This is a genomic window from Caulobacter sp. GW821-FHT11E11 (genome assembly GCF_058808315.1).
Genome location: NZ_JBXARO010000008.1, coordinates 222,827 through 278,851, shown reverse-complemented (window position 1 = coordinate 278,851; position 56,025 = coordinate 222,827). Strand labels below are relative to the sequence as shown.

Below are 56,025 nucleotides of genomic sequence, written 5' to 3'. Positions count from 1 at the left end.
AGGCGACACCGAACTGCTGACCCAGATGTTGGTCAATCTGATCGAGAACGCGCTGCGCCATACGGGGGAGGGGGCGTGGGTCCGGGTCGGGGTCGGTCTGACCGACCGCGCGCCCGTGCTGTGGGTCGTCGACAATGGTCCCGGTGTCCCGGCCGGTGAGCACGCGCGGCTGTTCGACCGCTTCTACCGCCTCGAGCGCAGCCGCTCTGACCCGGGCAACGGTCTGGGCTTGGCCCTGGTCGCCGCCGTCGCCAAGCTGCACGAGGCCGCGGTGAAGCTCAGCGACGCCGAACCTGGTCTGCGGGCCCAGGTGGTTTTCCCGCGCTGAAGCGTCGCGGCCAGATTGGGAATTCGCAATCTTGCAGCCATGCGACCGTCAAGCGGCGCAGTCTAAGTCGAAAGGATCGAGGAGATCCGGATGAGCACCTCTCTGAAGCCGCTCGCCACGGTCATGGTCGGTCTGAGCCTGTCGGCCTGCGTGGCCTACGCGCCGGCGCCCGTGCGGCTGGAGGCCTATCCGGATCATCGCGCGGCGGCGCGCCTGTCTGCGCCGGCCGATGGCCATGCCTGGACCGGGGCCGAGCTGCTGGCCGAGGCGCTGCGCAATAATCCGTCCGTCGCCGAGGCGGCGGCCAAGTATCGGACCGCCCGCGCGGCAGCCAAGGTCTCGCACGTGCCGCCGCCGGCCAGCCTGACCCTGACGGCCGAGTTCGCCAAATCCGAGCCCCACCAGTGGCTGTATGGCGCCGTCTCCGACATCCCGCTGGACATCGGCGGCCGTCGCAAGGCGCGGATCAGCGCCGCCGACCTCGCGGCTGTCCAACTGCTCTACGACTACGGCGAGGCGGTCTGGACCGTCCGCACGGCGCTGGCCAAGGCGCGGACCGAACGGGCCTTCGCCGATGAGGAGATCGCCCAGGCTCGCGAGGTTGAAGTCGTCCGCCAAGCCCGCGCCGATCGCCTGGACCAGCGTGTCGCCGCCGGTGAGGACGACCGTAGCCTGGCGCTGACCGCACGGGGCGAACTGGAGACGGCCCGCCGCCGGGTGACCGACGCCCAGGGCCGTCGCGCCGCCGCCGACGCAGCTTTGGCTGGCGCCTTGGGCCTGCCGGTCTCGGCCGTGCTTGACCTGCGCTTGGCTCCGTTGGCGACGCCGGCCAGCCTGGATGTCCCGGCCGCTACACGGACCGCCGCCCTGACCCGGCGCGACGTCCTGCGGGCGGTGGTCGACTACGATCTGGCCGAAAGCGCCCTGCGGCTGGAGACCGCCAAGCAGTATCCGGAAGTCCGCATCGGGCCCGGCTACACCTACGATCACGGCGTCGCCAAGCTACCGTTCAACCTGGCCCTGACCTTGCCGCCGCAGGACCTGAACCGCGCCGCCATCGCCCAGGCCGAGGCCAAGCGCGCCGAGGCCGGACGCTCGCTGGAAGCCGTTCAGGCCGCCACGCTATCGGCCATCGACACCGCCGACGCGGCCTTGGCGACGGCTCGAAGCGCTGCGACCCAGGTTCAGACGCGCGACATCCCCAACGCCGACGCCTTGGCGGCGGCGATCGCCCGCAGCCTGAAGGCCGGCGCCGCCGATCGCGTCGACGACCTGGGCGCGCGGGCCTTTGCCCTGGAGGCGCGGCTCACCTTGCTCGACGCCCGCAAGGGCCAGGCCCTGGCTGGGGTCGATCTGGAGGACGCCCTGCGCACGCCCTTCGATCCGGCCGAACTCACCCTGCTCGAAACCACGTCCCGCACTCTAGGAGACGGACAATGAAGTCTGGCGCGAAAACCGGCGCCCTGGCGGCCCTGATGGCGGTCGCCTTCGCCGGCCACGCTTTCGCAGGCGTCGAACTGGATGCGGCGACCCAGAAGCGCCTGGGCGTCACCGTCGCTCCGCTGGCGGCGGCGCGCTACGCCGGTACGACCAACGGCTTCGCCCGCGTGCTGGACCCCGTACCGCTGGCGACGCTGGATAGCGACCTGCTGGCCGCCCAGGCCGCCGCCCGCGCCTCGGCCGCCGAGGCCGCCCGGACCAAGGCCCTGGCCGCCGCCGACGCCACCATCTCTCTCAAGACCGCGCAAGCCGCCCAGGCCGTGGCCAGCGCGGACGCGGCCAAGCTGGTCCTGTTGCGCCGCCGGGTCGGACTGGAGTGGGGCTCCGCTTTCGCGGCTGATGGACCCCGAGCCCGGATACTGGCCGATCTCGCGGCCGGTCGCGCGGCGCTCGTGCGCATCGACGCGCCGGCTGGTGCGGCCACTGTTCGCAGCGTCCAGCTGGAACTCAGCGGCGGCGAGCGTCCCGTCGTGACCTTGCTGGGCTCGGCGCGTACGGCCGACACCCGCCTGCAGTCGGGCGGCCTGATCGGCGTGGTGCGCGGCCCGGCCGCTGGCCGGCTGGCGGCGGGCCTCACGGCGCCGGCCGCGCTCAGCGGATCAGTGAGAACAGCCGGCATACTCGCGCCACGCTCGGCGGTGATGCGCGCCCAGGGCAAGGTCTTCATCTACGTCCGGCAGGACCCGACCCATTTCGAGCGCCGGGTTCTGAGCGGCGTCGCGCCCCAATCTGACGGCCTGTTCGCCGCTGGCGGCGCGAAGCCGGGCGAGCCGGTGGTGATGTCCGGCGCGGCCGCAATCTTCGCGGCTGAGAACGCCCCCAAGGGCGGAGACTGATCCATGCTCAGCGCCATTGTCCGCTGGTGCCTGGAACGGCCTCGCCTCGTCGCACTCGGCGCGATCCTGCTGCTGATCTACGGCGGCGTGGTCCTGTCCCAGGCCAAGTTCGACGTCTTCCCGGAGTTTGTGCCGGCGCAAGCCGAGATTCAGACAGAGGCCCCAGGCCTAACCGCCCAACAGGTCGAGCAACTGGTCACCCGGCCGGTCGAGCAGGCGGTCAACGGAGCCTCGGGCGTGGAGACCGTGCGATCGGAGTCCCAGCAGGGGTTGTCCTCGATCAAAGTGATCTTCAACGAAGGGGCCGATCCGTACCGCGCGCGTCAGGTCGTTGCCGAGGCGCTTGGCGAAGTGACTGGCAACCTCCCCGCCGGCGTCGCCACGCCAAAGGTCACGCCGCTCACCTCCTCGACGATGGATCTCCTGAAGATCGGCTTCACTTCCGATCACCTCAGCCCCATGGCAGTTCGCGACCTCGTCCAGTGGACGGTGCGTCCCCGGCTGCTGGCCGCCGCCGGTGTCGCCCGCGCCACCGTCTATGGCGGTGAGGTCCGCCGGTACGAGGTCCGCGCTCGGCCCGACGATCTGGCGGCCCGCGACTTGTCGCTCTCCGACCTCGTCACCGCCGTCAAGGCGGCGACGGGGGTCAGCGGCGGCGGCTTCATCGACACGCCAGAGCAGCGCATCCTGATCGACGCGCGCGGCCAGGCGCTCACGCCCGCCGATATCGGCACGGCGCCCATTCCGAGCTCCGCCGGAGGGGCTCCCGTCCGCGTCAGCGACGTCGCCGACGTGGTCGACGCCCCCGCGCCCGATGTCGGCGAGGCGGTGATTATGGGCAAGCCCGGCGTGCTGATCAGCCTGTCCAGCCAGTATGGCGCCAATACCCTGGACGCGACCCACGCCGTCGAGGCGGCGATGGAAGAGCTGAAGCCAGCGCTCGACAGCCAGGGCGTCAAGGTGTTCGCCGACCTGCACCGGCCGGCCAACTTCATCTCCGCCGCCCTGGGCGGCATCATCGAGGACCTGGTGATCGGCGCGGTGCTGATCGCGCTGGTCCTGCTGCTGTTCATGCGCAATCTGCGCGCGGTGCTGGTGTCGTTCATCTCGATCCCGCTGTCGCTGCTGACGGCGGTGATCGTGCTGGACGCCCTGGGCTGGACGATCAACACCATGACCTTAGGCGGCCTGGCCGTGGCGCTGGGCGTGGTGGTCGATGACGCGGTCATCGATGTCGAAAATATCGTCCGCCGCCTGCGCGAACGCGGCGATCGGCCAGCAGTAGAGGTGGTGCTCGGCGCCTCGCTTGAGGTGCGCGCGCCGGTGATCTACGCCACGGTCGTGGTGGCGTTGGTCCTGGCTCCGGTCCTGATGCTGGGCGGCTTGCAGGGCGCGTTCTTCTCGCCCCTGGCGGCGGCCTTCATCCTGGCGACGGCCGCGTCGCTGGCCGTGGCCGTGGTGGTGACCCCACCGCTGGCCCTGCTGCTGCTGGGCGCCGCCCATGTTCCCGAAGAGCCCAGGGCGCTGGAACGCGCTAAGGTCTGGCACGAAGGGGTCCTGGTCCGCGCCAGCGGTCGTCCGGGCCTGGCGGTGATCGGGGTGGTGGCCGCAGCGGCGCTCACCGGCGCAGGCTTCCTGCTGTTTAATTCCGAGCTGCTGCCCAACTTCCGCGAAGGCCACTTCGTGCTCGGCGTCGCCGGTCCGCCGGGGACCTCGCTCACCGTCATGCGCAAGTACGGGGAGGGGATCACCCGCGACCTCCTGGCCCTCGACGGCATCCAGAGCGTCGAGCAGCAGATCGGCCGCGCGTCCGGGGGCGAAGACGCTTTCGGGACCGAGCGCAGCGAGTTCCACGTCGAGCTGAAGCCCAAGCTGTCAGGCAAGGACCAGGATCGGGTCCAAAGGGAGATCCACAAGGTCCTCGACAGCTATCCTGGCTTGGAGACCGAGGTGCTGACCTTCTTAGGCGATCGCATCGGCGAGTCGCTCTCAGGCGAGACGGCCTCCCTGGCCGTGGGCATCTATGGCGCCGACCTCGAAACGCTGGACAAGGCCGCCGCCGAAATCGCCGCGGTGATGGAGAAGGTCCCCGGCGCGATCGACGTGAAGATCCAGATCCCCCCCAGCACGCCGGTCGTCCGCGTCGATCTGAATCTACCGGCTCTGGCCCGCTATGGCCTGGCTTCAGCCGAGGTGCTGGACGCGATCCAGACGGCCTATCAGGGCGCGGTGGCGGCCCAGGTCTACCAGGAGAGCCGGGCTCTCGACATCGCCGTCACCACGCCGCCGGAGGTCCGCCAGGATCCCGAAGCCGTCGGCGACCTGCTGATCCGGGCCCAGGGCGGCCAGGTGGTGGCGCTGAAGGACATCGCCAAGGTCTGGCTGACCGAGGGCCGGACCAGCATCGCCCACGAGGGCGGCCGGCCGCGCCAGGTGGTGACGGCCAATCCCGGGCCCAGGGACGCCCAGAAGGTGACCAAGGCCGTGCAGGACGCCATCGCCCGGACGGTCAAGCTGCCGCCGGGCGTCTACCTCGACTACAGCGGTACGGCGCAAGGCGCGGCGAGCGCCGGGCGCCAGTTGCTGTTCAACGTCGCCATCGCCCTGATCGGCGTGATCGCGGTGCTGCTGATCACCTTCCGCAGCGGCCGGTCGGTCGGGCTGATCCTGGCGTCTGCGCCGTTTGCGTTGGTCGGCGGGGTCGTGGCCGTGGCCGTCACCGGCGCCAGCCTGTCACTGGGCTCGCTGGTCGGTTTCGTCACCCTGTTCGGAGTGGCCGCCCGTAACGCGATCCTGCTGGTCTCGCACCTGGACTATCTGGTGCTGGTCGAGGGCGAAGCCTGGTCGCTGGGCGCAATCGCGCGGGCGACGCGCGAGCGGGTGACGCCGATCCTGATGACCGCCCTGGTGACGGCGCTGGGCGTCCTGCCGCTGGCCATCCAGACTGGCCAGGCCGGCCGCGAGATTCAGGGACCGATGGCGATCGTCATCCTCGGCGGCCTGTTCACCTCGACCATCGCCAGCCTGGTCGTGCTGCCCAGCCTGATCTGGCGTTACGGTCGACTCCCGGTGACGGGCGCGCCGGCATCGGCCGGCGGGACGGTCGGCGTCGCCGCCGCGCGCGGCGTCGGTCCATCGCGCAAATAGGGCGAATAGAGCTGCGCGGCCTTCGTCATCGCCTTGGGGCCCAGGATCATGGCGACCAGCAGGATCGCGATGACGAAGGCGGGGCCGTCCAGCTTGGGTCGCATGGGGATCAGCGCACGCGGAGCGCCGGCGGCCACGGCGATCGCTAAGCACGCCAGGGCCGCGCCTAACGCCATGCCGGCGATGACGTCCGAAGGCCAGTGGGCGCCCAGATAGACCCGCGAGACGGCGGTGACGAGGATCGCCATCACAGCGAGCCCCCAGATTGCTGGGCGCCAATGGGCGAGCGGTCCTCGAGACGCCATCCAGGCGAGCATCAGATAGAGCGCCGCTGCGGAGGTTGCGTGGCCGCTCGGGAAACTGTAGGCGTCCACGCCCTCATAGAGGATCGACGGCCGCCGGACGTGAAAGGCGGCTTTGAGAAGCGGCGTGGTTACGGCCGCGCAGATCATCATCAGCGCGAAGGCCAGCGCCCAGCGCCAACGGCGGCGCCACAGCAGATAGGCGGTAATCAGAACGGTGACCGCCGTCCGCGGGCTGCCGTCCCCGAGGGCTGAGGCGGCCATCATCAGTCGGTCCAGCCAGGGCGTACGAAGGTCATAGAGCCGATCGGCGCCGGCGACATCGGCCAGGACGACGGGTCGCTGACTGACGACATCCGCCCCGAGCTTCAGGACGTAGAGGATCAGTAGCACGCTAGTCACGACGGCCGCGGCTCTCCAGCGAGCCTTGGCGTCTTCAGGGAGAAGGGATTTCATGAGTTGGGCTCGATGACGGCCCGAAAGGGGCGTTCGAACGCCTCAACTAGACCTCTTGAGGAGGTTGTCGACGATCCCTTCGCAACGTTGGCAATTTGTATAGAAGCGGAAAACTTCCGGTCTGCTAGCGTCGGGCAAGAGCGCCCGATGGACACTTTCACCTTCATTTGCCGCACGAAAGAAGAGGCCCCCACCCGGGTCGATCTCCAGGTGCTGCCGCAGAACGAATATCGTCCTCATGCCCTCAATCTCCTGCGAGAGCACTCCAGCGCTTCGGCGGTGGAGGTCTGGGTCGGCGACGCCCTCGTCGCCACGGTCGACCGGGACGACGGCTCGTCGGGAGGAGGCTTACGCCTTCACCGTCAGCAGCAGGACGCCAACTCCGACCAGGGTGACGCCGACCCAATTGGCGGCTGAAAGCCGCTCGCCCAGGAAGGCTGCGCTAAACACCGCCACGAGGACCACACTGAGTTTGTCAACGGGCGCGACCCTGGCTGCGTCCCCGACCTTCAACGCCCTGAAATAGCAGAGCCACGAGGCGCCGGTCGCCAAGCCCGAAAGGGTGAGGAACAGCCAAGCCCGATGGCTGATCAGTCCGGGCGGCTGCCACTGATGGGTTAAGGTCAGGAAACCGGCGAGGGTCACCAGGATGACGATCGTGCGGATGAAGGTCGCCAGATCGGAACTGACCTGTGTGACGCCCAGCTTGGCGAAGACGGCGGTGAGGGCCGCAAACGCCGCCGATCCTAGGGCCCAGCCCAGCCAGGTGGTCTTTCCCATGCGCGGCCCTTCAAGCGAGGCGCCAACTTAATCGCCACCCAGCCTAGGTCGCCACGAAGAAACGAACATTGGGAATTGCCAATGTTCATTGGGAATAATCAATGATTGTTGCGAATGCTTCTCATTGATGCGGCCAGGTTGTGAAGTTAAGAGCGCCTCTCAGTATCAAGAAGGGCGCTCGGTCTTCCCAGATCGAGCAAGTCTGGGGATTTGCACATGAACACCTCGTCGTCGCCGGGCATCCGGAGCCGTAGCCGTCGCGCATTGAGCGCCGCCGCCGTCGCGAGCGTCGCTGGCCTGGGCGCTTCGGTCGCGCATGCCGAAGTCATCGTGGCGGAGGGCGTGATCGCCACCGCGCCCGTCGATGAACAATCCACCACGGTCGACGGGGTTCAGATTGACGGCAAAAAGTCCAACCTCTCGCCCAAGCAGACCGCGCCCCTGCGCGATACGCCAAAGTCGATCACCGTCATCTCGCAGGACCTGATCCAGCAGACCGGCTCGGCCAGCCTGGTCGACGCCCTGCGCACGGTGCCTGGCATCACCTTCGGAGCCGGGGAGGGCGGCAATCCGGTCGGCGACCGCCCGTTCCTGCGCGGCTATGACGCCCAGTCGAGCACCTTCGTCGACGGCCTGCGCGACATCGGCGCCCAGTCGCGGGAGGTGTTCAACACCGAGAGCATCGAGGTCGTGAAGGGCGCCAGCGGCAGCTATGCCGGTCGCGGCGGAGCGGGCGGCGGCGTCTACATCAACAACAAGGCTCCTAACCGCACCAATGCGATCGGCGGCCAGGTGGCGGTCGGCACGGCCGACTACAAGCGCGCCACCTTCGACGTGAACCACGTGATCGCCGATGGCGTGGCCGTGCGTCTGAACCTGATGGTCCACGACGCCGGCGTCGCCGGTCGCGACGAGGTCCACCAGAAGCGCTGGGGCGTTGCGCCGTCGATCGCCTTTGGCCTGGGCACGCCTAACCGCGCCACGGTCAGTTTCTACCACCTGCAGAGCGACGACCTGCCAGACGCGGGCATCCCGTATAACAACCCGACCTTTGTCGCCCGCACCGACGGTCGTCCGCGCGTCCTTCAGACGGGCAATGGCGAGCCGATCAAGGTCGACCGCAGCACCTACTATGGCGTCAAGGATCGCGACTTCCGCAAGGAGCGCGTCGACATGGCCACCGTGCGCCTGGATCACGACTTCAGCCACGATGTCCACCTGCGCAACACCACCCGCTACGCCGAGAGCGCCCAGGACTACATCTGGACCCAGCCGGACGACAGCAAGGGCAACCTCTACTACGGTCTGATCTGGCGCCGCCCCAACAGCCGCGTCACCGAGGTCAGCTACCTGACCAACCAGACTGACTTCTACGGCAAGTTCAACACCGGTTCGGTGGTTCACAACTTCGCCACGGGCCTGGAGTTCTCGCGCGAGGAGGGCGAGAACGACGCCTACAACGTCTTCTACAACGGCGCCCTGGCGGCCACCTACAACACTTGCAGCGCCGCGGCGATCGCCGCTTTCGTCTGCACGACCGTCAACAACCCCAACCCAAGCGACGCGTTCAACGGCACGATCTCGCGGGTCAACAATCCGACCAACGCCCGCACGGTCACCAAGTCGCTCTACGCCTTCGACACCGTCGAGCTGAACCCGCACTGGCAGCTGAATCTGGGCGTCCGCTACGACGACTACGACGCGCGCTTCACCAGCGCCCGCGCGGCCGCGACGCCCTTCGCCCGCAGCACGTTCAGCCGCGAGGACAAGCTGTGGAACTACCAGGCCGCGGCCGTCTACAAGCCGACCGAGGCCAGCGCGCTCTACGTGTCTTACGCCACGGCCTCGACGCCGTCGGGCAGCTCGATCGCCCAGGGCAGCGAGAGCACGCCGCTCAGCAGCGACGTCAACGCCGCGCTTAGCCCCGAGAAGAACCACACGCTGGAAGCTGGCGGGAAGTGGGACGTGTTCGGTGGCAAGCTGTCGCTCACCGGCGCGGTGTTCGAGGTCAAAACCAGCAATGCTCGCATCACCCAGACCGACGGCACCGTCGCCATGGCCGGCGAAAAGCGCGTGCGCGGTTTCGAGGTCGGCGCCTCGGGTTCGATCACCGACAAGTGGGACGTCTTCGGCGGCTACACCTATCTGGACGCCATCCTGGTCAAGAACGGCGGCGCGGGCGCGGCGGCGGGCCTGACCGATGGCCAGCCCTTCCCGAACACGCCCAAGAACAGCGCTTCGCTTTGGACGACCTACAAGGTGCTGCCGCGCCTGACGGTCGGCGGCGGCGCCAACTACATGGCCAAGGTCATGGGGAGCACCAATCCGAACCTGCCCAAGTTCGTACCCAGCTACTGGCGCTTCGACGCCAACGCCAGCTACGTGATCAGCGACAATCTGACCGCGCAGCTCAATATCCAGAACCTGACGAACGAGACCTATTTCAGCCAGGCCTATCCGACCCACTACGCCACCATCGCCCCCGGCCGCTCGGCGGTGCTGTCCCTGAACGCCAAGTTCTGATCCTCCCCGAAAGGACCTTGGCTTGGAGCCGCGTCGGCGCGATACGCCGGCGCGGCTTCGTCCGTTCGAGAGAAGTGATGACCGACCCTTCGCCTAACGCCGATCCCATGGTGGCCGAGGTGGCCCGCAGGATGGCAGGGCCGCCCGACCATGCGCGCGCCTGGATGCGTGGCTTGGCCGAGCGCGGCGCCCCGCGCGCCCAGGCGCTCCTGGCCCAGATGTTTCTCGACGGTTTCGGCGGGCCATCCGATGACGGCGAAGCCCTGGCCTGGTTCCTCAAGGCCGCAGCCGGCGGCGACGCCCTGGCCTTTAACATGGTCGGGCGATGTTACGAGAACGGCTGGGGCGCGCCGGCCGATATCGTGGTGGCCGCGCAATGGTATCGGCAGGCCGCCGAGCGCGGCGACGAGTGGGGCATGTACAACCACGCCACACGGCTGATGCTGGGCGACGGGGCGGCCGAGAACCGCCCAGAGGCTCTGGCCTGGTTCCAGCGCGCGGCGGCTCTGGGTCACGCCAAGTCAATGAACATCGTCGGCGGGTTCTACGAGGACGGCTGGGAGGTCGCACAGGACTTCGCGATCGCCGCCGAACACTACGCTCGGTCGGCGGCGGCCGGCGACTTCCGGGGCCAGTTCAACCTGGGCCGCGTGCTGGCCTCACGCGGCGAGGTCGAGGCGGCGCTGGGGCAATTTCGCAAGGCCGCCGAGACGGCGACACCGGCCTTCACGGCCAAGATGATCGCCTTCCTGCGCTCAGCGCCGATCCTGGCCTATCGCGACCTTGCCGACACGCTCGAGGCGGGCGACCCCGCGTCATGATGCTGCAGATCCCGCAGGTGCTGACCAAAGCCGAGGTGGCCGCGTGCCGGGCGATCCTGGACGCCGGCCCCTGGGTCGACGGCAACCTGACCTCGGGCCACCAGGCCGCGCGGGCCAAGGCCAACGAGCAGCTGCCGCAGGACAGCGACGCGGCCCGCGCCGTGGGGGCGACGATCCTGCAGGCGCTGGAGGCCAATCCGCTGTTCGTCTCGGCGGCCCTGCCTCAGGTCATTCTGCCGCCGATGTTCAACCGCTACGGCGAAGGCATGGGCTTCAAGGACCATGTCGACAACGCCATCCGCCGCGATCCGGTGACGAGCCAGCGCCTGCGCACCGACCTGTCGGCGACGCTCTTCCTGGCCGAGCCCGACGACTATGACGGCGGCGAGCTGGTCGTGAACGACCTCTATGGCGACCACGTCGTCAAGCTCGAGGCCGGCGACATGATCCTCTATCCCAGCTCCAGCCTGCACCACGTCACCCCGGTGACCCGAGGCCGGCGCACGGCCAGCTTCTTTTGGATCCAGAGTCTGATCCGCGACGACGCCCGCCGCACGATCCTCTTGGAGATGGACGTCGCCATCCAGCGCCTGGCCCGCCAGGTCGAGGCCGACGACCAGGGGATCCTGTCGCTGACCGGCGTCTACCACAACCTTCTGCGCCAATGGGCCGAGGTCTGATGCGCCGTCGCCAGGCGACGCTGTCAGTCACCAAGGCTGATGACGATGCGACGACCAGCCGCATCCAGGCCATGACGCGCCAGAGCCTCTATCAGATGCTCGATCAGCGTCGGGTCGTGCTCGGCCGCGGCGGGCTTGTCGTCGCCGGCTGCGATCTCCACCGAGACGGTCGGCTGAGTGGCGTAGCGGGTGCGGCGATCGCAGACGCCGATCTCCCGCAGCACGCCGACGGCGACCAGATCGGCGGCCAGGCGGTGCAGCGACGACCTGTTGACCTCCAGTTCCAACGCCACCGCCTTCCACCAGACCGTCTCCAGGTCGATGGGCGCAGGGACCATGTCAAAGACCTCGATGAGGCGACGACGCTTGGTGGTCAGGCGCACCCCGAGCGCTTCGCAGCGCGAAATGACGCTGGCCCGCAGCTCCCCTTGGGGCGGCCCCGCGAGCGATGGGGGCTCGGGCAGCGCGGCCTGGGCAGCGAAGCGTCCGCCCAAGCGCGGACGCAGCCGCCGACCGTTCAGACGAAGCATTGCGCTGGCTTGGGACATCGTGGTTCGGTCGGGGGCTATCATGTTGAGAGCAAGTCGCGTTATCAGCAGATAGCGCCTCGGTAAGCGGTGTCGACGCTGGGCAGGCAACGTTGGGAAAATGTATAGTCAAGCCAATCTGGCGCTAATGTTTGAGGGCCGCTGCATGCGAACGCGGGGCGTCGCGCGTTGAACGTCTTTGTGCTTGAAGATGACGCCGAAACCGCCGACTTCGTCGCTCGGGGACTGAAGGAGCGTGGACATCAGGTCGAACTGTCCACAAACGGCGTTTCGGCGCTGCAGCGCCTGTCGACGGACAGCTTCGACGTCATCGTCCTGGATCGCATGGTGCCCGGCATCGACGGGCTATCTCTGCTCAAGGCGCTGCGGGCGGCCGGCGACAATACCCCGATCTTGATGCTGACGGCGATGTCGCAGATCAACGACCGCGTCACCGGACTGGAGGAGGGGGCTGACGACTACCTGGTCAAGCCGTTCGCCTTTTCGGAGCTGGCCGCCCGGGTCATGGCGCTGGGCCGTCGGCCCGCGTCGGCTGAGCCCGCAGCGGTCCTGCGCATCGCCGATGTCGAGATGAACCTCCTAAGGCGAGAGGTCCGGCGCGGCGGTCGCCTCGTGGAGTTACAGCCGCGTGAGTTCATGCTGCTGGAACAGTTGATGCGTAGCCCCGGACGCATCGTTACCCGCACGATGTTACTCGACCGGGTCTGGAACTTCGGCTTCGACCCCAAGACCAACATCGTCGAGACCCACATGTCACGCCTGCGCTCGAAGCTCAACGAAGGGTTCGAGCGCGGCGCCATCCGGACGGTCCGAGGCGCTGGCTACATGATGGATGACGATGCTTAGGCGGCTTCCGCGATCGATCGGCGGCTTGGCCCTGACGGTGGCGGGCGTGTCCTGCGTCCTGACCCTGGCGGTCGGGGCGATCACCTTCGACAAGGTTCACCACGAAATAGAGCGGCAGCTCGACCGGCGCATCGAACTCGAAACCGCGTCCTTGCTGGCGACTTATGGACGGACGAATTTCGACGTCCTGGTGAGGGCTGTCGAGGATCGCACCGCCCCGACCAAACGACCGATGATCGGCTACCTCAGCGCTGCGAGCGAGGAGGGCAACGGCATGGCCTATCTCGTCCTGGACGCGCAAGGCCAGCGCCGGGCAGGTGACTTCAATGGCGCCGCGCCGCCTTCCGGCTGGAGCGAGTTCGCCCACTTTCAGCGGCCCGACGGGACCCGAGGCGTCGCCCAGGCCTTAAACACCCCTCTGGAACACGGCGGACGCTTGATCGTCGCCGCCGATCGCGGCGGGCTTCATAAAATCGACCGCGCGCTGAAGCGTCTCTTCCAGATCAACTTCGGCATCATGATCGCAGCCAGTCTGCTGGCCATGCTTCTGTTTGGCAGGGTGGTGCAGCGCCGTTTGAGCGCGATCCACACCACCGCGGAAGGGATCATGGGCGGAGATCTCTCGCGTCGCATGCCGATCGATGGGTCCGGCGGCGAGTTCGACCAACTGGCTCAAGTTCTCAACCGGATGCTCGATCGGATCGAGGACCTCCTAGGCAATCTGCGGCAGGTCTCGGGCGATATCGCCCACGACCTACGCACGCCGCTGACCCGTCTGCGGGCGCGTCTGGAGGACACCGAGGCGATCGCCACGACGGAGGCGCAACGCCAGGGCCTGAGCCGCGCCTTGCAGGAGATCGACGGTCTCCAGGACCTGCTTTCGAGCCTGATGGCGCTCTCGGAACTGGAGGGCCGTTCCGTGCGCGACCGGTTCGGGCCGGTGGCGCTCGAAACGGCGATCCGCGAACTCGCGGAAGCCTATGCGCCTGCCTTCGAGACGTCGGGCATGACGCTGGACCTCGACCTGCGACCTGTCGAGGTGCGCGGCGAGGCGCGGCTTTTGCAGCGCGCTCTATCGAACCTGCTGGACAACAGCCTCGTCCATGCCGGGGCCAAGACGCGCGTCGAGATCCGCCTTCGCGAAGCGGCAGGGCGTGCGATCCTGGACGTCGTCGACGATGGTCCTGGCGTACCGCCCGACTTGCGCGACCGGATCTTCAAGCGGTTTGTCCGGCTCGATCAATCGCGCTCCTCGCCAGGTCACGGGCTGGGCCTGTCGATCGTGTCGGCGGTCGTCGCCGCGCACGATGGAAGCATCCGGGTCCGTCCCAGTGATCGCGGCTTGGCTCTGGTCATCGACCTGCCGACTGGACGTTAGCCGCGATCTCGGCATTTCGCGGCGCCATCGCGCAGCAAGGTGACTTTCTCCGAAGCGGCCTCGTTGATCAGGATCTCCAACCGAACGTTGCCGGGTATGCTCACCTCAGCGCCAAGCCCGCGCCGGGCTAGGACGTCCTCAAGCCTCTCCGACCTCAAGGTGAGCTCAGCCAACCTCACGAGCCATGGCGAATGCGCGTTTCTAGCCGTCCGCCTTGAAAGGGCCGCGCGCGGCGCGTTGCAGATCAAGGGTGACCTGGCGTCGTCCGATTGGCGACGGTGACGGGGCGGCGACGTCTGCGCGATCGGGTGCTTGGCCACGATCCAGGTTGCGCTCATCGCCGTTCGTCAGCGCCTGGTCTCCATCGAGGGCGTGACGCGCACGATGTTACGAGTCACGGCCTTAGAGTTTCGTTTGTTTTCCTTTTATGTCGATTTCTTCGGGTTTAGGATCCTGCCTCGCCAGCGGAGCTGTGCCGCGACGCGCCTTGCAATGACACAACGGAAAGCCTGCGATGAGCACACCAGCGTATTTGGCGGATCGTCGGGGGTTCGTTGTGGGTGGCCTGGCGGGCCTTGGCTGGCTCTCGGCTTTATCGGGGCGAGCGCAATCGCGATCACGGGGACCAGCACCGCGCGTACTCGTTTCGTCCGACATCGGCGGCAGCGATCCCGACGACTTCCAGTCGATGGTCCACCTGTTGCTCTACGCCGACCGCCTCGATCTAGAGGGCCTGGTCTCCTCGCCATGGGGGGCAGGGCGGGCCAGCGACATCCGCAAGGTGATCGATCTCTACGATCAGGACTTCGCCAACCTCAGGACATGGTCGTCGCGGTATCCAAGCCCCATGGCGCTGCGCGCGCTGGTCAGGCAGGGCGAGACAGAGACCGCGCCCTATCAGGGCTATCGCCGCCCGACCGAAGGTTCCAACTGGATCATTGCCTGCGCCCGCCGGCCCGATCCGCGTCCGCTTCACGTGCTGGTCTGGGGCGGCATCGAGGACTTGGCCCAGGCGCTGCACGACGCGCCCGACATCGCGCCGAAACTGCGCGTCTTCTTCATCGGCGGCCCCAACAAGAAATGGTCGGTCGACGCCTATCAGTACATAGCCCAACGCCATTCCAAGCTGTGGCTGATCGAGTCCAACGACACCTATCGCGGCTGGTTCACCGGCGGCGACCAGTCTGGAGACTGGGGGAACACCGCCTTCGTCGCGCGGCATATAGCCGGCCATGGCGCCATGGGCGACTTTTTCGCCACCAACCTGGCCGGCACGATCAAGATGGGCGACACCCCATCGGTCGGCTGGGCCCTGGGCGGCCACACGAGCGATCCGACCAAACCCGGCTGGGGCGGGCGCTACGTCCGCGCCTGGTCGCGCGCGCCGGCGACCTTCGACCGCTTGACCACCGCCGAGGACCGCATGGAGCAGTTTGGCGTCCTGCAGCTCAACCTGCCCGGCGACGCGCAACCCGGCGCCAAGCTACGGATCGAGAACCAGGTGCTGGACGGCGACATCGATGCCAACGGAACCTTGCGTTTCCGCTTTAGTCCCAAGGACGCCAAGACCTACGACTACACGATCGCGGGCGGTGGGCCCGGTTTCGATGGCCGGCGCGGCCGCATCACCTCGGTCCGCCCCGCGCCCGATGCCGATCGCCGTCCCGATGCGCGCTGGCCCAACTGGTGGACGGACATCCCGGCGCTGGACGTCGCCGAGGGACCGTTTCTCGGGGCCAAGACCGTCAGTCAATGGCGTCGCGACGTCCTGCGGGACTTCGCCGAGCGCATGGACCGCTGCCAGCGCCCCGCGCCTAGCTTTCCCATGGTTTTGGATTGAGGGGACCCCATGCCTGGACGTGACGGGTCATGGGCGCGGCGTTTGCGCAGCGCGACGATCTCCATGCCTTGGTGGGGCAACAAAACGAAACCGCACGAAATTAATACGAAATAAAACGTTGAAATTCGAAACCACTCGATACAGCATGCCTGACGGTAGCCTCGCCTCCCGTGTCCACGGGCTCATGAGCAGACGGCGCCGAGGGACGGGGAGGAAATCGAATGAAGGGGCATTTCAGCCAGCGCCGCCTGCTGTTTGCAGGCGTGTCGGCCTTGGGCATGCTGTTGGCGGCGACCGCCGCGAACGCTCAGCAAACGGCCAATGACGCGGAAGTTTCGGAAATCGTCGTGACGGGTTTTCGCTCGTCGCTTCAGAAGGCGCTGAACGAAAAGCGCGTTTCCAATTCTATGATCGACGTGATCAAGGCCGAGGAGGTCGGCAAGTTTCCGGAGTCGAACCTGGCCGAGGCGCTGCAGCGCCTTCCGGGCATCTCGATCGAGCGCGAGAACGGCGAGGGCCGCACGATCACCGTGCGCGGCCTGGGCGGCGACTTCGTCCGCACCCGCCTCAACGGCATCGAGACCGTCGCCGCCTCGGGGACCAACGAGGGCCAGACCTCGATCAACCGCACGCGCGGCTTCGACTACAACGTCTTCGCCTCAGACCTCTTCAGCTCGCTGAAGGTCCGCAAGTCGGCCGAGGCGGCCGTCGACGAAGGCTCGCTGGGCGCGACCGTCGACATCGACACCGGTCGGCCGCTGGAGATCGGCAAGCGCCTGATGCTGTCGGTGCAGGACAACTTTTACAGCAACGGCAAGGAGCACAATCCGCGCTATGCGGGGATGATCTCCAACCGCTGGTTCGACAACAAGCTGGGCTTCCTGATGTCGGGCGCCTATCAGAAACGCAAGACCGGCCTCAGCTTCTACGATCGCAACCCTGGCCAGTTCGAGGTGCTGTATCGCGGCTCGGACCTGGCTGGTCCGGTCCGCAACGGCACGGGCGGCGCCGTCGCCCCCGCCTGCATCGCCAGCGGCGCGCCGCTGGTCAACGCCACCACCAACCGATCGCCGCTGAACTGCTTCTGGGGTTTTGCCGCGCCTACGCCGACCTCGACGACCCCGGCCTCGTCCGGGCTGGGCGCCACCGCCTTCGGCATCGACGCCAATTCGCTGATGTTCGGTTCGGATCCGGCCGCCTGGGCCGCGCTGGAGAAGAATCTCTCCGCCACCAATCCGGCCCTGACCAGCATCCAGCAGCAGGACCTGAAGCAGGAACGCATCGGCCTGACCAGCACCATCGAGTGGGCCCCGACCGAAAAGACCCGCGTGCGCCTCGATGGCCTGTGGGCTCAATTCAAGGTGGACAACCAGTCGCACATCCTGGGCTCGTTCGGCCTGAACCGGCAGTTCGACAATGCCCGCGCCGAGATCGGCCTGACGAACACGACGACGGGGCTGCGTCCCTATTCTGCCGCCAACAACAACTACTTCGCCGATCGGCGTGGGGTGTACGGCAACGCGTGCACAACCAGCGCCACGCTGAACTGCACCGGCAGCCTGGGCAGCGCGACCTTGCCGATATTTTCCAGCACCCAGTACTGGAACGGAACGTCGTACGTCACCGTGCCGACCGTGCTGAACAGCAACACCTGGTCGACCAACCCTTACAACCTCGACACCTACGACTACTACAACAACCCCGGCTCGGTCGGGTACAGCGCGGCCGCGGCGGCTGCCGACCCGCGCGGCATCCTGATGTATGACGCGCTGGTGGGTAAGCCGCACACCACGATCCAGGACGTGCACCTGAACGAGGCCGGCCAGGTCGACTACATGAAGCTCAACCGCGTCGACTGGATGAGCAACGACGCCTATTCGAAGAACACCAGCATCTTCAATCAGATCGACCTGGCGGTCGATCACGACTTCACTGACAGGCTGACCGGCCACTTCATCTATGGCCGCTCGTATTCACACCTGCGGATCGATGGCGGCCGCGTCGACCTCTACACGCTGGACAAGAACGGCTTTGTCTTCGACGAACGGGGCGGCGGCGACATGCCGGTGTTCAACCCCAACTTCAACGTCGCCGACGTCGGCGCGTGGGGCGACATCGTCAAGGGTTATGCCGGCGTCTCCCGTTACGTTCGAGCGCTGAACAACCGGTACGAGACCTTTGGCGGCGACTTCCGGTACGAATGGAACGACCACCTGACGGTCTCGTTCGGCGGCAGCCAGCGCAAATACGAGTTCGAGACCTTCTCTTCGACCTTCAGCCGCAGCGTCATCCCGACGGTTGGCGAGCTCAACAAGTATGGCCGTGAGCAGAACAAGTCTGAATACGCCAACCTGACCCTGGCCCAGATGGGCAGCGTCGTGAACTTCGGGGCAGGCCTGAAGCTGCCGCAGGGCGTGCCGACCTCGTGGTTCTCCCCCGATCGCGACACCTTCGCCCGCCTGCTCGGCTATGAGTGCAACTGCGTCAACCAGTTCGCCGACTGGCGCCTGGTCACCTCGCTGGGCGACGGCTTGCGGGTCCAGGAGAAGGACACCGGCGGCTATGTGCAGGGCGATTTCGATATCGATTTGCTGGGCCGTCGCCTGCGCGGCAACGCTGGCGTACGGGTCGTCAAGACCGAGGTCGCCAGCATCGCCTCGGGCACCAGCGGCGCGTTGAACGGCACGACGATGACCGGCGCCAACAGCTACACCGACACCCTGCCGTCGCTGAATCTGGTCTACGAGCTGACCGACAACCTGGTCGTCCGGTTCGCGGCCGCCAAGTCGATGGCCCGCCCATCGCTGGGCAACCTGTCGCCCGGCGTCACCGCCATCTCGTTGCCGGCCGCCCCCGACAGCGGCGCCAACACCCCGCGCGTCACCCTGGGCAATCCCAAGCTGGAGCCGTTCCGCTCGGACAATTTCGACTTCAACATCGAGTGGTACCCGCAGGCCGGCGCCCTCGTCTCCGTAGCCCTGTTCAAGAAGAAGCTGGGCTCGTTCCCGCGCCAGCAGGCCTTCGCCGCCAAGCTCAACGACTTCCTGGCGCCGGAACTCTACGCCAGCTTGCGCGGCGGCCTAGCCCTGACGCCGGAGCAGACTGCCTATATGGACGGCGAGAACGTCTGGACGGTGACCTCCTACGTCGACAGCCCCGGCGGGGTCGTCAACGGCATCGAGGTGCAGTATCAGCAGGCTTTCACGTTCCTGCCCGCGCCGTGGAAAGACTTCGGCTTCATCGCCAACGTCACCCATATCGAGTCAGAGCTCAGCTACCTGACCCAGTCGGGCGCGGCGGCCAAGGCGCCCTGGCCGTTCGCCTCGCCAAATGCGGTCAACCTGACGCTCTACTATGAGAAGGGGCCGTTCGAGGCGCGCGCCTCCTATAGCTGGCGCGACCGCTTCGCCAGCGTGTTCCCGCAGTCGACCGGCCTGTGTCCGCCGGGCCTGAACACCGACCCGGCGACCGGCGGCGTCTGCACCAGTCCGTTCAACGACTTTGGCGGCACCGAGGCGACGTCCTATGTCGACGCCAAGATGTCCTACAAGTTCTCGAAACAGCTGCGTGGCGATCTGTCGGTCCAGAACCTCTTCAACGAGCCGGAGTCGCAGTGGAACTACGAGCCCAGCGTGGTGCGGAAATACTCCGCGGGCGCGGGTCGGATCATAACCGCCGGCATTCGCTACACCTTCTAGATCCAGGATTTCCCCAACTGGGCCGCGATGCTTTCGGTGTCGCGGTCCTTCTTTTTGTGCGCTCGCGCGTGACGCCCTGGAGCCCCGAGCGCGAGGCAACCTCCTTGACAAGGACGCCGGCCGCCACATGCACGACGACCCTGGTCGGCTTGACCGCCGCCGCCTCCTGAGCCTTGGCGCCCTTGTCGCCGCCGTCCCAAGCCTTGCGACCGCCAAGGACCCTCAGGCCGTTGGCGAGGCGCTTGCCTTGTGGCCAGGGAGCCCGCCCGGCGCACCCGCCGTCTTGCCCCAGGAGCGAGTTGAGACACGTTACGTCGAGGGCCAGCCATTGCGCGTGGCCTCATCGATCGGGCTGCCCTACATGACCTTGCTGCGGCCGCAGCGGCCAAGCGGCGCGGCCGTGCTGATCATCCCCGGCGGCAGCTACGTCAACGAGTGGTTCGACAGCGAAGGCTACGCGGTCGCCCAGAGATTCACCGAAGCCGGCTTCACCTGTTTCATCCTTCGCTATCGCTTGCCGGCCGGGGGCTGGACGGAGCGTTCGGAGGCCTCGCTGCAAGATGCGCAGCGCGCCATGCGCCTGATCCGCCACGACGCGGCCCAGGTCGGTGTCGATCCGCACCAGGTCACGGCGATCGGATTCTCCGCGGGCGGCCACCTCGCGGCGAGCCTGGCGACGCGTGAGGCGCTCGCTTACCCGCCGGTCGACGCCGCTGACGAGGGCGCGACCCGGCCAGACCTCTCGGCGCTGATCTATCCGGTGATCGACATGGCGCCACCCTATGCCCACGCCCTGTCGGCCAGGTCGCTACTCGGCCAGACTCCGTCACCGGAGGCGATCGTCCGCCATTCACCGCGCCTGCATGTTGACGCTTCCACGCCGCCAACCTTCCTGGCGCACGCCTGGAACGACGATGTGGTCCCCGTGGAAAACAGTCTCGGCTACCTCGCCGCCCTGCGCGCAGCCAAGATCGCGGCGGAGGCGCATTTCTTCGAGACGGGCGGCCATGGCTTCGGAATTCGCCAAGGTCCAGCCGCGGCCTGGCCTGAGCTGTTTTTGGCGTGGGCGCGCCGTAAGGGTCACGGATTTGGAGGACGGCAGGGGCTTTGACGGCGACGTGGCCGTCGCCGCGACGAACATCCCCGCGTCTGATGAGCATTGACGGTCAGCGTTCCGCGACCGCGCCAATGTCTGTTTGTCTCGTAGGCGAGCGAAGGTGGCTGCTGCTGAAGCCACCTTCGCGAAGCTATCGCCCAACACAGCCCACGCTGGAGGGCGACGGCATCCATTTCCGTCGGGTCGGTGCTAACCTAGGTGCTGAATGTTCCGTGTCTGGAGGCGCGCCAACAGCGGCAATTGGCGCAGATAGGGCGGGCTTGATCGCCGTCAGTGCTGCTCTGCCAGCCAATCCTCGCAACGAAGCCCGTCGACGCGCTGGAACTCCGCCAGATTGCCCGTGACGACGACAAGCCCTCGCGAGCGACCATGACCCGCGATCAGGAGGTCATAGCCGCCTATTGGGCGCCCCAGGCGTTCCAATACCGCCCGGATATCGGCGGCATGATCCGCCGCCGCCTCATCGAAAGCCAGCACCTCTAGCCTAGCCGCGAAGCGCTCGACCTCGCGTCGGTTATGATCTGGCCGGGCGGACTTGGCCGCGCCGTGCAGCAATTCTGTCAGGACAATCGTTGAAGTGCAGAGCGCGTCGGCATTGGCGTTGAAACGCTCCCGAAGGCCCGAAGGTCGATCTCTGAGGACGCGGATGCAGAGGTTGGTGTCCAGCAGGTACCGCAGCACTAAAACGCTTCTCGCGTCTGCGCCGCGGGCTGATCGCGCGTCCCAAGGTCGACGCCAGGTGCATTGAAGAAATCATCCCAAACAGCATCCGAAGGAACGATGACACGTCGATTGCCCTCGCGAAGAACCGTTACGGATGTAACGCCGTCGGGAAAGGCCACGTCCTTAGGCAGGCGGACGGCCTGTGTGCGATTCGATTGGAAAAGCTTGGTCTTCGACACGATCGTCTCTGGGATATACATTGTGTATATACCCGCCGTTGCGGTTAGTCCAGCCCGCGTCAGGCGCGAGCCAGTCTCCGGCTCCGCGTCGACCAGCGAACGTCGCCTTTCCAGAACCGCTCCAACCTCAGGAAATGGCGCAGGGGCGACCGTGTCCGTCTTGAGGTCCCAGAAGGGTTCCCTAGGCGCGGGTGCGATGTCGCGCTTGAACACGACCCGTAGCCTCGGTGGGGACGGGCGCGATCTCCTTGCCCAAGACGCTCGAAAGCACCCGACGCGCATTGGCGGCGCAGTCTAGATCGTCCGGTTTGCTCTCAATCCCCGCGATGAGCGCGACAAGTTGGGCCTTGGTTTCGGCCAGGCGGACCTCAAGGGCTTTGATGTCCGCCACCCGCGTGTGAAGCGCCGTTACGAGGGCGTCGTGCTTCCAGTCCGTTAGATCGGAGGGGAGAAGAGTTCGGATCTCGTCAAGGCTGAAGCCGGCCCGCTGCGCCGTAGCGATCAGCTCGAGGACGAGCACGGCGTTGCTCGGATAAGCGCGATAGCCGTTGGGACGGCGCTCTACCGTCGTGAGCAGGCCCTCCCGTTCATAGAACCGGATGCGCGAGTGCGTGAGGCCAGTGCGTCTGGCGAGGTCACCGATGTTCATCCGCGGGGCCCAAATAGCCTGTTGACCCTAAACCTAACTTAAAGGTTAGGGCTGGGTCCACGCTTTTGGTGGAGCCGCCTGTGTCCCTGTTTTCCCCGCTTACCCTGCCCAACGGCGCCGTGATCCCTAACCGCATCGCCAAGGCGGCGATGGAGGAGAACATGGCCGATGGCGATCACCGGCCGTCCGAGGCGCTGATCAACCTCTATCAGTCCTGGTCGGCAGGGAAGGCGGGGCTCATCATCACCGGCAACGTGATGATCGATGCGCGCGCCATGACCGGGCCGGCCGGCGTTGTGCTGGAGAACGACCGTCACCTGGATCGCTTCAAGGCCTGGTCCACGGCGGCCCGGTCGAGCGGCGGCCAGGTGTGGATGCAGATCAATCATCCCGGCCGCCAGATGCCCGCGGCCCTGGGCCAGGAAACCTTAGCGCCTTCGGCTATCGCTCCGGACCTGGGCGCCCAGTCCAAGATCTTTCCCATGCCGCGCGCGATGTCGGCTTCCGACATCGCCGAGGTCGAGCGGCGGTTCGCGAAGACGGCGGTGCTGGCCGAACGCGCCGGCTTTACCGGGGTAGAGATCCACGCCGCGCACGGCTATCTGCTGAGCCAGTTCCTTTCGCCCTTGGCCAACCATCGCAAGGATCGCTGGGGCGGCAGCCTGGAAAACCGCGCGCGCCTGCTGCTGGACATCGTGCGTGGCGTGCGCGCGGCGGTGACGCCGCGCTTTGCCGTCGCGGTCAAGCTCAACTCGGCCGATTTTCAGCGCGGCGGCTTCTCGCTCGAGGACGCGCGCACCGTCGTTGAGATGCTCAATGGGCTGGGCGTCGACCTGGTCGAACTGTCGGGCGGCAGCTACGAGGCGCCGGCGATGATGGGCGCCTCGCGCGACGCGCGGACCCTATCGCGCGAGGCCTACTTCCTGGAGTTCGCAGAAGAGATCGCCAAGGTCGCGGCCATGCCGTTGATGGTCACGGGCGGCATCAAGCGGCGCGAGGTGGCGCAGAGGGTCGTCGAGAGCGGTGTGGCCATGGCCGGCATCGCTACGGCGCTGGCCATCGAGCCAAACCTTCCCACGCTGTGGCGGCAGGGCAAGGCCGTCGCGCCCAGCCTGCGGCCCATCACCTGGAAGAACAAGCCCATCGCCTCTTCGGCGCACATGGCCGCCGTCCGCTACCAGCTCGTGCGCTTGAGCCGTCGGCGGCGCACCGCGCCCAACATCTCGCCCGTCTGGGCTCTGGTCACCGCTCAGCTCCAGGTCAAGAGAAGCGCTCGCCAGTATCGGCGCTGGATGGCGCAGCGCATGGCAGCGATCTGATCGCCGTCGCGCTTGGCCCATTGTCGAAAAGGTTTAGGGCATGGTTGAGAAATTCGTGGACGTCGAGTTCGGCGACCAAACGGTCCAGGTCCCGAAGGACGGATACTACGACCGCTTCCGGTCCAATCCCGACCTGGACGTCGTGGCGCGCGATCCGGCGGCGGGCAACATCGACTTCTTCCGGCGGATTCCCAAGCAGAGAGTCGCCTCGCGGGTCGGGCCTGTCTGGGCGCCGAACTTCTACTACCGCAGCAGCTCCGTGCAGCTTCTGATGACCGCACCGGTCGACCGGCTCGCGTCGGCCCTGCCGGCGCCGCTCCAGCCGCTACGGCCTTTACCGGGCAGGGGCCTTGTGGCGCTGACCTTCTTCTCCTACGCCATCTGCGACAACGATCCCTACAACGAGGTCTCGATCGCTGTCGTCGTGCGCCGGCCCCGCGCCAAGGGCTCGCATGTGGGCCAGCTCCTGGGCGACATGCGGCGTCGCAGCTTCTTCGCCCATGTCCTGGCGCTTCCGGTCACAACCGAGATCGCGCGCACGCGCGGCCTGCAAGGCTATCAGCTGCCCAAGTGGCTGACGCCGATCACGGTGGAAATCGGCGGTGAGGTGAAAGCCAGCATCTCTGCGACCGACGACTCTCCCGACCTGGTGCTGCGCGCGCCGGCGCCGGCTTTCCGCGATGTGCCGTCTCAGTCGCGCATGGGCGCCAACACCATGATCCATCAGGTCGACGGCGAGTGGAACCAGACGGTCGTGCAGTCCAACACCTTGTCCTATTCTCAGGAGCTCTTTCCCAAGGGCGTGACCTTGACGCGCAACGGAGGGCCGATGAGCGATCTCCTCAACGGCCTGGGCGCGTCGTCCATGCTGCGCTTGGACGTGATCAGGGATGCGCAGCTAGCGCTCAACATGCCAATCGCGCTGAAAAGGTTCGGCGTCGGGCAAGGGGAGTGACTGAACAGTCGAGCCTCCCATCAAAACGTCGCATTCCCGGAGCGAAACCAAGGTCTGTTCATGGCGCGCAGCGCAGGTGGGCCTTCGATGTCCGAGAAGGGTAGCGGCCGTCGCCTTGGCCAACAAGAACGCCCGGATGATCTGGGCGATCATGATCAGCGGCGAGCGCTACAGGAGCCACTAGTGGCTTAGGAGCCAGGCCGGGCGCCACCCCGCGGCCGCTAAACTTGAGAAGGCGGACGAGATCTAATGTGACAGCCGGTCGATACCGGAAGGCGGGATAACCCGTTCGCGCCATCGCGCCTTGAGCGCGTGCAATTGGTCGGGACCCGCCTTCGTGGAAGGCATTATCGCAGCGATCATGCGTACCGCACCAACAGGTCGAACACATGCCGCACCGACCAAGCCTCGCAGAACGTCAGATCGCCCTTGCCAACGGGGAGCCGTCCACACATGGCGCTCACGAGCCGAGCGGACCGCCCTCTCGTTCGCGAACCTGGCGTTCACGCTCTGCGGCAAGATCGTCCCAGGTCTCGGCCAGGCGAGCAATGACCTCCCGCATCCTCGCGTTGGGGGCAGACTTTGCAGGTCCGGGGCCCTCGAAGCCTGATCACGAAGGTCCGATGCCGTTTTCATTCCGCAGCCGCTGGCGCCTGCGACGCGCGATCACTGCCCGGCAGCCGACGTTAGGAACGAGACAGGCTCGGCGGCGGCGAGCCGAGGAACGAGCTGATTTTTGCCTACCGAAGTCTTGACGGCTTTCGACGATCTCCTAACTCATCGCCTGCTGCCGGGTGCCGACAGGGCCTGGCCCCTGGGGGCGCACGGCGCTTGGCCTAGCGCCCCTCATGTCCAACTTGCTTTCGAGGAGATGGAAATGAGCACCGCGTTCGACTTCACCCCGCTCTACAGCTCGATGATCGGCGTCGACCGTATGGTCGATCTGGTCGAGACCGCCCTGCGCAGCGGGGCGAGCGCCAGCTATCCGCCATACGATATCGAAAAGACCGGCGAGGACGCCTATCGCATCTCTCTGGCGCTCGCCGGTTTTGCGCCGAGCGACCTTGAGATTCTCGCCGAGCCCAACCTCCTGGTCATCAAGGGCCAGCGCTCGCCCGGAGACGGGCAGGGCGCGGGATCCTTCCTGCACCAGGGCTTGGCCCAGCGCGCCTTCGAACGCCGGTTCGAGCTGGCCGACTATGTGGTGGTCAAGGACGCCAGCCATGCTCACGGCGTCCTGTCGATCGACCTGGCGCGCGAGGTGCCGGAAGCCTTGAAGCCGAGGCAGATTCCCATTGGCGTCGGCGCGGCCCAGCAGGCGTTGGATCTCAAGCCTGCCAAGGCCCGCAAGGCGGCCTAAAGGAGGCTCGCCATGCGCACGGACTCCCATCTGGCCGATCGGGCGCGGCCCTGGCCTGTGCGGCCTGCGGTCGGCTTTCTCCATCCGTTAGAGGTTCTCAAGGACCAGGATCTCGACCCTGCCGAAAAGCGCGAGATCCTGGCGGCATGGGCCTCGGACGCCAGCGCTGTGGAGCATCGTCCGAGCCAAAGATGGCTCTTGGGAACGCCCGCGCCAGTTCCGCTCAGCGAGGTGTTGTCCGCGCTGAGCCGACTGGATCGCGACGCGCGCCCTTGAGTTGGGGCGGGCGGCCGGCCAGTCGGTGGCCGGCCGCCAACTTGGCCCGCTATTCTGTTCCTACGTTGTGATCATGGCCTGCTTTATCTTTGTCGAGCCGTCGGGCGACGGCTGGATCGTTCGCGGCGATTTCGACGGCAGCCCCCTGGCGTTCGCCACTGGCGCCCGCGCCGAGCAGGCTGCGCGCGATCTTGCCCACCGGTTGGCCGACGCTGGCGAGCCGGTCGTCCTGGAGATCCGCTTGCGCGATGGCGCGCGGGCCGGACGCTTCCTGTTTCCACCGTATGGGGGCGAACCGGGGGCCATTCCGGCGCAGCGCGCCTAGCCGGGCTAGGCTGCGAGGGACGAAGCCGTAGTCCGCATCCGGCGCAGCACCGCCTGCAGGTCGGCGAACGCCAGGGCGAAGGGCGACCCGTTGCGCAGCGCTCTTTGGGCGTCGGTCCATTGCCCGCGATGGATCTGGTCGGCGACCAAGCCAGCCTCTTGGTGGAAGGCGCGATGGGTCTCGAGCAAGTCCAGGAAGGCATGGTTGCCGGCCCAGCGCCTGGCGCCCTCGCCAGGCAAGCAGCAACCGGTCGGACACAGTCTGTCCGAGCGCAGGGCGTTGGGATCGATCGGGTGGCGCTCGGTGATGGCCGCGACGAGCACCGACGCCGAATCCGAGGCGACGGACAAGCCCACCGGCCCGCAAGCCGTCGTGGCGTCGATCGACAAGCACGACGAAAAATCCGGGGACTAGGCGCGCTTGGGGCCGTCCAGAATCTAGGCGGCCATCCGGGTCTTGAACGCGTTGGCGATGGCTCGCTCGTTGATCGGCTTGCCGAAGACTTCTCCGGTCCGGGCCAGCCGATCTTCGGCGTCCGGCTGAACGGTAATGAAAATCATCGGGATCCAGCCATGGGCCCGATGAATCGCCGCCACTGCGGCCGGGCCGGTGCCAGTCGCCAAACCCACGTCGGCGGTGATGAAAGCAGGCCGTCTCTGTCTTGCCGCGTCGATGGCCTCATCCTGCGTCGCCACGACAACGCTGGACGTGGCGCCGTTTTCCTCGAGCAGAAGCTGAAGGTTCATGGCGATGAGCGGATCATCTTCGATGATAAGAACGTGGACCATGTCGCTACCGCCTTTGACTGGACCATAACCCGCCGATAGCATGAATGTTCATTTAATTCGCGGGCATCGTAAAAATAAAACGTACGGTCTTCTGTGTCGAAGTGGCGCGCAATACTCCGCCATGGGCCTTGGCAATCTCAGAGGAGATAAACAAACCTAGGCCCAACCCCTGTTTATTTGGTGTGACGTCGCCGCGAGAGAAGGGCTGGAACAGTCGCTCAAGCGTTGCGGCCGCAATGTCCTCGCCGGGGTTACTCACCGAAAGCTCGAACTCGCCGCGTCTATGCGTCGCCAACACGACAATTGGCCCATCCTTCGCGCCGTGGGTCAGGGCATTGCCTAAGAGGTTGGAGAACAGTTGAGCCAGGCGCGTGATGTCGCAGGCGATCGGATCGGGCACGGCCCAGGTGGTCTGAATCTCGCGATCGGGCCAGGTTGACCGCAATTCGGCCACCACCTGTTCGAGAATCGGTTCGACCCGTTCGGGACGCAGGCGCAGGGCGATGCCCCCGCCCAAGCGGCCGCGGGCGAAATCCAGGACATTGTCGATCAGGCTCGCCATGCGCAGCACCGACTGGTGCATCATCGTGCTGATCGTGCGCGCGCGCTCGTTGGCCGGATCCCGCAGCAGGATGCGGATGCCTGAATCGATCGAAGCCAGCGGATTTCTCAGATCGTGCCCGAGCACGGCGATGAACTGTTCTCGCAGCTCCGAGACGCGACGCTCGTCGAGCAGGGAGGCGGAGGTGTCGTCGTTAAGCTGTCGCAGGGCCGCATCGGTGGCGTGACGCTCGCTGACGTCGCGCAGGATCACGCTGGCGTAGGCCTGGGTCTGGCTCTGCCACCGCGAGGCCGACGCCTCGAGATAGCTGGTCGCGCCATCGGGGCGGCGCACGATCAGTTCCGTGCGCTCATCCTCCACGCGCCCGCCAATGGCGTTGCGCCAGACTTGCTCCCACGCCCGGCCGTCCTCGAACAGGGACGTGACGCTGGCGCCCACCAGACTGACGGCCTCGACGCCAAACTGGCGTCCGGCCGCGGCGTTGACGTGCTGGACGATGCCCGTCTCGTCCACGGTGAGGATGCCGTCGCGGGCGTTGTCGACGACGGCGGCGTAGCGGGCGTTCTGGCGCTCGCGCAACACCCGCTCGCGCTCAGCGGCCACGGTCACGTCGGTGATCTGCACGAAGGTGAGCGCGAAGGGCGGCTCGCCGACCGGGCCGACGACGATGTCGTGCAGCATAGGCCGGTCGGCGCGCGTTCGAAGCGGCAGCAGGCCAGGGTGCAGGGCGTGGCTGAGCAGGCGCGAGGCGCCGCTTTGCGCCGCGTCCCGGGCCGCGCGATCAAGCTTTGAGAGATCCGCGCCGGGGAACAGTTCGCTCAGCGTGTGGCCTAGCGCACGCGCCTCGCTAAGGCCGGTGGCGCCCGCCAGCCAGGCGTTCCAGACGGCCACACGACGCTCGCGGTCGAGGGCCAGCACGCCGACGTTCAAGCTGTTGAGGAGATCCCGATGCATCGCGCAATTAGACCTTGGCCGGCGCGCCGGTCGCGCGGTCGATGAAGTCTCCGATCAGCGCCTTCAGCGCCATCAGCGAGGGCATGTCCATCAAGAAGACGATATATCCGCCGAGCGCGCGACGCCGCATCGAAAAGTCGATGTAGAGCAGCAGCACGACTTCCGTCTCGGCGGCGGGCGACAGCCCCAGGAGCTCGGCCCCATGGCCGCGCACAACGTCAGGCAGGGACATCTTCAGCGTCCGCTCGAGCATGTTCGCCATGGTCGCCAGACAGGCGTTCAGCACCACATTGCCCGTTTCGGCCAAGGCTTCGTGCTCGAGTTCGGCGATGTCTTCCAGCGACAGGTCCGCGCCCGCCACGGCGCGCACCAATTCAAGACTCTTGGTCTCGGGGAAGATCAGCAGGGCCCGGCCGCTAATGTCGCCCTCAAAGCGCTGGTGCACGGCGATCAGGCGGTGCGGATCGCGCGCGGCGAGAAGCGCGGCGGCCTGGGCGCGGGTGACGAGCGCTAGATTCGGCACGGTCAGGTGGACTTGCTCTCCGACCATCGCGGCAAGTCCCGCGGCCGCGCGGCCCACGCCCATATTGACCAGTTCGACCAAGGCGTCGTGTTCGAGCGCGTCGAGCAGATCGTCGACCGGCGTCATTGCGCCGATGCCGCCCAGGACGTGAGCGCCCGCCGCAATGCCATGGCGTTTAGGCGCAACCACCCGGCCCGCGCGCTTAGGTGGTCGCGGGGCTTTGGGTCATGGCCGGCAGCCGGAGAATTGTGCGCGGGCGCGGGAAGGCCGATGGGCTGGCGATGGCGCGTTGCGGCGCCAGGGAGGCGCGGCGCGACCGGACGGTCACGACGGTAAAGGTGTGCATGAGGGGTATTTCCATGATCCGGCCGCCAGGATGGCGCTCCAGGATCGGAAGAAGAAGCCTTGGGCCGCCCGACGGTTCCGGCATCGGGCTGCGTCACGCGGGCCGTGACCTCAACCGCAATGCCGCACCGGAGATGAAGCCGCGCAGCGTGTCCGGCGTCGCGGGCTTGGCCACAAAGGTGACGTCGATGGCGCGCGCGGCGCTTATGATCTCGTCCTGGACATTGGCCGTGGCCAGGGCGAGCGGCATTTTTGGAAATTGTCCGCGCAAGGTTTCGGCCAGCGCCAGACCGTTTTGTCCCGGCATGTTGTAGTCGAGCACAGCCAGATCGATCGCTTCCTGATCAATCGTGGCGAGCGCTTCGACCGCGTCGGCCGCCTCAAGCACGGTCCAGTCTGGCTGCAGGGCGCAGATGGCCTTGCTCAGAACAATGCGCGCAAGCTTGCTGTCGTCGATCACCAGCGCCGTTACCGTCATTTGCGGCCTCTTCGTGGCTCAAGCGCCGTGCGCCGCAAACCATAGACCTCTGAGATGCGATGGCAACAAAGGGCGGACTTCGGCTTTCTTTGAGTGGCGCTTCGAGCGCTTCAGGGTGCATGGGCGTTGGTACCGCAGTCGAGCTAGAGGACGCTCAGCGCCGTGCGCGTGGCGCATCGAACCGTGCTGTCGCGCTGCCTTTGCGCGCGAAGCTCGAAGCGCTGCTGTTGACCGCCGAAGTCGCGTCGGGCGGGGCATGGCCGCCTCGGTGCTGCTCGTCAATGAAACGGGCCAGCGCCTGCGACACGGCGCGGCGCGAACCTGCCGCGGAGCTATTGTGACGCTATCGACGGCGTCTCAATCGGGCCGGCCGGAGGCTGTGGCGCGGCGGCGTTCCTGGGCCACCCCGTCCTAGGCCACCCTGTCCATGTGACTGACGTGGCGCGTGACCCTCTGTGGACCAACTTTCGGCATCTGGCGCTGCGCCACGGGCTGAGGGCCTGTTGGTCCAGGCCGCTCTCGACGCGGCGGCGCGGTCCTCGGTGCGTTCGCGGTCCATCACCATATGCCACGCAGCCCGACGCCGACGGCGTTGGACGCTATCGTGGCCAACGCCGTCGAGGGTGTGATCGTCGAGCACGCTCTTCCCTGCGATTCTGGCTCTCGGCTTGAGCGAGTGTCCCTTCCGTGGGTGATAGCGCCGAACCAGCGCCCGGCCACGAATTGCGAGCCGATCCGCCGCGTCGATTCAAGGGCGGTGTAGACGATCGACTCCCCCAACACACCGGTCGGGTCCTCAAACCCTGACCGTCGCCAACGAAGCAAGCCGTGACGCGCGCCTTCGCTGACGCCGAAACTAAGGACATGGCCGAGAAAACCCTCGGGGCGGCGCCGCCTTGCAAGGCGGCCGTCCCGCCAAGCCTCGCGGCGCCGCTCTCGACGCTACGTACTGTCAGGATGGCCGCTGGATGTTGGGCCCCAGGCTCGAAAGGATCTCCCGGGCGTCATAGGCGCGCGCGTCGCCGACAGGCTTTCGTCCCTTGTGCAGGACGATTTCCGCAAAGGCCTCGAACTTCTCGACCGTTCGCACCCGGGCGCGATCAGCAAAGAAAGGATCGCCCCAGAACGGGTCCCAGCTGCGCCAGCCGCCATAGCCGGAGCCATAGTAGCGCCAAGCCGGGCGCCAGGAGCCATAGCCCGCGCCATAGCCAAAGCCTGGCCGCATGAACGGGTCCTGTTCGATCGTGGTGCGCGCATCGCGGTCGGTTCGCCGGTCGGCGGTCTCGAACCAGTCATAGCCTTGCTGGGTCGTCAGCTCGGCCGCGCGATAGAGCAGGTAGCGCTCGACGGTTTCTCGCGATGTCATCGTGTTGCCCGCGAAGGTCACCCGATAACGGTCTGGCTCCAGGCGCAGATCCGAAAAGCCGCCAGAAGCGGTCTGGCCAGGCCTATTGGGCTGGTAGGGCGTGGCGGTGGCGCAGGCGGTCAGGCCGGCGGCAACAACGAGCATGCCCGCCAGAGCGGCGCGTCTGATCGTCATGAAGAGCTCCTTCAGTCTATACCGCAAGATACGCCCCAGAAGCTCGCCTGGATGCCAAAATCTTTAGGAAAATTATAGTGTTAGGTTGCCGACAGTTTTCGTCCGCCCGGCGCGGCGGCGATTTTGCAGGAGCCGGCGCCGGTTTCCTGCCCGGCTCCGCGGCGCGCCTGCGGCGACCCTCTAGCCATCGTCGACAGAACCTTCAACCGAGTGACAGCAAGCCTTGCAAGGCGCTAAGCTCGGCGGCCGCAGACGGCGCTGAGCTTGGCGATGGCCCGTCAGGCGCTTGCCACCAACGCCACCCAATATGACGCCTGGGCCAATCACGAAGGCGTCGTGGACATCGCCTGGGGAGACGCCGGCGTGCTCACCTGAGCTGGCCCGAAAGGGGCGGGCCGGCTGTCGTCGCCCCGGCCCGGCGCGGCTTTGGATCGCGATTGCTCCAGCGCAGCCTCGCCGCTGAGTTTGGCGGCGCTTGTACGATCGCCTTCTCGTCCGAGGGGGCTGCCAGATCACCGCCGCGCCTTGAGCCTCGCGCCTTCGTGGCGGGAAGCGGCCAAGGACATCCTGGGCCTTGAGGTGCAACGGCTTTTGGCGGCCGGCGTTGGGGTGATCCGAGTCCATGCGAGCATCCCATGAGTGACGTCGTCCTGCCGGCCCCCGGCCTCCACGGCGATGAGCCGGCCGCCTCGACAGCGAAGGGTCGCGCCGACCGCCAGGAATTGGCGTTTGTCGCCGTCGAGCGCACGCGCATGCCGATGGTGATCACCGACGCACAGGCGCCCGACAATCCGATCGTCCTGGCCAACAACGCCTTCCTCGAACTGACCGGCTATGACGCCGATGAAGTCTTGGGCCGCAATTGCCGGTTCCTGCAGGGCCCGGAGACGGCCTCGGGGGCGATTGCTGAAATTCGCACCGCAGTGGCGGCGCAGCAGGAGTGCACGGTCGAACTCCTCAACTACCGCAAGGACGGCACGTCGTTCTGGAACCGCCTGCACCTTAGCCCCGTCCAGGCCGACGATGGTCAACTGCTCTATTTCTTCGCTTCCCAGCTAGACGTCACCGAACGCCGACGCGCGCAGTCCCTGCAGATCGTCGAGCACCGGCTCTTGAGAGAAGTCGATCACCGGGCGATGAACGCCCTGGCGATCGTCCAGGGGATCGTGCGCCTGAGCCGCGCCGACGATCCGGCGCGGTATGCCGCCGCGATCCAGAACCGCGTCCAGGCGCTCGCCACCGCCCATGCCCTGCTCGGGCGCGAGGGATGGCGCGACATCCTGCTTGAGGACCTGCTGAAGGCGCTGGTGGGGCCTGCCGGGCACAGGGTGACCTTGATGGGCCCGCCCTTCCAGGTCGCCGCGACCCTCGTCCAACCGCTGGCGCTCGTGCTGCACGAGATGATCGCCAACGCCTGGCGCCACGGCGCCCTGTCGCAAGGCGCAGGACATGTGAGCGTCACGTGGCGCCACGGCGGCGAGGCCGCACTGGTGCTGTCGTGGGTCGAGACCGGCGGCCCCGAGCCGGCCATCAGTCGCCCCCCCGGCTTTGGCGCGACCATGATCGGCGCCATCATCGAGCGGCAGCTTCGCGGCCAGGCCCAGATGCATTGGCGCTCGGCAGGTCTGGCGGCCCAGTTCACACTTCCGCTCAACGTCGCCGTCGAACCGTTCGAGCTCACCGCGGCAGGTGATCCCAGGCCTTGAGGCTTCGTAAGGGGGCGAGCACACCTCGTCCGCTGCGCCGTACGCGGGGCGCCGAGGCAGCGCCTGTCTCGCCGTGCGAACCGGTTGTCGCGTCCTAGGCTTGATCTTGCCGCAGGGCCGAGAGCAGGCCTTCGATGGAGTAGGGTTTGTGAAGCAGGGCAAAGCCGTGATTGCCCTTCTCCGCCAGGACATGGCTGTAGCCGCTCGTCAGGATGATCTCCAGATCGGGCCACAGGGCGCGGACCTGCTGGGCCAACTCGATGCCGCTCATTCCCGGCATGACGACGTCCGAGAACAGGAGGTCATAGTCGCCCGCGCCCGCTTGCAGAACCGCGAGCGCCTTTGTGGCGTCGCCAACCCAGGTGACGGTCTGGCCAAGCTCGGTCAGAAGCCCCGCCGCAAATCGGCCCACGCCTTCATTGTCCTCGACCAAAAGGATGCGACGCGCCGGTAGGGTTTGGGGCGCCGGCGACGGTGAGGGAAGGGCGGCCTGCGTCGGCGCCTTGGCGCGCGGCAGATAGAGCGTGAAGGTCGTTCCGACCCCCTCCTGGCTTTCGGCGGCGATCTCGCCACGGGACTGCTTGGCGAAGCCGTAGACTTGGCTAAGGCCCAGGCCCGTACCCTTGTCCACGGCCTTGGTGGTGAAGAACGGCTCGAAGATGCGCTGCAGGGTTTGCGGCGACATGCCCACGCCCGTATCGGCGATGCTCAGGGCCACGAACGCGCCGCTGGCGGCGGCGTGCCCGCGCACCGGCGGCACCTGGTCGACCGACGACACCGACACCCGGATCGCGCCGCCCCTGGGCATGGCGTCACGCGCGTTGATGATGACGTTGAGGACGGCCGTCTCGAACTGACTGGGGTCGGCCTCGATCCAGAACGGCTCGTCGGGCAGCGCCATCTGGACATCGACGACCGCGCCGACGGTGGTGGCAATCATCTGCTCCAGGCCGCGAAGACGCGCCCCCGCGTCGAAGACTTCGGGCTGCAGCGGCTGGCGGCGCGCGAACGCGAGCAATTGGCCGGTCAGGACGGCGGCCCGGTTGGCGGTCTCGGCGATGGCCTGGACGTAACGCGCGCGCTTGTCCTCGCTCAGCCCTGGTCGCGTCAGGAAGTCCGCCGAGGCTCGGATGACCGTCAGCAGGTTGTTGAAGTCGTGGGCGACCCCGCCGGTCAGTCGGCCAATGGCTTCCAGCTTCTGGGCCTGGTTGAGCGCCTCGCGGCTGCGTTCCAGCTCTTCCTGGGCCGCCCGCCTTTCGGTGATGTCGCGCGTGACCTTGGCGAAGCCGACATGCTCGCCCGCGTCGTCGAAGATCGGGTCCAGCAGGACGTGCGCCCAGAAAACCTCGCCGGTCTTGCGGACACGTTGGGCTTCACCCTCGAACTTACCGGTGGCGAGCGCCGTGGCCAGGGCGTGGGCCGGCTCACCCCTTGCCTGGTCCTCGGGCGTGTAGAAGGTGGAGAAGTGGCGGCCGATGATCTCGTCGGCGCTGTAACCCTTGATCGCCTCGGCCCCGGCGTTCCAGCTTGAGACCAGACCCTCCTTATCGAGCCGATAGATCGCGTAGTCGCGCACCCCTTGCACCAGCAGGCGAAACTGCTGCTCGCTCTCGAACCGAGCCTGTTCGGCCGCCCGCTTGTCCGAGACGTCGCGCGTGATCTTGGCAAAGCCGATGATCGCGCCGTCCTCGCCCACGACAGGATCGATGACGACGTGGGTCCAGAAGCGCGAGCCATCCTTGCGCACCCGCCAGCCCTCGGCTTCGAAGCGGCCTTCGGAGGTGGCGGTCTCGAGCGCGCGCCTCGGCAGATCGATGGCGCGATCCTCGTCGGTGTAGAACCTGGAGAAATGCTGGCCGATGATCTCGTCGGCCGTATAGCCCTTGAACCGTTCCGCGCCCGGATTCCAGCTGGCGACGTAGCCGAGCGGATCGAGCAGATAGATCGCGTAATCCTTGACCGCTTGGATGAGCAGCTCGAAACGCTCGGCGTGCGCCAGATCGGTCAGGGCTTTGGGACGAATGGCCTTCACCTGCGAGCTCCACGGGCCTTGGACGGGGTCCGGCAGCGTGGGCGATAGCCCCGTAGGCGGTGATGCTATTTGGCCGATTGCCTGGGCGGGTTCAAGGCTTCTCATGCGGGGACGCGCGCGCACGAAGCGCCGCTCGCTCGCTAAGGCGGCTTGGACGCCAGATCGGATCGCTAAAAGGACGCCAGCAGCCCGTGAACTCGGAACGCGGATCGGCGTTTGGACGGGATGACACACCAAACATTCGATATCCCGCTCAACGCCGAACTCATCGATGGCGAAGTCGTGCTGACAGGCCCTGATGGTTTCAACGGGTCCCTGACCTTGGACGCTGCCCGCAAGACCCTCGAGCACTTGCAGCGCGTTCTGACTTCGGGGGACACACCGGCGCAAACCTACCAGAAGCCGCTCGGCTAGGCTCAGACGTCTGGCGACACATACCGCCGCTCGTCGAGGCTAGGAGATGTCGGCCAAACCTGCTGCCCGCAGAGTATGAGCGCCAAAGTCCTTTTGATTTTGGCGCAAGCGCTCAAGGGTGTGGCCGAGGTTTTGGTTGGGCATTCTCGGCTGAAGGTGTTCGCCACCGCTGGAGGCCCGCCAGAGGACGTCGCCGTGCAAGCGACTCACAAGGGGCGGGCCGGCCGGTGCTCGGTGCGGACCATGGCGGGACGCGCCGAAAACCCCGCGAACCATTCGCTCAAGGCTGGACGAGCCCGCCGCCATTCGCGGTCGGGCCAACGAAAATCCAGATAGCCCAGCAGGACGCCCACGGCGATTTCGCCAACGGTGCAGATTTCGGGATCCAGTCGTTCGACGTCCATCGCCTGGAGCGCGGCGGCCAGGGCCTGACGCTGGCGTTCCATGACCGTATCGGATCGCTCGTTTCGCGGTCTATATTCGTCTGCGAAGAGACGGCCGGCGGCGACGGACGCGCCATCGGCCAAGCCTTGAAGGCGCAAGGCGCGCCAGCGGCCAGCGCCGGCGGGCGGGATCAGACGGCGTTCGGGGCCGAGCGCGTCGAAATAATCGCAGATCACCGCGACTCGTAGAGACATTCGCCCTGATCCAGCACCAGGGTCGGGACCTTGGCCAAGGGATTGAGCGCCCGCAGGCGCGTGTTGGTCCAGGGATCGACCTCGATCAGGTCCAACCGGCCTGTCAGTCCCAACTCGTCGGCGGCGACGCGCACCTTCCGCGCGAACGGCGAGGTTGAGGCGTACCAAAGCTGCATGGCGTCCTCTCATCGTGACCTTGGCGGCGGTATATTTAGCCTTGGCTTTCATCGGCGTCAGCGCCCGTTTCAAGGCCTTATTGCTGCACAACGTAAGCTGGGGCGCCCTCAATCCCATGCGCCACCGAGCGGGCCGCACTTGCCAGGCGTGGCGGGCATCGACACCGGTCCGTCCGCCGCGCACGCCAGGACGCTGTTCGCGACTGGCGTCGGCGTTGTGACCCAGGCTACGCCCGATGGTCCGCGGGGATGACGGCGAACGCCTTCCTGTCGATGTTGCCGGGCCCGCCATCGGTGCTGGCGTCGATTACGCAAACTTACGCGGATGCTGGGCCATGTTGCGCTGGCGGACCGGTCACAAAACAACAAGACCCGTCGCGCCGAATGACGGCAAAGCTCTACAGCCCGTTATGGTCGGGACTGGGGAGTGGTCGTGGGATCCTTTACAAAACTTCTGGCCCTGGCGGGCGCCCTGCTGGTGCTCGCCCCACACCATGCCCAAGCACAGGCCAGCGGAGCGCATCAGTTCCAGGCTCCTGGCGCCCGGCTGTGGTACCGGGTGGCGGGCCCTCCCGGCGCCCCGCCCGTGGTCTTCCTGCACGGCGGACCGGGCCAGGGAAGTCAGACCTTCGCCAAGTTCGCCGGCCCAGCGCTCGAGCGCCATCTGCGGATGGTCTATCTGGATCAGCGTGGCAGCGGCCGCTCCGAGCGGCCCGCGGCGGCCTCGGCCTACTCGATCACCCGGATGACGGACGATGTCGAAGCGTTGCGCGTTCAGCTTGGCGCGCAAAGGATCGCCCTCGTTGGCCATTCGTTCGGCACGATCCTCGCCTTGGAATATGCCGCCCGCTATCCGGACCACGTTTCCAGGATGGTCCTCGCCGGCGCGGCGCCGGACATGCCGGCCCTGGCCGATGGGATTTGCGAGCGACTGGCCACCGTCGATCCGGCCGCCTACGCACGCGCGGTTAGCGCGCGATCCAGTGATGACGTCGCGAAATGCAATTTCATAGCCGCCTATCAGGGCGAGGCCAGAAACGCGTTCTTCCATCGGAACATGTACCCTGACCTCAAGATCGGCGCGCTCGTCGACGCTTCCGACCAAGCCGACGGCCTGGGCAACAGCGGCGAGTCGGCCAGCGCTCTGCTCGCCCAGGGCCTGACCGCCTACCGCTTCGATCGGCCGAGTGACATCAAGGCGCCGGTGCTGGTGATCGCCGGCGAGGCTGATTTCCAGACCGTGGAAGCGCCGCAACGCGCCTTGGCCAAGGCTCTGCCCCGCGGGCGAATGCTGACCTACAAGGGCGACGGCCATTTCATGTTTGTCGAAGAGCCGGAGCGTTTCGCCCGCGATGTCGTCGGCTTTCTGACGACTGGCCGCTAAAGTTCGCTCATCGGCGGCCTTGGTGATCGCGTTTGCAGGGGCCCACCCAGGCAGGTGCTCCTAACCGTGAGCGCCTCCGTTCTCCAGGTCGTTTCATGGGACAGGTGAGGCCTTTGCGCGCCTGCAGCGGTCGCTCTGGCGGTCGCGGTTCGACGCGCTTCGGCAGGTCGTGGAAGATCCCCGGGGCTAAAGGACGATCTAGTTCCGACTTTCTGTCCTCGCGACTGAGCGTCCAGTTCGTGGAGGGTGCGACAGGGTCCTCTCCTGGCGCTGCGCTGACAGCGACGCTGACTCGGGGAGGGCTCCTTAGGGGCGTCGAATGGCGAGTGCCTGCGGTTTCGTGCTTGCGGATGCGGTTTGGCGTCCACGCTGGCTGGCGGGGTCACCGGGGCGACGCAAGAGCATTGGCGGCTAGCCTGCATCTATGAGTTCAAGATCCGGAAAGCCGCGTTGCTTAATGGCTTCGTCGCCGGCCTCCCTTCAGGCGCCTCTCTGGAGCGTTGCTGCAGCCCTAAAAGGCCTTCCAGCGGGATGCATCGTTAAGGTTGCTCAACATCGAAGGCGCTAGGCGTCCCCCCAGATCAACAGCTCCAGCAGCTCTCGATCTTTGCAGACCCTTTTCCCCACCACGTAGCTAAACTCCACACCCGTGCCAGACTCCCCATCAGGGTCGTAGTCGGCTGGATCGTCGAGCCACGGATTGGAATAGCCGGAGGTAACGTAGAGCCACGAGGGACGGGTGCGCCCCGCAGAGGTTGGCCATGATGCATTCGGAGGTCGACTGACCGTGCAGCCAAAGCGTTTCCATCACCAGACATTCCGCTGCGCTGATCTTCATGGGCAGTCGCTCGACAACAGACGCCAACTTCTCAACCGGTGGGCGCGCGCAGCCCTGCGTCAACCGCGCCATTTGGGCTCTCCCGTTCGCTCATTTCAAGATTGGAGTGCACGGGCTGGCGTGCGAGACGCCTCTCCCACGGGTTGGCCGACGATCAGTTCGTGGTCCTCCTCCATCGCCAGCTTATCGGATCCAGTCACCAGGACCGTCGTTATCCGTCGCTCTTTCAACGCCGAGAGGATGGCTTTGCGATCGGCCGCATCCAGGCGCCCCATCACATCGTCGATCAGCAGCGCGCCGTAGCCTTCGTACAAGGCACGGGCGATCATCAGCTTCGTGCGCTCGGACGCCGACAGGTTGGCGCCGCCGGGCACGACAAAGGCTTCATAACGCATTGGCACGCTTCTAACGAATTCGTCCAATCGGGCGACCCTGGCACAGTTGATCGCTCTGGCGAGGTCGGGGTCGCGCGCAAAACCGGCGATGTTCTGGAAAAGCGTCCCGGCGAACAGTTCAGCCTCTTGCGAGACATAACCAAACAGCCCTTTGGCAGTGCTGGCCTCGATGCGGATACCGCCCTCGCCTCGCCAACTTATGTCGCCGCGTTGAGGCGACTCGCTGCCGATCATCAACTTCAAAAGAGTTGACTTACCGCTTGAGGGCGCGCCTCGAACCGCGACGCGCTCGCCAGCGGCGATCTTGAGGGTCAGGCCATCGAAGATCTTGGCCTCACCGACGCCATATGAGAAGGCAAGGTCAGTGATCTCGATCGAGACCGCCTCTCGGACAGCCAGGTCTGCGACGTCGGGCGTGGAGTTGGGCTCGGCGAGTACGTGACGCAAGCGCTGTAACTGGCGCGTACGCTTGGGCATACTAGGAAGAAGCATCCAGAGGCGCTGCGTGCAGAATACCAAGATAGCCGTGGCCGCCACGAGGATGGCAGGATGGCGCACAGGCTCAAGGAAACTCAGGGCATGGATCACACCAATCGTCGCGACGCTCACCAGGACCGATGTAGCGCTATCGGTAAGCTCCGCTCTTAATCCCGCAGCGAGCAGAGAGCGCCACGTCGATACCCATGCAACCTCGTCGCCAACTTCGCGCCAAAAGCTCCCCCACCAGCGCGGGCCAGAGGCACCGGATCGGGTGATAGCTTTTTTGAACCGTAGATTAATGTTGTCGATCCGCGGCCGCCGGTCCTTGCGGCGCGCCAGCAAATTAGCCGCTCCTGAAAGTGCCGTAGCGACCGGAAGTGCGATTATGGCGCTTCTCCAGTCGACCATCAGCAAGGCGATCACCCCGCAAATCGCGACGCAAAGGCGGCCGACGATCTCGATCCTCTCCTTCAGAATCTCGAAGCTCGTATCGCCAATCTCGCTCAGCCATTCGATTTGGGACCGATGTCCCTGAACGAGGCGTTCGGCAATGTCGCCCGACCAGATCTGTGTCGCTATGCCCAGCGAAGTGCGCCTGGCCACTCCATTGGCATAGGCGCGGCAAACGATGTGGCTCACTGCGCCAAGCGCCACGAGACCAATGGCGGCGCCGAGCGCGTCCCCTTGCCCACTGCCCGCGATCGCGGCGTCGATGAAAAGCGAAGCCGCCAGCGCCAGGATCGCAGGGATGATGTCCAGGACCCCGAGAAGCACCGCGGGACCAGGCCACGGCCTCCTGAGCGCTCGTCGGGACAAGGACGCGGCCTGGATGGGCTCTGTCCGCCTAGGTGCTAGCGCTGGCGCGGAAAACGACATGACCACGCCGCCATAGAGCTTCTCGAACTCGAACGGCGGCAGGACGCGCCGGCCAAAGGTCGGGTCATGAAATACCACGGCGCGGCGGGACACCTTGCTCACTACGACGAAGTGATTTTGGCGCAGGTGCGCTATGAGGGGCGATCCCAATTGCGCGAGATCCGATATCGGTGCGCGATAAGCCTGAGCTTGAACTCCGAATTCATTCGCCACGCGCAAGATATCGCTAAGGCGAGACCCTCTGGACGAAACACGAAATCTTTTTCTAAGTGCACCATCATCTTCTACTATGCCCTGCTCAGCGAGAACCATCGCCAAACACACGAGCCCGCACTCAGCTATTTCTGCTGAATAGTAGACAGGAAGCTTTGCGCGAGAGGGCATGCTGGGCGAATGTCCAAGAAGTGCTATAGACAGCCTATTGCACAACCCTTGCGCATTGTCATGAAATTCCATACATAAGGTTGCATTTGGGGGCAGTGGCGTGTGGCGACCTGCGGATCGGCGTGGAGAAGATGGAGCCTACCCTGGGACGCGCGGGGCAGATGCCGAGCCCGCGACGGAGCCCAAGCTCCACCTGCCGCCGACCATCAACAAGCTTCTACTAACGTCGCTGTTCGCGGTGGCGATCGCCTGTGGGCTTGCGATTTGCTTCATTCCCTATCCGAAGAAAGTGGAAGCCAGAGGCTCCATCGGACCGGTGGGCGGCGCCCTCAGCTTACGCGCGCCCAGCGCCGGCGTCGTTAGCGAGGTCCTCGTCGCCGAAGGGCAAACCGTTCGCCAGGGCGCGCCCATCCTCAAGTTGTCGCTTGACCAGGATCTTCTCGATGGCGCGCGCGGCGAACTCGAGGCCCGCGTCGCCAACGCCGAGAGCGTTGCGGAACGCCAGAAGCTAGATGTCGAGTATGTCGCCCTCAGCCATCAAGTCGGTCAAACGCGTGAAGCGCAAAGCCAGGCGTTGCGCCTGGTAGGGCTGCTCGACCAGCGCGAGACCATCGCCCTGGAGCAGGTCAAGCGCAACCGCGAGACGCTCGAAAAGGGGCGCTCGGCCTTCGAGCTCAAGTATGTCTCCGGCAATCAATGGCGACTGTGGCAGGCGGCCCTTGCACAGTCGGAAACGACGCTCCTTGAAGTTCGGGAGCAGCGCTCGCGGGCCCTCTTCGATTTGACGGCCGCGCGCCAGGAAGGCCGCAGACTTGAAGCGCAGATGAGCGGGCAGGCTGCGGATTTGCGCCTGCTCGACGCCAAGCATGATCAACGGAAACTGGAGATCGAGAAGGGGCGGCGCCAGTTGATCCTCGCTCCGCGCGAGGCCCGGGTGTCGAGCATTACCGCCAATCCAGGGTCATCGGTGGCGGAAGGCGAGCAAGTCGCGGTGTTGGCGCCCGACCATGCCCCGCTGGCGGCCGAGCTTTGGCTGGACGCAAGGGCGATCGGCTTCGTCGAAGTCGGGCGTTCTGTGGTCCTGATGTACGACGCCTTTCCGTATCAGAAGTACGGCAGCGGCCATGGAAGGGTTCTGTATGTGTCCCGCGCGCCGACCTCCCCGCCGCCCCCCCTGAGCACGAGTCTTCCGTCAGCCTACAAGGTGGTTGTGAGCGTCGAGAGCGCGACGGTTGCAGCAGCAGGAAGGCGCTGGCCCATTCCCTACGGCAGCACCCTGACGGCGAAAATCATCCTCGAGAACAAGAGCGTCGCGGCGCACCTCTTTTCGCCCCTGCACGATCAATGAGTCACATGCGCCGACCGACCGAAGCTTCGACGAAAGCAGTCTCTGTCATCAGCATATTGCGCCGCACGCCGGCTCTGAAATCCTATTTGATGCAGTCCATCGCCCTGTCGTTCCTGGTGCAGGTTCAAGTGGCGGTGTTCCCGCTATTTGCAGGGATCATTATCGACGACGTCATCCCCGTTGGCGACGTCAACCTGTTGTACCTCGCCACGTTTGGTTTTTGCGCGCTGCTCCTAGTGTCGGGATTTTCCGGTCTGGTCCGGAGCTTCGCGGTCTCACGCGTGAGCTCAACGATCTGGTGGCACCTTTCAAAGGACGTCTTCGCGTCCACGATCCGCCTACCCTTGCGCTGGTTTCATTCCAAGCCGCAGGCGGACGTTCTTCAAGTATTCTCGGCCGTTGATCAGACCCGGCTCTTGATGACGAGCCTGATAACAGCGGTTGTCGTCGATGGCCTGCTGGTGATCGTCAGCCTTGCCATGCTGCTCTTTGTATCGCCTGTCCTCGCCGCGATCTCCTTTCTGCTTTTGGCCACCTATGTCGGCATTCGCCTGGTCGGAATTCCAGTCATCCGACGCCGGCAGACAGCGGCAATCGAGGCCTCGGTTAAGGAAAGCTCCCATCGCATGGAAGCGGTGCGCGCCATTCAAACCATTCGGGCATTGGGGGGGGAGCGCGCCAAGGAGGCGGTTTGGACAGGCGCGTTGTCGGAAAGCATACGGGCCGCCGCGCTGGTTTCGGACACCACGAGCGTCTTCTCCTCGCTTCAATCAACCGCCATGCAGGTGATCGGGCTGGTGACCTATTTCGCAGCGGCAACGCTGGTACTAGGGGGGGACTTGAGTGTCGGGGCGATGATCGCCGCGATCGCCTATCAGGCCCAGTTCACACAACGGGCGTCCTTCCTGTTCGAGCAATACGCCAGTTGGAAAAACATCGACGCCCATGTCAGTCGAATTGAAGAGGTGTTTCGCACGACCCCGGAAGCGAATGGCGCGCACACCGTCGCCCATGTTCGCGGCGACCTGGATGTCATCGGACTAGGATTCCGATACGGTCCCGAGGATCCCGCGATCCTCACAGACGTAAACTTTACGGCGCGTTCCGGAGAGGTCGTCGCCATCGTTGGCGTATCAGGCGCCGGCAAGACAACACTCTCAAAGATCATTGGTGGACTCTATGAGCCGAGCGAGGGCCGCGTCTTGCTTGATGGCGTGCCTCTGAACGACTGGGACCGCGCCACGCTGCGCGTCGCCATCGGGATCGTTCTGCAGGACGACGAGATATTTGCGGGTACAATACAGCAGAACGTCAGCTTCTTCGCCGAAAGCCCGTCGACGAGTGATGTATGGACGGCGCTCGCGTTGGCCGGCCTGGCCGAAGAGGTTGCTCGCCTCCCTCTGCGGGAGAGCTCTCAGGTCGGAGACATGGGCAACGCGCTATCTGGCGGGCAACGACAGCGCCTTCAGCTGGCGCGGCTGTTCTACCGCAAGCCTCGGGTGATGATTCTAGATGAGGCCACAGCGCATCTCGACGTCGACAACGAGGCCGGCATTTTGCATTCGATACGGAAATCCGAAGCGCTTGTCTTCCTCATCGCCCATCGCCCCGAGACCATCCGGTCAGCCGATAGGGTTTTGCGTGTGGATGGTTCTGGCAAAGTCGTTGAGATACAGCATGCAGATGCTGTCCGACAGCTTCACGGCGCCTAAGGTCAGGCCTCGCAGATCGGCTGCATTTGCCCACTGTGACAAACTTTGGCTGGCGGCGGGACGGCCCACCGCCCGCCCAGCGCAAGTCGCCTAAGATGACGCAATGGCTGCCGGAGTACGCTCCTGCGCGCGATTGTCAGTTGCCGCGCGACCTGCCAGCGCGGCGAGCATTCTTGCAGCCGCGACAGTGATGGACAGATTTAGATGCTCCTCCATCCACATCCATTGCCCCTCGGGATTGCACTCGAAGAACACACTTTGCCCCTCCGGCGTAATGGCCAAGTCCATAGCGCCGAAGTCTAGATTTGCGAGCTGCATGTACCGCGTGATAGCGCTGCGAATCTCGTCATCAAGCTCATAGCGGCTGTAGATCTCACTCCGATGCTGGGCCTTGCGCCAATCCAGCTTCGAAATCTTGATCGCTTGGGAATCAATTTTTACGGCCGTGACTTCGCTTCCGCAAATCGTGACTCGAAGCTCAAACGCCTTTTCAATCTTCTCTTGAAAGATACCTGGTGCGATATCGGCCAGTTCGCTCGCCAAAAGGTCATCCGTTCTCAAGATCGCAGGCGGCGGATTGCCGATCCCTGTTATCGCTTCCCCGGACAAGGGTTTGTAGAGCACGCTTTCGCCGAATGTGGCGCGAACCGCCTGCAGATCGTTACCTATGACGGTGAGCGGGATATGGAATCCGGCCTCCTTTGCGAGGCCAAGCTGGATCGGTTTCAGGCCCGCAAAGGCCGTCGTCGTACCAGGGTTGATCAATCTCACATGCGGGTGCTTGAGAAGCGCCGCCTGTACGGCCATCCGAAACATCGCCCATTCCGCCTTCCAGAACTTGGCGGTCTGGTATTGCTCCAGCGTGTTGGCGTCGATGATCTCACCCCAGAGCCACTCCTGACGCACATCGCCTGCCGGGCGCTTTTGACGGTTCCAGATTGCTACACCGTCCAATCCACCGATAAAGTCGATCAGAGGCCAGACGTCGTCCTGACGGTCTGCAAAGCTCATTGAGGCTTGGCCTCGATAGATGTCGAACACATTGGTCTGGATGCCGACGGCGTGCAGTTGCGTCACGACCCGTTCGATATGCGGTTCATGCATTTGGCCGAATATAACAACTCCAAGCTGCATATACAGGCTCCCATATTCAGCCATTCGCGGCGCTACGGTACTCGCGCAGACCGCGATCACCCGTAACCTTAGGGAGATCACTTACAGGTTGTCTAAGGAATTTTTCGATTCTAAGGTGTATTCGTCTCACTTATGAGACGCACCTTTAGGAGACGGAAATGCATCAGGCCAAAACGCTGCCGCAACTCGCTCGCGAGGCGTTCTTGACGACGATGACGATCGAGGAACTCGAAGAAATCTCGGGCGCCGGCCCCTGCGCGCCGACCGAAACCTGCGGTAGCGGCGGCTGCAATAACGACGGTACGGACAGCCCGGACAACGGCTTCCCGGAGTGCACCTAAAGTCTATCGGCCGGCGTGGGCGTCCGCGCCGGCCACCTTCGCAACACACTTTTTTAGAGAGCTACGAATGTCCCATTTGAAGGTCGTGCTGGACAGCGGGCGCACGGTCGACATCAACGGAAAAATGCTTGGCGATGTGCACGCCCTCCTCAAGACATGCTCAAATACGGTTGAGGTGGATAAGGTCCTCAATGGGTTTGCCGAGGATGTTCTCAAAGTCGGAGATGGGATCGAGAGAGCTCCTGACGACGTCAAAAGCATCATCTCGCTTGTTAGGCCAGCACCGGCCGACGTCGTTGCGAAACGACTAGAGATCTGTGGAGCTTGCCCGCATTCGCGCAGGATTTCTTCCCCCATCGATCTGGGGATGCGCTGCCTGAAATGTGGCTGCTTGATGAGCCTCAAAGCTAGGCTTTCGTTTTCCCGCTGCCCGATCGGCCACTTCGATCCCGTTTGACATCCAGGCGCCACGCCCCGCGCCAGCAACCTTGCAAGCGCACTGGAAGGCGTGCGATCGCAAGGCATTGACCGTAAAGAGTAGCGAGCTATTCGACATCTCCGCTCTATACGAGAATTTCAGCATATTGGGCCGGTAGTGTTGATTGACGAGACTTCGCGCGAGCGGGCTCAAATGCTTTGCGCGCCGTGACGCAGTAGGAGTTTGCATGCTGTTAGCTTTGGCTGCGATCACTATGAGCGCCTTGCTGACTCAAGGCGATCCGATCGCCGCCGACACCCTCCAAGGCTGCGTAGGGTCCAAGTCCCTGGCCGCGCCCATAGAGAAGATCGCGCGGCTCAAAGCCAGTTCGTCACCCGATGCTTGGTTACTCGCTTGCCGCGAAGCGCGACAGGCCGAACAACTCAGACGCACGATCGTAGCGCAAGCCCTCTCAGGCGATGGCACGCCCCCTGCTGGCTACGAAAGCACCCGCCGATACGCTCAGCTTTCGTCGAATGCGGCCTCACCCGAAGCTGCTGAGCTCTTTCGGCGAGTGGCCCACGACTCGGCGGCCAGAAACAGCCTGCCTCGCAGCGCGCGCGGCGTGTTTGCTCCAGGTATCACGCCGCTCGGCGAACTGCTGCTCATGGGATTGATCAGCAACGCGGCCTTAGAATCGGACAGGGACAACACCGCCTGGCTCAAGGCCACGCTTCAGTCGCGCGGATGGTTCACCATCAGCAGAGACGGCGCGGACGCCGATATCGCCGCCTGGACGATTGTACAGCACAGCGACGCCGACCGCGACTTCCAGAAGGCTGCGATCGATATGATCGAGCCCCTGGTTGAAAGCGGAGAGAGTGCCCGGAACCGCTTTCCTTATTTGTTTGATCGATGGGCGGCTGGCGCCGGACATCCCCTTCGCTTCGGTCTCCAGGGAAGTTGCGTGGTCAAAGGCCAGTGGGAGCCTTTCCCAATTGCGGACCGCGAGTCCGTTGATGAGCGTAGGAGCGCCTTTGGTCTGGAAGCGCTGGCCCAACAGATCGAGACCTCCTCGCGCCGGTGCTAAAGCTTTAGTCGGCCTGCATTGCCTCTCTGGCGCGCTCGCGGATACGATTTTCCAAAAAATCGTAGATGCGCAGAATCGAAGGCGAGGATAATGGCCTCGGCGTCAAGCGCCTCATAGCTCTCGTCGGGCGCGGCGAAGGCGCTGGCGAGCTCTGCTTTCAGCCGCGCGAAGGCTGCTGCCTCGGCGTCGTTCTTATCGCGGCGGATGAAGTCACGCACATATTCGCTGACGTTTTTCATAGGCCCCGCCTTCGCTCACCTGAGCGGTGACGTAATCGCCAAGCGACCCGCTGACACGAACTTGAGGGTGAGGGTTCGGGCCACGCGGTGATCCTCCACGCCCCCCCATCATCTTATGGAATATCGTGGACAGCAGAAGGCCCATGGTGACGCCGCCGTCTGCCTGGACAGGCAGCCCGGGAGACGTCGGAATGGCGAGCAAGGGATGGTCAGGAGTCCTGCGGTTCGACAGTTGAGCCGGAACGGCGAGGTCTTCACGGGCGAGACCGTGCATGACGAGGTTCACGCCTGGACGCGTTAGGCCAGGTGTGGGCGGAAAACTACAAAGGCCAGGATCAAGCCTCCCGCCAGGGCGACGACGGTAGCTAGGCCTGCCCAGCCGATCGGCGTCAACAAGCGGGCGGTGGGGCGCGAACGAGAAGGCATGGGCGCAGGTTAAGGCGCCGCTCGTGGTCGCGCTAGGCGTCGCCGCGCCGCGCCCACCATTCGCCATAGGGCGTGGTCCTGGCCATGTGGCGATTGAGATCGGGCGCGCCATCGGTCCACCAGACCGGACCGCGCTCGCCGAGACCAACCTTGGCGGAGTGGACTTTGGCGCGGGCGGCCGAAAGGGCGGCTTCATCGCCTGAGGCCAGAGCGTCGCGAACCGCCCGGCGGGCGGCCATCAGGCCATCGACGAAGCCCTGGCGAACCTCGGGCGCGAGGTCGGGATTGCTCCGTCGCCACAGCCGACCGCGCACGACGATGTAGCGCCCATCCGGTGTAACCAACGGCGCGGTCATCGATCGATCTCGATCCAGGTCGGGGCGTGATCGCTCGCGCCGTTTAGACCGCGCACCCAGCGGTCGACCCCGCCGCCCCGAAGGTCAGCGACGAGATTGGGCGAAACCAGGAGATGGTCGATGCGCAGACCCTTGTCCCTTGGCCAGCGCTCGCGGAGATACGACCAGAATGCCCAAGGGGCGTCGGTCGGATGCAGCGCGCGCAAGGCGTCGGTCCAGCCCTGATCGAGCACGCCTTGGAAGGCCGCGCGGCTTTCTGGGCGGAGCAGAGCGTCGCCGCCGTACGAATGGTTGGGATAGATGTCGGCTTCGGTCGGCACGACGTTGTAGTCGCCGGCCAGGACGACGGGTGCGCCGGTCGCCAGCAGGGCCTGGGCATGAAGCGATAGAGCCTCGAACCAGGCCAGTTTGTAGTCGAACTTGGGTCCTGGGACGGGGTTGCCGTTGGGCAGATAGAGGCAGCCGACCAGCACGCCGTTCACCGCCGCCTCGATGTAGCGCGACTGGGATGGATCGGGCTCGCCTGGCAGAGCCGCGCGGGTCAGGACGGGCGTCATGCCGCGGGCCAGGATCGCCACCCCGTTCCAGGTCCGCTGGCCTTTCCAGACCGCGCCATAGCCCATCTGCTCCAGGGCCTCGGCGGGAAAGCGGCCTTGCTCGGTCTTCAGTTCCTGCAGGCAGACGATGTCGGGCTGGGCGTCGTCCAGCCATTCCAGCAGCGGGTCGAAGCGCTTGCGCACGTCGTTGATGTTGTAGGTGGCGATCCGCACACCGCCTCAACCGCTGCCGTCACGACTGCGTTCCGCTGTGGCGGAACAGATTGGCTGGCCTGAGGATTCGTCTTTTGAAAGGGAGACGCAACCGATGTCCAAACGTGAACTCATCGAGCCCACCCCTGGCGACAAGCGCTATCTCCGCCGGGACGATCAAGGCCATTTTTCCGAGGAGGTCGACGTCGGCAAGGCTTCGGCCGCCGACCAGCGTCGTCACTCCAACCATGACGCCGGTCCGGGCCAAGGCGACAAGGGCGACCGTCAAAAACACTAGCCCTGTCGGAACCGCGCCCCGCGGCAGATCGCTTAATAGCTGTCCGCCGCGTAGCGTTTTGGCGGACGGGGGCCGGCTCGTGTGCACGCCCTCTTGCGCCCGCGGGCCGGCCGACCTCTGGCGTTGCGACCCGGCCCATCCCATATCCTGACCATGCCCAAACATGTCGCGGCCCTGGCCGCCCAGTCGCTGCTCGTCGAAGACGACGCGCTTCGCATCGGCGTGGTCGTCGATCTCGACGACGTCCTTCAGCGGCGCGAAGCCCTTCTGGCCTACGCCGAGGCGTCCCGGCCCGTCCTGACCTATCGTTTCATTTTTCCCGAGGGAGCTGGCGTCACAGCGTTGGGGCCGTCGGGCGAGAAGCGCGACGCCCGCGCCCAGCTGGAGCTGATCGTCGGTCTCACGGGCGGAAGCCTCGTGAAGAGCCATCAGGGCCTGGGCGCGCGGATTCCCAAGATATCCGCCGCGCGCTTCGAGATGATGGCCGGGCCGTTGATCGAAGCCTTCCTGGTCTCCTTGGACCTGGGCGACGCCAGCCCCTGATACGAAAACGCCGCCCGGAATGTCCGACGGCGTGGCGTTATCCGATCTGTTTGATGACCATCTCGCGCAGCCGGACGCGCGGCGCGGGTTGGGCATGCGAGCCGCCGATCGGCGGTCTCGCGGGCCTTCGTCGTAAACATGTCTTTTCCAAATCAAGGCGTGAGCCCTAGCCCCGGCCAAGCCACTGAGGTCGAGATGAACCCGCCGATGGCGCTGCAATGGCAGCGGCTGCGCGGGGCGTACGCCAAGCGGTACGATGGGCCGTTCAACAAGCGTGGCGCGGACTTGCGGGGGCGATCGGCCACGGCTCAAGGCCTGGCTCAGCAGAAATTTCGGCTGCGCTTGGCCCAGGCGAGATCGCCCGCGTCGGCCCCTCGATCCTGCAGGCTCGAGAGCACCGCCCCGAGGTCATGAAGCTTGTAGGCGACGAGGTGAACGACATCGCCCTCGCGCTGAATATAACCCTCCACGCCGAGCAGGTGCGCCGATAGCGCAACCCTTCGCTGCTTCTCGTAGAGCGTTTTCCAGATGACGAGATTGGACACCCCGCTCTCGTCCTCGATGGTCATGAACATCACGCCCTTGGCCGTGCCGGGCATCTGGCGCACGAGCACGAGGCCGGCCGTCTTGATGAACTGGCGATCGCGCCCGCTGGCGGCGGCCTGGCACGGCCGATAGCCCTGGCCGGCGAGGTCCTCGCGCAGCAAGGCCAGCGGATGGCGGCGCAAGGACAGGCCGACATGGCCGTAGTCCTCGACGATCTCCCGGCCCTCGGTCATGGCCTTGAGGTTCGGCGCCGGCTCGTTCAGGTCCGAAGCATCGGGTCGATCGAAGAGGGGCAGGGCGACATCGCGCAGACCCTTGATCTTCCAGCCGGCTTCGCGACGGGCCAGGCCAAGGCTTGGGCGGAAGGCGTCGGCTTCGGCGAGGCGCGACAGGGCGCCGGGGCCAATCTGAGCGCGACGCCAGACATCATCGACCGCACGGTAGGGTTCTTCGGCGCGGGCCAGGACCAGGCGGGCGGCGTCGACCTCGGCCAGCTTACCGACCATGCGCAGGCCCAGGCGCAGAGCCAGGGCGCCATCGGCCGTCTCTTCGAGCGTGCAATCCCAGCGCGAGGCGTTGACGCAGATCGGCCGCACCTCGACCCCGTGCTCGATGGCGTCGCGAACGATCTGGGCCGGCTGGTAGAAGCCCATCGGCTGGCTGTTGAGCAGGGCCGCGCAGAAGACCTCCGGATGGTGGCATTTAAGCCAGGACGAGGCGTAGGCCAGGAGCGCGAAGCTGGCCGCGTGGCTTTCGGGAAAGCCGTAAGACCCGAAACCTTCCAGCTGATTGAAGGTCTGCTCGGCGAAGTCCTGCGGATAGCCGCGCGCGACCATGCCGCCCACCAGCTTGTCCTTGAAGTGACTGACCCCGCCGGTGAACTTGAAGGTGGCCATGGCGCGGCGCAGCTGATCGGCCTCGCCGGGCGTGAAGCCGGCGCACTCGATGGCCACCCGCATGGCCTGCTCCTGGAAGAGCGGCACGCCCAGGGTCTTGCCCAGCACCTTCTCCAGCTCGGGCTTGGGATAGCTCACCGGCTCCTTGCCTTCACGCCGCCGCAGGTAGGGATGGACCATGTCGCCCTGGATCGGGCCGGGGCGCACGATCGCCACCTCGATGACCAGGTCGTAGAAGCTGCGGGGTTTTAGGCGCGGCAGCATGGCCATCTGCGCGCGGCTTTCGATCTGAAAGACGCCCAGGGTATCGGCCCGGCGGATCATCGCGTAGGTGCGCGGATCCTCCGGCGGAATGGTCGCAAGATCGAGCGCTATGCCTTTGGCGTCTTTCAGCAAATCAAGGCCGCGCTTGAGGCAGGTCATCATGCCCAGACCCAGGACGTCGACCTTCATGAACTTCAGCGCGTCAATGTCGTCCTTGTCCCACTCGATGATCTGTCGACCTTCCATCCGGGCCGGCTCGATCGGGACCAGTTCGTCGAGCCGATCGTGCGTGAGGACGAAGCCGCCGGGGTGCTGGGAAAAATGGCGGGGCGTGTTCAGCAGTACCTGGGCCAGCTCCAGGGTCAGGCGCAGGCGGCGGTCGGAGAGGTCCAGGCCCATGTCGCGCGCGTGCTTTTCCTCAATGTCCTCGCGAGAAAAGCTCCAGATCTGGCTGGAAAGGCCCTTGGTCATGTCCTCGGGCAAGCCCAGCACCTTGCCGACGTCACGCACGGCGCCGCGCGGCCGAAACCGCTGCACGACGGCGACGATGGCCGAGCGATGCCGGCCGTAGGTCTCGAAGATCCACTGCATCACCGTCTCGCGGCGGGCATGCTCGAAGTCGACATCGATGTCGGGCGGCTCGTCGCGTTCGGCCGAGACGAAGCGCTCGAACAAAAGATCGTTGCGTTCGGGGTCAATGCTGGTGATGCCCAGCACGTAGCAGACGGCCGAGTTGGCGGCCGAGCCGCGGCCCTGGCAGAGGATGTCCTGACTCTTGGAGTATCGGACGATCGAATTGACGGTCAGGAAGTAGGGCGCATAGCCCAGCTGGCCGATCAGCCTTAGCTCGTGGTCGAGGATCTTGCGCACCTCCGGCGTCACGCCATCGGGAAAGCGCTGGGCCGCGCCCTCCCAGGTCAGGCGCTCCAAGGTCTCCTGGGCCGTCTCGCCGTCGGCGACCACTTCGCGCGGGTACTGGTAGCTGAGTTCGGAGAGCGAGAAGCGGCAGCGGGCGGCGATCGCCACCGAAGCGGCGACGGCGTCGCGGTGGCGGGGGAAGAGGCGCTGGATCTCGGCCGGCGCCTTCAGATAGCGATCTGCGTGGCGGTCGCGCTTGAACCCCACGTCGTCGATCGTGGTCCCTTCGCGAATGCAGGTGACGACGTCTTGCAGCAGGCGCCGATCCTTCTCGTGAAAGAGGACGCGATTGGTGACCACCGGCGTGACCCCGGCGGCGTGCGCCATCTGCTCCAGGTCGTGGAGGCGTAGGGCGTCGCCAGGGCGTCGGCGCAAGGTGAGGGCGACATGGGCGTCGGCGCCGAAGATCGCCGCGAGTTTGCCAAGCTGCCGGGCCGTGATCTCGTCGGCGTCTTCAGGGATGAGGATGGCGACCAGGCCTTCGGCGTGGGTGGCCAGATCGGTAAGGTCGAGGTGGCACTCGCCTTTGCCGGCCCGGCTCTTGCCCAGCGACAACATGCGCGAGAGGCGGCTGTAGGCCGGGCGGTCGGTGGGCAGCACCACCACGCTCATGCCGTCCCGCAGCACCAGCTCGCAGCCGACGATCAGCCGAACCCCGGTCTCCTTGGCCGCGATGTGGGCGCGGACAAGACCGGCCAGGCTGTTGCGATCGCAGATGGCCAGGGCCCGATAGCCGAGTCGCGCGGCCTCGTCGAACAGCTCACCGGGGGATGAAGCGCCGCGCAGCAAAGAGAAGTGCGAGGCGCACTGCAGCTCGACATAATCGCCAAGATCTTCAAGAGCTTGCATGATCAAGCTCATCCGAACACGCCCTGGATGAACCAGCGATGGGTGCCGGTGGCCGGGTCCTCGCCGTCGCCATCGCGATAGATCCAGTAGCGCTCGCCGCCTTCGTCCTCGATCTGGAAGTAGTCGCGCGAGCGGGCCAGTTCGGCGTCGGCTTTCCACCACTCGCCAAACACCCGCTCGGGGCCATCGGCCCGGCGCACGCGCCGGCGCACGCCGCGCCAGGTGAAGGCGGCCGGCGGCTGGTCGGGCAGCAGGGCCACCGTCTCAATGAGCTCAGGACGTGGAAAGACCCGCGTGGGCCGTGGCCAGTCGACCGGCCAGGAGAAGGCGGCCGGCGTCTCGGCGGCGGGGACCTTGCGCACGCTCCGCTCGGGAATGTCGCTTTCGGCGCTGGCCAGGCGATAGACCGCGTCGGCGCCCAGGCGCACCCGAAGCGTGTCGATCAGGCCGGACAGATCGGCGCGGCGCTTGCCGCCTAAAGCATCATCCTGGCTATAGGCCAGCGGCTCGGCGCCGGGCGCGGCCAGCACCATCTTGTCGACGCCAAACCCCGGATCGACCTTTTCGAGCTTTTCGCACAGCAGCTTGGCCAGGCGCCGCGCATCACGGGCCGGCGCGGACAGGCCGATCCGTGCGCTCTCGACCCGATTGTCGACCCGGTAGAACCAGGCGTCGATCGTCTTGGCCCCGAGGCTGGCGGATTCGAGGACGGCGCAGAGTTCGACGGTCAGCGCGGTCAGATAGCGGGCCATGGTCTCGGGCGCGCCGATCGGCTCGGCGAAGATCTTGGCCGCGCGCGGCGTCTGCGGCGCGAACACCGGCTCGATCGGCTCGCGCTCGCGAGCGTGGGCCTGATCGAGGCGACGGATCGGCTCCAGGCCGAAGCGATGGGCCAGGGGGCCTTTGGCTGTGGCCTCGAGTTCGCCGATGGTGTCGAAGCCCGGCTTGGCCAGGGCCTGAACCGTTTCGGGCGGCAGGCGAAGGGCGGCGACCGGCAGGTCCTTGAGCTGCCGGCCCAGTTCGCCCGGCGGGACCGCGAATACCGAGCGCCGCGAATAGCGGGCCAGGGCATGGGCGCCGCCCCAGCTGTCGGCGATCGCGACCGTGGCTGTATAGCCCGCCTTGCCCAGGCGCCGGCGAAGGTCGATCAGCATCTTCTCCTCGCCGCCGAAGAGATGGGTGCAGCCAGTGGCGTCGATGACTAGGCCATCGGGCGGATCGGCCGCGACGGTCGGCGAGTAGAGGCGTTGGGCCCAAACCGCCAGGCGCTGCAGGGCGGCATTGTCGCCCTCGGTGTCTAAGTCCTGCAGGACAAGGCCCGGGATCATGGCCGTGGCGTGGGCGACGGCTTGGCCCAGACGCAGGCCGGTCTTGGCGGCGGCCAGGTTCATGTGCGCGATCGCGCGCCGGCGACCGATGCGTCCGACCATGATGATCGGGACGTCAGGCGATGGCGCGCTCTTGCCCTGCAAGCGGGCCAGCCGGTCGGTGGGCCAGCGGGGCAGGAAGACGGAGATGACCCTTTGCGTCACAGGCTTCTAGCTCGATGTCGAAGGCTTCGCCCGCCTTGCAGCGGAGGAGTTCCAGGAACCAGCGGGGACGACCCACGCCGGGAACGGACGACGGAAGCGGCGAGGAGGGCAGGGGCGAGACCCGCCACCGCGTCTCGGCCGCCGTCGGCTGGCCAAGATCGGCCGCGTCGGCGATCCGCCGCCATCTTCGCACCGCGATGGCGATCTGGCCGCTCTTCTCGGCCGCCAGCTGCAGGCGCCGCGACGCGGTCATCGAGAGCTTGCCGACCTCGCCGATCACGCCCGCCAAGCCCGGCCAGCGCAGGCCTTCCTCCATCGCCGCCAGCACGCCGGCCTCGTCGCCGGCGTCGGCGAAGATCAGCCGGTGGGGCGGCAGGCCCGCCTGGGCCAGGGACGGGGCGAAGAGGTCGGCCTGGCGGCGGCACCACAGGACCTCGCCCTGCGCGCGGGCCAGGATCCCAGCGGCGAACCGCGCGGCCGTGGCGCCGTAGAGCGCTTCCTCCGCCCCGCCGGCCACCTCGTGCAGTGCGCCGAGCGTCAGGCCGCCGCCAGGCAGGCGCGCGTCGAGCGGTGTCACACCGAACGGCAACACCGCGCGGCTGACACGGCCCTGGGTTTCCAGGGCGCGGACCTTGCGGCGGAGCGCGTTGAGCGCGTCGGGTGGCGGGGAAGGGGTGATTGTCTGGGCCATGGCGGGAGAACGAGTATGTTCCACCTTTGTTCTCTGCTTGACCGTGGAGTCAACGGGGCAAAGGGTGCAGCGCAGCGGCGCCACGGCCACGGCTCAATCGCCGCAAGGGTTTGAGCGGAATCAGAATTTTTCGGCGGCGACCGAAGCTGACGTAAGCGCGGCCAGACGCGGCGCCGCCTGTGGTCGCCAAGCGCAGTCGTGCGCGCTAGGGTGGCGTGGGGAGGCCAGGGGGTGGACGAGGACGGGCAAGACGATAAGCGCCCGCCGCTGGGCGAATGGCATGGCTGGGCCGTGTGCCTGGCCGGCGCGGTCATGCCCACCGTGGTGCTGACCAGCATCGTCCAGGCCTTCGAGAAGACCTCGCCGGCCTTCGTTCCCGCGCTTTTCATCGGGCTTTTCATCCTGGCCGTGATCGTGATCCGGCCCTGGACGATGCGCTAGACGGGCAGGGCCGCCTGGACGGCCAAGGGCCTGGCTTCGAAACTGGACACCGTGACGCCCAACAGCCGCACGCCGGTTCGCAAGGGATAGACCGACCGGACCAGATCCTGGGCGACCAGGCGCAGGGTCGCCGCA

General features: G+C 65.9%; 53 protein-coding genes (2 of these 53 only partly in view). 28 read left to right on the top strand and 25 right to left on the bottom strand.

Annotation, left to right across the window (positions count from 1 at the left end; genetic code table 11):
* The 4 genes from AC1RR5_RS20885 to AC1RR5_RS20870 all read left to right on the top strand — a co-directional run.
* Positions 1-328, top strand: partial view of a sensor histidine kinase gene (locus AC1RR5_RS20885; protein ID WP_492924632.1) — the end only. The gene continues 992 nt to the left of window position 1, outside the view; only the last 328 of its 1,320 coding nucleotides appear in the window; its start codon lies beyond the left edge, outside the window; it ends in the stop codon at positions 326-328.
* Between the two features lie 90 nt (positions 329-418).
* Positions 419-1,768 (top strand): TolC family protein, encoded by a 1,350-nt coding sequence (locus AC1RR5_RS20880; protein ID WP_492924630.1) that lies wholly within the window; start codon positions 419-421, stop codon positions 1,766-1,768.
* The gene (locus AC1RR5_RS20875; protein WP_492924628.1) at positions 1,765-2,664 is read left to right on the top strand and encodes a hypothetical protein; all 900 of its coding nucleotides are present in this window, start codon (positions 1,765-1,767) and stop codon (positions 2,662-2,664) included. Before AC1RR5_RS20880 ends, AC1RR5_RS20875 begins: the two co-directional genes overlap by 4 nt.
* 3 nt (positions 2,665-2,667) lie before the next feature.
* Entirely contained in the window at positions 2,668-5,811 is a 3,144-nt protein-coding gene (locus AC1RR5_RS20870) for an efflux RND transporter permease subunit (RefSeq protein ID WP_492924626.1), read from the top strand.
* On the opposite strand, the gene AC1RR5_RS20865 is transcribed toward AC1RR5_RS20870, so the two are convergent.
* Both AC1RR5_RS20865 and AC1RR5_RS20860 read right to left on the bottom strand, forming a co-directional pair.
* Positions 5,718-6,569 (bottom strand): phosphatase PAP2 family protein, encoded by an 852-nt coding sequence (locus AC1RR5_RS20865; RefSeq protein WP_492924624.1) that lies wholly within the window; start codon positions 6,567-6,569, stop codon positions 5,718-5,720. The two genes, AC1RR5_RS20870 and AC1RR5_RS20865, sit on opposite strands and share 94 nt — an antisense overlap.
* Positions 6,570-6,917: 348 nt before the next feature.
* Complete coding sequence (locus AC1RR5_RS20860) at positions 6,918-7,349, bottom strand: EamA family transporter (protein ID WP_492924622.1); 432 nt, start codon at positions 7,347-7,349, stop codon at positions 6,918-6,920.
* A 216-nt stretch (positions 7,350-7,565) separates the two neighbouring features.
* Here AC1RR5_RS20860 and AC1RR5_RS20855 point away from each other — a divergent pair, with 216 nt between their 5' ends.
* The 3 genes from AC1RR5_RS20855 (at position 7,566) to AC1RR5_RS20845 (ending at position 11,373) form a co-directional block, all read left to right on the top strand.
* Positions 7,566-9,872, top strand: coding sequence for a TonB-dependent receptor (locus tag AC1RR5_RS20855; RefSeq protein ID WP_492924620.1), 2,307 nt, complete (start codon positions 7,566-7,568; stop codon positions 9,870-9,872).
* A 77-nt stretch (positions 9,873-9,949) separates the two neighbouring features.
* On the top strand, positions 9,950-10,693 hold the full coding sequence (locus AC1RR5_RS20850) for a tetratricopeptide repeat protein (protein WP_492924618.1): 744 nt from the start codon (positions 9,950-9,952) through the stop codon (positions 10,691-10,693).
* Positions 10,690-11,373: a Fe2+-dependent dioxygenase gene (locus AC1RR5_RS20845; protein ID WP_492924616.1), complete on the top strand. Its 684-nt coding sequence runs from the start codon at positions 10,690-10,692 to the stop codon at positions 11,371-11,373. Before AC1RR5_RS20850 ends, AC1RR5_RS20845 begins: the two co-directional genes overlap by 4 nt.
* A gap of 23 nt (positions 11,374-11,396) precedes the next feature.
* On the opposite strand, the gene AC1RR5_RS20840 is transcribed toward AC1RR5_RS20845, so the two are convergent.
* The gene (locus AC1RR5_RS20840) at positions 11,397-11,903 is read right to left on the bottom strand and encodes a hypothetical protein (RefSeq protein ID WP_492924614.1); all 507 of its coding nucleotides are present in this window, start codon (positions 11,901-11,903) and stop codon (positions 11,397-11,399) included.
* Between the two features lie 186 nt (positions 11,904-12,089).
* On the opposite strand from AC1RR5_RS20840, the gene AC1RR5_RS20835 reads away from it, so the two are divergent.
* The 5 genes from AC1RR5_RS20835 to AC1RR5_RS20815 all read left to right on the top strand — a co-directional run bounded on the left by AC1RR5_RS20835 (position 12,090) and on the right by AC1RR5_RS20815 (position 20,794).
* Complete coding sequence (locus tag AC1RR5_RS20835) at positions 12,090-12,767, top strand: response regulator transcription factor (protein ID WP_492924612.1); 678 nt, start codon at positions 12,090-12,092, stop codon at positions 12,765-12,767.
* 25 nt (positions 12,768-12,792) lie between these two features.
* Complete coding sequence (locus AC1RR5_RS20830) at positions 12,793-14,145, top strand: HAMP domain-containing sensor histidine kinase (protein WP_492924610.1); 1,353 nt, start codon at positions 12,793-12,795, stop codon at positions 14,143-14,145.
* A gap of 514 nt (positions 14,146-14,659) precedes the next feature.
* Complete coding sequence (locus AC1RR5_RS20825) at positions 14,660-15,985, top strand: DUF1593 domain-containing protein (RefSeq protein ID WP_492924608.1); 1,326 nt, start codon at positions 14,660-14,662, stop codon at positions 15,983-15,985.
* 221 nt (positions 15,986-16,206) lie between these two features.
* Positions 16,207-19,683 carry a TonB-dependent receptor gene (locus AC1RR5_RS20820; RefSeq protein WP_492924606.1) on the top strand — a complete coding sequence of 1,159 codons (3,477 nt, stop codon included), beginning with the start codon at positions 16,207-16,209 and terminating at the stop codon, positions 19,681-19,683.
* Between the two features lie 361 nt (positions 19,684-20,044).
* The gene (locus AC1RR5_RS20815; protein ID WP_492924604.1) at positions 20,045-20,794 is read left to right on the top strand and encodes an alpha/beta hydrolase; all 750 of its coding nucleotides are present in this window, start codon (positions 20,045-20,047) and stop codon (positions 20,792-20,794) included.
* A 276-nt stretch (positions 20,795-21,070) separates the two neighbouring features.
* Here AC1RR5_RS20815 and vapC read toward each other — a convergent pair whose 3' ends face one another.
* The 3 genes from vapC to AC1RR5_RS20800 all read right to left on the bottom strand — a co-directional run bounded on the left by vapC (position 21,071) and on the right by AC1RR5_RS20800 (position 22,351).
* Positions 21,071-21,481 (bottom strand): tRNA(fMet)-specific endonuclease VapC, encoded by a 411-nt coding sequence (gene vapC / locus AC1RR5_RS20810; RefSeq protein WP_492924602.1) that lies wholly within the window; start codon positions 21,479-21,481, stop codon positions 21,071-21,073.
* On the bottom strand, positions 21,481-21,702 hold the full coding sequence (vapB, locus tag AC1RR5_RS20805) for a type II toxin-antitoxin system VapB family antitoxin (protein ID WP_492924600.1): 222 nt from the start codon (positions 21,700-21,702) through the stop codon (positions 21,481-21,483). Before vapB ends, vapC begins: the two co-directional genes overlap by 1 nt.
* A gap of 181 nt (positions 21,703-21,883) precedes the next feature.
* Positions 21,884-22,351 carry a MerR family transcriptional regulator gene (locus AC1RR5_RS20800; protein ID WP_492924598.1) on the bottom strand — a complete coding sequence of 156 codons (468 nt, stop codon included), beginning with the start codon at positions 22,349-22,351 and terminating at the stop codon, positions 21,884-21,886.
* A gap of 68 nt (positions 22,352-22,419) precedes the next feature.
* Between AC1RR5_RS20800 and AC1RR5_RS20795 the strand changes: the two genes are divergently transcribed.
* The 5 genes from AC1RR5_RS20795 (at position 22,420) to AC1RR5_RS20775 (ending at position 26,586) form a co-directional block, all read left to right on the top strand.
* On the top strand, positions 22,420-23,670 hold the full coding sequence (locus AC1RR5_RS20795) for an NADH:flavin oxidoreductase/NADH oxidase family protein (protein WP_492924596.1): 1,251 nt from the start codon (positions 22,420-22,422) through the stop codon (positions 23,668-23,670).
* A 40-nt stretch (positions 23,671-23,710) separates the two neighbouring features.
* Positions 23,711-24,625, top strand: a complete 915-nt coding sequence (locus tag AC1RR5_RS20790; protein ID WP_492924594.1) for an acetoacetate decarboxylase family protein — start codon at positions 23,711-23,713, stop codon at positions 24,623-24,625.
* Between the two features lie 877 nt (positions 24,626-25,502).
* Positions 25,503-25,985, top strand: coding sequence for an Hsp20 family protein (locus AC1RR5_RS20785; protein ID WP_492924592.1), 483 nt, complete (start codon positions 25,503-25,505; stop codon positions 25,983-25,985).
* Between the two features lie 12 nt (positions 25,986-25,997).
* Entirely contained in the window at positions 25,998-26,261 is a 264-nt protein-coding gene (locus AC1RR5_RS20780; RefSeq protein ID WP_492924590.1) for a hypothetical protein, read from the top strand.
* A 25-nt stretch (positions 26,262-26,286) separates the two neighbouring features.
* Positions 26,287-26,586 carry a DUF2188 domain-containing protein gene (locus AC1RR5_RS20775; protein WP_492924588.1) on the top strand — a complete coding sequence of 100 codons (300 nt, stop codon included), beginning with the start codon at positions 26,287-26,289 and terminating at the stop codon, positions 26,584-26,586.
* A 5-nt stretch (positions 26,587-26,591) separates the two neighbouring features.
* Here AC1RR5_RS20775 and AC1RR5_RS20770 read toward each other — a convergent pair whose 3' ends face one another.
* The 7 genes from AC1RR5_RS20770 to AC1RR5_RS20740 all read right to left on the bottom strand — a co-directional run bounded on the left by AC1RR5_RS20770 (position 26,592) and on the right by AC1RR5_RS20740 (position 31,776).
* Positions 26,592-26,975, bottom strand: coding sequence for a CZB domain-containing protein (locus AC1RR5_RS20770; RefSeq protein WP_492924586.1), 384 nt, complete (start codon positions 26,973-26,975; stop codon positions 26,592-26,594).
* Positions 26,976-27,023: 48 nt separating this feature from the next.
* Positions 27,024-27,374, bottom strand: a complete 351-nt coding sequence (locus AC1RR5_RS20765) for a response regulator (protein ID WP_492924584.1) — start codon at positions 27,372-27,374, stop codon at positions 27,024-27,026.
* 52 nt (positions 27,375-27,426) lie between these two features.
* Positions 27,427-28,890 carry a sensor histidine kinase gene (locus AC1RR5_RS20760; protein ID WP_492924582.1) on the bottom strand — a complete coding sequence of 488 codons (1,464 nt, stop codon included), beginning with the start codon at positions 28,888-28,890 and terminating at the stop codon, positions 27,427-27,429.
* A gap of 7 nt (positions 28,891-28,897) precedes the next feature.
* Positions 28,898-29,539 carry a chemotaxis protein CheX gene (locus AC1RR5_RS20755; protein ID WP_492924580.1) on the bottom strand — a complete coding sequence of 214 codons (642 nt, stop codon included), beginning with the start codon at positions 29,537-29,539 and terminating at the stop codon, positions 28,898-28,900.
* Between the two features lie 76 nt (positions 29,540-29,615).
* Positions 29,616-29,759, bottom strand: coding sequence for a hypothetical protein (locus AC1RR5_RS20750; RefSeq protein WP_492924578.1), 144 nt, complete (start codon positions 29,757-29,759; stop codon positions 29,616-29,618).
* Positions 29,760-29,852: 93 nt separating this feature from the next.
* Positions 29,853-30,236: a response regulator gene (locus tag AC1RR5_RS20745; protein WP_492924576.1), complete on the bottom strand. Its 384-nt coding sequence runs from the start codon at positions 30,234-30,236 to the stop codon at positions 29,853-29,855.
* A gap of 952 nt (positions 30,237-31,188) precedes the next feature.
* Positions 31,189-31,776 carry a CC0125/CC1285 family lipoprotein gene (locus AC1RR5_RS20740; RefSeq protein ID WP_492924574.1) on the bottom strand — a complete coding sequence of 196 codons (588 nt, stop codon included), beginning with the start codon at positions 31,774-31,776 and terminating at the stop codon, positions 31,189-31,191.
* Between the two features lie 635 nt (positions 31,777-32,411).
* On the opposite strand from AC1RR5_RS20740, the gene lov reads away from it, so the two are divergent.
* Positions 32,412-33,482: a blue-light-activated histidine kinase gene (lov, locus tag AC1RR5_RS20735; protein WP_492924572.1), complete on the top strand. Its 1,071-nt coding sequence runs from the start codon at positions 32,412-32,414 to the stop codon at positions 33,480-33,482.
* Positions 33,483-33,576: 94 nt separating this feature from the next.
* Here lov and AC1RR5_RS20730 read toward each other — a convergent pair whose 3' ends face one another.
* Complete coding sequence (locus AC1RR5_RS20730) at positions 33,577-35,514, bottom strand: hybrid sensor histidine kinase/response regulator (RefSeq protein ID WP_492924570.1); 1,938 nt, start codon at positions 35,512-35,514, stop codon at positions 33,577-33,579.
* A 216-nt stretch (positions 35,515-35,730) separates the two neighbouring features.
* On the opposite strand from AC1RR5_RS20730, the gene AC1RR5_RS20725 reads away from it, so the two are divergent.
* Positions 35,731-35,928 (top strand): hypothetical protein, encoded by a 198-nt coding sequence (locus AC1RR5_RS20725; RefSeq protein ID WP_492924568.1) that lies wholly within the window; start codon positions 35,731-35,733, stop codon positions 35,926-35,928.
* Positions 35,929-36,134: 206 nt separating this feature from the next.
* On the opposite strand, the gene AC1RR5_RS20720 is transcribed toward AC1RR5_RS20725, so the two are convergent.
* Positions 36,135-36,374, bottom strand: coding sequence for a glutathione S-transferase C-terminal domain-containing protein (locus AC1RR5_RS20720; protein ID WP_492924566.1), 240 nt, complete (start codon positions 36,372-36,374; stop codon positions 36,135-36,137).
* Positions 36,375-36,544: 170 nt separating this feature from the next.
* Positions 36,545-36,742 (bottom strand): glutathione S-transferase N-terminal domain-containing protein, encoded by a 198-nt coding sequence (locus tag AC1RR5_RS20715; RefSeq protein ID WP_492924564.1) that lies wholly within the window; start codon positions 36,740-36,742, stop codon positions 36,545-36,547.
* A gap of 586 nt (positions 36,743-37,328) precedes the next feature.
* On the opposite strand from AC1RR5_RS20715, the gene AC1RR5_RS20710 reads away from it, so the two are divergent.
* The gene (locus AC1RR5_RS20710; protein WP_492924562.1) at positions 37,329-38,126 is read left to right on the top strand and encodes an alpha/beta fold hydrolase; all 798 of its coding nucleotides are present in this window, start codon (positions 37,329-37,331) and stop codon (positions 38,124-38,126) included.
* A gap of 933 nt (positions 38,127-39,059) precedes the next feature.
* On the opposite strand, the gene AC1RR5_RS20705 is transcribed toward AC1RR5_RS20710, so the two are convergent.
* Positions 39,060-41,099, bottom strand: coding sequence for a cysteine peptidase family C39 domain-containing protein (locus AC1RR5_RS20705; RefSeq protein WP_492924560.1), 2,040 nt, complete (start codon positions 41,097-41,099; stop codon positions 39,060-39,062).
* Between the two features lie 100 nt (positions 41,100-41,199).
* On the opposite strand from AC1RR5_RS20705, the gene AC1RR5_RS20700 reads away from it, so the two are divergent.
* Positions 41,200-42,447 carry an HlyD family secretion protein gene (locus AC1RR5_RS20700; protein ID WP_492924558.1) on the top strand — a complete coding sequence of 416 codons (1,248 nt, stop codon included), beginning with the start codon at positions 41,200-41,202 and terminating at the stop codon, positions 42,445-42,447.
* A gap of 5 nt (positions 42,448-42,452) precedes the next feature.
* The gene (locus AC1RR5_RS20695; protein WP_492924556.1) at positions 42,453-44,159 is read left to right on the top strand and encodes a peptidase domain-containing ABC transporter; all 1,707 of its coding nucleotides are present in this window, start codon (positions 42,453-42,455) and stop codon (positions 44,157-44,159) included.
* Positions 44,160-44,249: 90 nt separating this feature from the next.
* Here AC1RR5_RS20695 and AC1RR5_RS20690 read toward each other — a convergent pair whose 3' ends face one another.
* The gene (locus tag AC1RR5_RS20690) at positions 44,250-45,293 is read right to left on the bottom strand and encodes an MvdC/MvdD family ATP grasp protein (RefSeq protein WP_492924554.1); all 1,044 of its coding nucleotides are present in this window, start codon (positions 45,291-45,293) and stop codon (positions 44,250-44,252) included.
* A gap of 158 nt (positions 45,294-45,451) precedes the next feature.
* On the opposite strand from AC1RR5_RS20690, the gene AC1RR5_RS20685 reads away from it, so the two are divergent.
* The 3 genes from AC1RR5_RS20685 (at position 45,452) to AC1RR5_RS20675 (ending at position 47,142) form a co-directional block, all read left to right on the top strand.
* On the top strand, positions 45,452-45,634 hold the full coding sequence (locus tag AC1RR5_RS20685) for a hypothetical protein (protein WP_492924552.1): 183 nt from the start codon (positions 45,452-45,454) through the stop codon (positions 45,632-45,634).
* Between the two features lie 67 nt (positions 45,635-45,701).
* Positions 45,702-46,091, top strand: coding sequence for a hypothetical protein (locus AC1RR5_RS20680; RefSeq protein ID WP_492924550.1), 390 nt, complete (start codon positions 45,702-45,704; stop codon positions 46,089-46,091).
* A gap of 208 nt (positions 46,092-46,299) precedes the next feature.
* Positions 46,300-47,142: a hypothetical protein gene (locus AC1RR5_RS20675; RefSeq protein ID WP_492924548.1), complete on the top strand. Its 843-nt coding sequence runs from the start codon at positions 46,300-46,302 to the stop codon at positions 47,140-47,142.
* Here the strand turns inward: AC1RR5_RS20675 and AC1RR5_RS20670 are convergent.
* The 3 genes from AC1RR5_RS20670 to AC1RR5_RS20660 all read right to left on the bottom strand — a co-directional run bounded on the left by AC1RR5_RS20670 (position 47,139) and on the right by AC1RR5_RS20660 (position 48,933).
* The gene (locus AC1RR5_RS20670; RefSeq protein WP_492924546.1) at positions 47,139-47,381 is read right to left on the bottom strand and encodes a hypothetical protein; all 243 of its coding nucleotides are present in this window, start codon (positions 47,379-47,381) and stop codon (positions 47,139-47,141) included. The two genes, AC1RR5_RS20675 and AC1RR5_RS20670, sit on opposite strands and share 4 nt — an antisense overlap.
* A 458-nt stretch (positions 47,382-47,839) precedes the next feature.
* A complete protein-coding gene (locus AC1RR5_RS20665) occupies positions 47,840-48,163 on the bottom strand; it encodes a hypothetical protein (protein WP_492924544.1) in 324 nt (107 codons plus the stop codon).
* A complete protein-coding gene (locus AC1RR5_RS20660) occupies positions 48,160-48,933 on the bottom strand; it encodes an exodeoxyribonuclease III (protein ID WP_492924542.1) in 774 nt (257 codons plus the stop codon). Before AC1RR5_RS20660 ends, AC1RR5_RS20665 begins: the two co-directional genes overlap by 4 nt.
* Before the next feature lie 94 nt (positions 48,934-49,027).
* Between AC1RR5_RS20660 and AC1RR5_RS20655 the strand changes: the two genes are divergently transcribed.
* Both AC1RR5_RS20655 and AC1RR5_RS20650 read left to right on the top strand, forming a co-directional pair.
* Entirely contained in the window at positions 49,028-49,210 is a 183-nt protein-coding gene (locus AC1RR5_RS20655; protein ID WP_492924540.1) for a hypothetical protein, read from the top strand.
* A 153-nt stretch (positions 49,211-49,363) separates the two neighbouring features.
* On the top strand, positions 49,364-49,753 hold the full coding sequence (locus AC1RR5_RS20650) for a hypothetical protein (RefSeq protein ID WP_492924538.1): 390 nt from the start codon (positions 49,364-49,366) through the stop codon (positions 49,751-49,753).
* A gap of 320 nt (positions 49,754-50,073) precedes the next feature.
* On the opposite strand, the gene AC1RR5_RS20645 is transcribed toward AC1RR5_RS20650, so the two are convergent.
* From AC1RR5_RS20645 to AC1RR5_RS20635, 3 genes are read right to left on the bottom strand one after another with little or no spacing between them, the layout of a single operon-like run.
* Positions 50,074-53,226: an error-prone DNA polymerase gene (locus AC1RR5_RS20645; RefSeq protein ID WP_492924536.1), complete on the bottom strand. Its 3,153-nt coding sequence runs from the start codon at positions 53,224-53,226 to the stop codon at positions 50,074-50,076.
* 8 nt (positions 53,227-53,234) lie between these two features.
* Entirely contained in the window at positions 53,235-54,758 is a 1,524-nt protein-coding gene (locus AC1RR5_RS20640) for a Y-family DNA polymerase (RefSeq protein ID WP_492924534.1), read from the bottom strand.
* On the bottom strand, positions 54,670-55,473 hold the full coding sequence (locus AC1RR5_RS20635; RefSeq protein WP_492924532.1) for an ImuA family protein: 804 nt from the start codon (positions 55,471-55,473) through the stop codon (positions 54,670-54,672). The genes AC1RR5_RS20640 and AC1RR5_RS20635 overlap by 89 nt, the downstream gene beginning before the upstream one ends.
* Before the next feature lie 207 nt (positions 55,474-55,680).
* Between AC1RR5_RS20635 and AC1RR5_RS20630 the strand changes: the two genes are divergently transcribed.
* Complete coding sequence (locus tag AC1RR5_RS20630) at positions 55,681-55,890, top strand: hypothetical protein (protein ID WP_492924530.1); 210 nt, start codon at positions 55,681-55,683, stop codon at positions 55,888-55,890.
* Here the strand turns inward: AC1RR5_RS20630 and dinB are convergent.
* Positions 55,887-56,025, bottom strand: the 3' end of a protein-coding gene (dinB, locus tag AC1RR5_RS20625) for a DNA polymerase IV (protein WP_492924773.1). Its footprint extends 830 nt past the window's final position; 139 of the gene's 969 nt are visible here — the last part of the coding sequence; its start codon lies off the right edge, out of view; its stop codon occupies positions 55,887-55,889. The two genes, AC1RR5_RS20630 and dinB, sit on opposite strands and share 4 nt — an antisense overlap.

What these genes read in the sequence shown, in the direction of transcription:
- AC1RR5_RS20880 (WP_492924630.1), top strand. Translation starts at nt 419, where the DNA reads ATGAGCACCTCTCTGAAGCCGCTCGCCACGGTCATGGTCGGTCTGAGC.
- AC1RR5_RS20875 (WP_492924628.1), top strand. Translation starts at nt 1,765, where the DNA reads ATGAAGTCTGGCGCGAAAACCGGCGCCCTGGCGGCCCTGATGGCGGTC.
- AC1RR5_RS20870 (WP_492924626.1), top strand. Translation starts at nt 2,668, where the DNA reads ATGCTCAGCGCCATTGTCCGCTGGTGCCTGGAACGGCCTCGCCTCGTC.
- AC1RR5_RS20865 (WP_492924624.1), bottom strand. Translation starts at nt 6,569, where the DNA reads ATGAAATCCCTTCTCCCTGAAGACGCCAAGGCTCGCTGGAGAGCCGCG.
- AC1RR5_RS20860 (WP_492924622.1), bottom strand. Translation starts at nt 7,349, where the DNA reads ATGGGAAAGACCACCTGGCTGGGCTGGGCCCTAGGATCGGCGGCGTTT.
- AC1RR5_RS20855 (WP_492924620.1), top strand. Translation starts at nt 7,566, where the DNA reads ATGAACACCTCGTCGTCGCCGGGCATCCGGAGCCGTAGCCGTCGCGCA.
- AC1RR5_RS20850 (WP_492924618.1), top strand. Translation starts at nt 9,950, where the DNA reads ATGACCGACCCTTCGCCTAACGCCGATCCCATGGTGGCCGAGGTGGCC.
- AC1RR5_RS20845 (WP_492924616.1), top strand. Translation starts at nt 10,690, where the DNA reads ATGATGCTGCAGATCCCGCAGGTGCTGACCAAAGCCGAGGTGGCCGCG.
- AC1RR5_RS20840 (WP_492924614.1), bottom strand. Translation starts at nt 11,903, where the DNA reads ATGCTTCGTCTGAACGGTCGGCGGCTGCGTCCGCGCTTGGGCGGACGC.
- AC1RR5_RS20825 (WP_492924608.1), top strand. Translation starts at nt 14,660, where the DNA reads ATGAGCACACCAGCGTATTTGGCGGATCGTCGGGGGTTCGTTGTGGGT.
- AC1RR5_RS20820 (WP_492924606.1), top strand. Translation starts at nt 16,207, where the DNA reads ATGAAGGGGCATTTCAGCCAGCGCCGCCTGCTGTTTGCAGGCGTGTCG.
- AC1RR5_RS20815 (WP_492924604.1), top strand. Translation starts at nt 20,045, where the DNA reads ATGACCTTGCTGCGGCCGCAGCGGCCAAGCGGCGCGGCCGTGCTGATC.
- AC1RR5_RS20800 (WP_492924598.1), bottom strand. Translation starts at nt 22,351, where the DNA reads ATGAACATCGGTGACCTCGCCAGACGCACTGGCCTCACGCACTCGCGC.
- AC1RR5_RS20790 (WP_492924594.1), top strand. Translation starts at nt 23,711, where the DNA reads ATGGTTGAGAAATTCGTGGACGTCGAGTTCGGCGACCAAACGGTCCAG.
- AC1RR5_RS20785 (WP_492924592.1), top strand. Translation starts at nt 25,503, where the DNA reads ATGAGCACCGCGTTCGACTTCACCCCGCTCTACAGCTCGATGATCGGC.
- AC1RR5_RS20780 (WP_492924590.1), top strand. Translation starts at nt 25,998, where the DNA reads ATGCGCACGGACTCCCATCTGGCCGATCGGGCGCGGCCCTGGCCTGTG.
- AC1RR5_RS20765 (WP_492924584.1), bottom strand. Translation starts at nt 27,374, where the DNA reads ATGGTCCACGTTCTTATCATCGAAGATGATCCGCTCATCGCCATGAAC.
- AC1RR5_RS20760 (WP_492924582.1), bottom strand. Translation starts at nt 28,890, where the DNA reads ATGCATCGGGATCTCCTCAACAGCTTGAACGTCGGCGTGCTGGCCCTC.
- AC1RR5_RS20755 (WP_492924580.1), bottom strand. Translation starts at nt 29,539, where the DNA reads ATGACGCCGGTCGACGATCTGCTCGACGCGCTCGAACACGACGCCTTG.
- AC1RR5_RS20750 (WP_492924578.1), bottom strand. Translation starts at nt 29,759, where the DNA reads ATGCACACCTTTACCGTCGTGACCGTCCGGTCGCGCCGCGCCTCCCTG.
- AC1RR5_RS20745 (WP_492924576.1), bottom strand. Translation starts at nt 30,236, where the DNA reads ATGACGGTAACGGCGCTGGTGATCGACGACAGCAAGCTTGCGCGCATT.
- AC1RR5_RS20740 (WP_492924574.1), bottom strand. Translation starts at nt 31,776, where the DNA reads ATGACGATCAGACGCGCCGCTCTGGCGGGCATGCTCGTTGTTGCCGCC.
- lov (WP_492924572.1), top strand. Translation starts at nt 32,412, where the DNA reads ATGAGTGACGTCGTCCTGCCGGCCCCCGGCCTCCACGGCGATGAGCCG.
- AC1RR5_RS20720 (WP_492924566.1), bottom strand. Translation starts at nt 36,374, where the DNA reads ATGGAACGCCAGCGTCAGGCCCTGGCCGCCGCGCTCCAGGCGATGGAC.
- AC1RR5_RS20715 (WP_492924564.1), bottom strand. Translation starts at nt 36,742, where the DNA reads ATGCAGCTTTGGTACGCCTCAACCTCGCCGTTCGCGCGGAAGGTGCGC.
- AC1RR5_RS20705 (WP_492924560.1), bottom strand. Translation starts at nt 41,099, where the DNA reads ATGCCCTCTCGCGCAAAGCTTCCTGTCTACTATTCAGCAGAAATAGCT.
- AC1RR5_RS20695 (WP_492924556.1), top strand. Translation starts at nt 42,453, where the DNA reads ATGCGCCGACCGACCGAAGCTTCGACGAAAGCAGTCTCTGTCATCAGC.
- AC1RR5_RS20690 (WP_492924554.1), bottom strand. Translation starts at nt 45,293, where the DNA reads ATGCAGCTTGGAGTTGTTATATTCGGCCAAATGCATGAACCGCATATC.
- AC1RR5_RS20685 (WP_492924552.1), top strand. Translation starts at nt 45,452, where the DNA reads ATGCATCAGGCCAAAACGCTGCCGCAACTCGCTCGCGAGGCGTTCTTG.
- AC1RR5_RS20680 (WP_492924550.1), top strand. Translation starts at nt 45,702, where the DNA reads ATGTCCCATTTGAAGGTCGTGCTGGACAGCGGGCGCACGGTCGACATC.
- AC1RR5_RS20675 (WP_492924548.1), top strand. Translation starts at nt 46,300, where the DNA reads ATGCTGTTAGCTTTGGCTGCGATCACTATGAGCGCCTTGCTGACTCAA.
- AC1RR5_RS20670 (WP_492924546.1), bottom strand. Translation starts at nt 47,381, where the DNA reads ATGAAAAACGTCAGCGAATATGTGCGTGACTTCATCCGCCGCGATAAG.
- AC1RR5_RS20665 (WP_492924544.1), bottom strand. Translation starts at nt 48,163, where the DNA reads ATGACCGCGCCGTTGGTTACACCGGATGGGCGCTACATCGTCGTGCGC.
- AC1RR5_RS20655 (WP_492924540.1), top strand. Translation starts at nt 49,028, where the DNA reads ATGTCCAAACGTGAACTCATCGAGCCCACCCCTGGCGACAAGCGCTAT.
- AC1RR5_RS20650 (WP_492924538.1), top strand. Translation starts at nt 49,364, where the DNA reads ATGCCCAAACATGTCGCGGCCCTGGCCGCCCAGTCGCTGCTCGTCGAA.
- AC1RR5_RS20645 (WP_492924536.1), bottom strand. Translation starts at nt 53,226, where the DNA reads ATGCAAGCTCTTGAAGATCTTGGCGATTATGTCGAGCTGCAGTGCGCC.